The sequence below is a fragment of the Caulobacter sp. SRI_008 genome, from assembly GCF_057586355.1.
This window is the reverse complement of sequence record NZ_JBYCZS010000006.1, coordinates 112,481-169,908: the sequence shown is the minus strand read 5'-3', so window position 1 is coordinate 169,908 and position 57,428 is coordinate 112,481. Positions and strand designations below refer to the sequence as shown.

46 protein-coding genes and 1 tRNA gene are annotated in these 57,428 nt (G+C 69.5%); 21 read left to right on the top strand and 26 right to left on the bottom strand.

Annotated elements, in window-relative coordinates; translation table 11 throughout:
- Positions 1-31: 31 nt before the first annotated feature.
- From AC2YHT_RS07700 to phnC, 4 genes are read right to left on the bottom strand one after another with little or no spacing between them, the layout of a single operon-like run.
- Positions 32-1,024, bottom strand: coding sequence for a polysaccharide deacetylase family protein (locus AC2YHT_RS07700; protein WP_487288989.1), 993 nt, complete (start codon positions 1,022-1,024; stop codon positions 32-34).
- A gap of 43 nt (positions 1,025-1,067) precedes the next feature.
- On the bottom strand, positions 1,068-1,886 hold the full coding sequence (phnE, locus tag AC2YHT_RS07695; RefSeq protein ID WP_487288987.1) for a phosphonate ABC transporter, permease protein PhnE: 819 nt from the start codon (positions 1,884-1,886) through the stop codon (positions 1,068-1,070).
- Between the two features lie 16 nt (positions 1,887-1,902).
- Positions 1,903-2,913 carry a phosphate/phosphite/phosphonate ABC transporter substrate-binding protein gene (gene phnD / locus AC2YHT_RS07690; protein WP_487288986.1) on the bottom strand — a complete coding sequence of 337 codons (1,011 nt, stop codon included), beginning with the start codon at positions 2,911-2,913 and terminating at the stop codon, positions 1,903-1,905.
- Positions 2,910-3,704: a phosphonate ABC transporter ATP-binding protein gene (gene phnC / locus AC2YHT_RS07685; RefSeq protein WP_487288985.1), complete on the bottom strand. Its 795-nt coding sequence runs from the start codon at positions 3,702-3,704 to the stop codon at positions 2,910-2,912. Before phnC ends, phnD begins: the two co-directional genes overlap by 4 nt.
- 263 nt (positions 3,705-3,967) lie before the next feature.
- On the opposite strand from phnC, the gene AC2YHT_RS07680 reads away from it, so the two are divergent.
- The 6 genes from AC2YHT_RS07680 to AC2YHT_RS07655 all read left to right on the top strand — a co-directional run bounded on the left by AC2YHT_RS07680 (position 3,968) and on the right by AC2YHT_RS07655 (position 11,465).
- Positions 3,968-5,227 carry a type III PLP-dependent enzyme gene (locus AC2YHT_RS07680; protein WP_487288984.1) on the top strand — a complete coding sequence of 420 codons (1,260 nt, stop codon included), beginning with the start codon at positions 3,968-3,970 and terminating at the stop codon, positions 5,225-5,227.
- 162 nt (positions 5,228-5,389) lie between these two features.
- Entirely contained in the window at positions 5,390-6,442 is a 1,053-nt protein-coding gene (locus AC2YHT_RS07675; RefSeq protein ID WP_110118635.1) for a 1,9-bis(guanidino)-5-aza-nonane synthase, read from the top strand.
- Positions 6,443-6,752: 310 nt separating this feature from the next.
- Positions 6,753-7,235 (top strand): Fur family transcriptional regulator, encoded by a 483-nt coding sequence (locus AC2YHT_RS07670; protein WP_110118636.1) that lies wholly within the window; start codon positions 6,753-6,755, stop codon positions 7,233-7,235.
- A gap of 191 nt (positions 7,236-7,426) precedes the next feature.
- On the top strand, positions 7,427-8,374 hold the full coding sequence (locus AC2YHT_RS07665; RefSeq protein ID WP_487288982.1) for a thioesterase family protein: 948 nt from the start codon (positions 7,427-7,429) through the stop codon (positions 8,372-8,374).
- Positions 8,375-8,389: 15 nt separating this feature from the next.
- Positions 8,390-9,001 (top strand): GyrI-like domain-containing protein, encoded by a 612-nt coding sequence (locus tag AC2YHT_RS07660; RefSeq protein ID WP_487288980.1) that lies wholly within the window; start codon positions 8,390-8,392, stop codon positions 8,999-9,001.
- A 115-nt stretch (positions 9,002-9,116) separates the two neighbouring features.
- On the top strand, positions 9,117-11,465 hold the full coding sequence (locus tag AC2YHT_RS07655; RefSeq protein WP_487288979.1) for a glycoside hydrolase family 95 protein: 2,349 nt from the start codon (positions 9,117-9,119) through the stop codon (positions 11,463-11,465).
- A 551-nt stretch (positions 11,466-12,016) separates the two neighbouring features.
- Here AC2YHT_RS07655 and hisG read toward each other — a convergent pair.
- From hisG to hisS, 3 genes are read right to left on the bottom strand one after another with little or no spacing between them, the layout of a single operon-like run.
- Complete coding sequence (gene hisG, locus AC2YHT_RS07650) at positions 12,017-12,982, bottom strand: ATP phosphoribosyltransferase (protein ID WP_487288978.1); 966 nt, start codon at positions 12,980-12,982, stop codon at positions 12,017-12,019.
- Positions 12,979-14,124 carry an ATP phosphoribosyltransferase regulatory subunit gene (locus tag AC2YHT_RS07645; RefSeq protein WP_487288976.1) on the bottom strand — a complete coding sequence of 382 codons (1,146 nt, stop codon included), beginning with the start codon at positions 14,122-14,124 and terminating at the stop codon, positions 12,979-12,981. Before AC2YHT_RS07645 ends, hisG begins: the two co-directional genes overlap by 4 nt.
- Positions 14,125-14,128: 4 nt before the next feature.
- The gene (gene hisS, locus AC2YHT_RS07640; RefSeq protein WP_487288975.1) at positions 14,129-15,616 is read right to left on the bottom strand and encodes a histidine--tRNA ligase; all 1,488 of its coding nucleotides are present in this window, start codon (positions 15,614-15,616) and stop codon (positions 14,129-14,131) included.
- Between the two features lie 353 nt (positions 15,617-15,969).
- Between hisS and AC2YHT_RS07635 the strand changes: the two genes are divergently transcribed.
- Positions 15,970-19,029: a DUF4982 domain-containing protein gene (locus AC2YHT_RS07635; RefSeq protein ID WP_487288974.1), complete on the top strand. Its 3,060-nt coding sequence runs from the start codon at positions 15,970-15,972 to the stop codon at positions 19,027-19,029.
- Between the two features lie 18 nt (positions 19,030-19,047).
- Here the strand turns inward: AC2YHT_RS07635 and AC2YHT_RS07630 are convergent, their stop codons facing one another.
- Both AC2YHT_RS07630 and AC2YHT_RS07625 read right to left on the bottom strand, forming a co-directional pair.
- Positions 19,048-19,560 carry a hypothetical protein gene (locus tag AC2YHT_RS07630; protein WP_487288973.1) on the bottom strand — a complete coding sequence of 171 codons (513 nt, stop codon included), beginning with the start codon at positions 19,558-19,560 and terminating at the stop codon, positions 19,048-19,050.
- A gap of 7 nt (positions 19,561-19,567) precedes the next feature.
- Positions 19,568-19,915: a hypothetical protein gene (locus AC2YHT_RS07625; RefSeq protein ID WP_487288972.1), complete on the bottom strand. Its 348-nt coding sequence runs from the start codon at positions 19,913-19,915 to the stop codon at positions 19,568-19,570.
- Positions 19,916-20,068: 153 nt separating this feature from the next.
- Between AC2YHT_RS07625 and AC2YHT_RS07620 the strand changes: the two genes are divergently transcribed.
- Positions 20,069-22,153: a TonB-dependent receptor plug domain-containing protein gene (locus AC2YHT_RS07620; protein ID WP_487288971.1), complete on the top strand. Its 2,085-nt coding sequence runs from the start codon at positions 20,069-20,071 to the stop codon at positions 22,151-22,153.
- 59 nt (positions 22,154-22,212) lie between these two features.
- Positions 22,213-24,327, top strand: a complete 2,115-nt coding sequence (locus tag AC2YHT_RS07615; RefSeq protein WP_487288970.1) for a discoidin domain-containing protein — start codon at positions 22,213-22,215, stop codon at positions 24,325-24,327.
- A gap of 182 nt (positions 24,328-24,509) precedes the next feature.
- Here the strand turns inward: AC2YHT_RS07615 and pgi are convergent, their stop codons facing one another.
- Positions 24,510-26,129, bottom strand: a complete 1,620-nt coding sequence (pgi, locus tag AC2YHT_RS07610; protein WP_487288969.1) for a glucose-6-phosphate isomerase — start codon at positions 26,127-26,129, stop codon at positions 24,510-24,512.
- A 103-nt stretch (positions 26,130-26,232) separates the two neighbouring features.
- Here pgi and AC2YHT_RS07605 point away from each other — a divergent pair, with 103 nt between their 5' ends.
- Positions 26,233-26,724, top strand: a complete 492-nt coding sequence (locus tag AC2YHT_RS07605) for a hypothetical protein (RefSeq protein ID WP_487289021.1) — start codon at positions 26,233-26,235, stop codon at positions 26,722-26,724.
- A gap of 133 nt (positions 26,725-26,857) precedes the next feature.
- Here the strand turns inward: AC2YHT_RS07605 and AC2YHT_RS07600 are convergent, their stop codons facing one another.
- Positions 26,858-27,460 (bottom strand): thioredoxin family protein, encoded by a 603-nt coding sequence (locus tag AC2YHT_RS07600; protein WP_487288968.1) that lies wholly within the window; start codon positions 27,458-27,460, stop codon positions 26,858-26,860.
- 190 nt (positions 27,461-27,650) lie between these two features.
- Here AC2YHT_RS07600 and AC2YHT_RS07595 point away from each other — a divergent pair, with 190 nt between their 5' ends.
- On the top strand, positions 27,651-28,388 hold the full coding sequence (locus tag AC2YHT_RS07595; RefSeq protein ID WP_487288967.1) for a DUF1353 domain-containing protein: 738 nt from the start codon (positions 27,651-27,653) through the stop codon (positions 28,386-28,388).
- Positions 28,389-28,394: 6 nt separating this feature from the next.
- Here AC2YHT_RS07595 and AC2YHT_RS07590 read toward each other — a convergent pair whose 3' ends face one another.
- Positions 28,395-28,577, bottom strand: coding sequence for an LPXTG cell wall anchor domain-containing protein (locus tag AC2YHT_RS07590; protein ID WP_487288966.1), 183 nt, complete (start codon positions 28,575-28,577; stop codon positions 28,395-28,397).
- Between the two features lie 89 nt (positions 28,578-28,666).
- Here AC2YHT_RS07590 and AC2YHT_RS07585 point away from each other — a divergent pair, with 89 nt between their 5' ends.
- On the top strand, positions 28,667-29,116 hold the full coding sequence (locus tag AC2YHT_RS07585) for a hypothetical protein (RefSeq protein ID WP_487288965.1): 450 nt from the start codon (positions 28,667-28,669) through the stop codon (positions 29,114-29,116).
- Here AC2YHT_RS07585 and AC2YHT_RS07580 read toward each other — a convergent pair.
- The 3 genes from AC2YHT_RS07580 to AC2YHT_RS07570 all read right to left on the bottom strand — a co-directional run bounded on the left by AC2YHT_RS07580 (position 29,113) and on the right by AC2YHT_RS07570 (position 33,394).
- The gene (locus tag AC2YHT_RS07580) at positions 29,113-30,402 is read right to left on the bottom strand and encodes an acetamidase/formamidase family protein (RefSeq protein ID WP_487288964.1); all 1,290 of its coding nucleotides are present in this window, start codon (positions 30,400-30,402) and stop codon (positions 29,113-29,115) included. The two genes, AC2YHT_RS07585 and AC2YHT_RS07580, sit on opposite strands and share 4 nt — an antisense overlap.
- Before the next feature lie 83 nt (positions 30,403-30,485).
- Positions 30,486-31,121, bottom strand: a complete 636-nt coding sequence (locus AC2YHT_RS07575; RefSeq protein WP_487288963.1) for a LysE family translocator — start codon at positions 31,119-31,121, stop codon at positions 30,486-30,488.
- Between the two features lie 74 nt (positions 31,122-31,195).
- Positions 31,196-33,394, bottom strand: a complete 2,199-nt coding sequence (locus AC2YHT_RS07570; RefSeq protein WP_487288962.1) for a protein-disulfide reductase DsbD family protein — start codon at positions 33,392-33,394, stop codon at positions 31,196-31,198.
- A gap of 110 nt (positions 33,395-33,504) precedes the next feature.
- On the opposite strand from AC2YHT_RS07570, the gene AC2YHT_RS07565 reads away from it, so the two are divergent.
- The gene (locus AC2YHT_RS07565; protein ID WP_110120470.1) at positions 33,505-33,897 is read left to right on the top strand and encodes a hotdog family protein; all 393 of its coding nucleotides are present in this window, start codon (positions 33,505-33,507) and stop codon (positions 33,895-33,897) included.
- 120 nt (positions 33,898-34,017) lie between these two features.
- Here the strand turns inward: AC2YHT_RS07565 and ptsN are convergent, their stop codons facing one another.
- From ptsN to AC2YHT_RS07520, 9 genes are all read right to left on the bottom strand, one after another.
- Complete coding sequence (ptsN, locus tag AC2YHT_RS07560; protein ID WP_487289020.1) at positions 34,018-34,485, bottom strand: PTS IIA-like nitrogen regulatory protein PtsN; 468 nt, start codon at positions 34,483-34,485, stop codon at positions 34,018-34,020.
- A gap of 85 nt (positions 34,486-34,570) precedes the next feature.
- A complete protein-coding gene (hpf, locus tag AC2YHT_RS07555) occupies positions 34,571-35,206 on the bottom strand; it encodes a ribosome hibernation-promoting factor, HPF/YfiA family (RefSeq protein ID WP_110120468.1) in 636 nt (211 codons plus the stop codon).
- A 52-nt stretch (positions 35,207-35,258) separates the two neighbouring features.
- Positions 35,259-35,870: an exopolysaccharide biosynthesis protein gene (locus tag AC2YHT_RS07550; protein ID WP_487288959.1), complete on the bottom strand. Its 612-nt coding sequence runs from the start codon at positions 35,868-35,870 to the stop codon at positions 35,259-35,261.
- A 119-nt stretch (positions 35,871-35,989) separates the two neighbouring features.
- On the bottom strand, positions 35,990-37,489 hold the full coding sequence (rpoN, locus tag AC2YHT_RS07545; RefSeq protein ID WP_487288958.1) for an RNA polymerase factor sigma-54: 1,500 nt from the start codon (positions 37,487-37,489) through the stop codon (positions 35,990-35,992).
- Positions 37,490-37,683: 194 nt separating this feature from the next.
- Positions 37,684-38,445, bottom strand: a complete 762-nt coding sequence (gene lptB, locus AC2YHT_RS07540; protein WP_487288957.1) for an LPS export ABC transporter ATP-binding protein — start codon at positions 38,443-38,445, stop codon at positions 37,684-37,686.
- A 10-nt stretch (positions 38,446-38,455) separates the two neighbouring features.
- Entirely contained in the window at positions 38,456-39,010 is a 555-nt protein-coding gene (locus tag AC2YHT_RS07535) for an LptA/OstA family protein (protein WP_487288956.1), read from the bottom strand.
- A gap of 39 nt (positions 39,011-39,049) precedes the next feature.
- Positions 39,050-39,679 carry an LPS export ABC transporter periplasmic protein LptC gene (gene lptC / locus AC2YHT_RS07530; protein ID WP_487288955.1) on the bottom strand — a complete coding sequence of 210 codons (630 nt, stop codon included), beginning with the start codon at positions 39,677-39,679 and terminating at the stop codon, positions 39,050-39,052.
- A 14-nt stretch (positions 39,680-39,693) separates the two neighbouring features.
- Positions 39,694-40,311 carry a ribonuclease D gene (locus tag AC2YHT_RS07525; protein ID WP_110120462.1) on the bottom strand — a complete coding sequence of 206 codons (618 nt, stop codon included), beginning with the start codon at positions 40,309-40,311 and terminating at the stop codon, positions 39,694-39,696.
- Between the two features lie 157 nt (positions 40,312-40,468).
- A tRNA-Leu gene (locus AC2YHT_RS07520) sits at positions 40,469-40,555 on the bottom strand.
- 142 nt (positions 40,556-40,697) lie between these two features.
- Between AC2YHT_RS07520 and AC2YHT_RS07515 the strand changes: the two genes are divergently transcribed.
- A complete protein-coding gene (locus tag AC2YHT_RS07515; RefSeq protein ID WP_487289019.1) occupies positions 40,698-41,669 on the top strand; it encodes a complex I NDUFA9 subunit family protein in 972 nt (323 codons plus the stop codon).
- Between the two features lie 4 nt (positions 41,670-41,673).
- A complete protein-coding gene (locus AC2YHT_RS07510; protein WP_487288954.1) occupies positions 41,674-41,976 on the top strand; it encodes a hypothetical protein in 303 nt (100 codons plus the stop codon).
- Positions 41,977-42,055: 79 nt separating this feature from the next.
- On the opposite strand, the gene AC2YHT_RS07505 is transcribed toward AC2YHT_RS07510, so the two are convergent.
- Positions 42,056-42,865: an undecaprenyl-diphosphate phosphatase gene (locus AC2YHT_RS07505; RefSeq protein ID WP_487288953.1), complete on the bottom strand. Its 810-nt coding sequence runs from the start codon at positions 42,863-42,865 to the stop codon at positions 42,056-42,058.
- A gap of 244 nt (positions 42,866-43,109) precedes the next feature.
- Between AC2YHT_RS07505 and AC2YHT_RS07500 the strand changes: the two genes are divergently transcribed.
- Positions 43,110-44,555, top strand: coding sequence for an NAD(P)-dependent oxidoreductase (locus tag AC2YHT_RS07500; RefSeq protein WP_487288952.1), 1,446 nt, complete (start codon positions 43,110-43,112; stop codon positions 44,553-44,555).
- A gap of 18 nt (positions 44,556-44,573) precedes the next feature.
- A complete protein-coding gene (gene gltB / locus AC2YHT_RS07495) occupies positions 44,574-49,097 on the top strand; it encodes a glutamate synthase large subunit (RefSeq protein WP_487288951.1) in 4,524 nt (1,507 codons plus the stop codon).
- Between the two features lie 195 nt (positions 49,098-49,292).
- Here the strand turns inward: gltB and AC2YHT_RS07490 are convergent, their stop codons facing one another.
- Positions 49,293-50,432 (bottom strand): citrate synthase family protein, encoded by a 1,140-nt coding sequence (locus AC2YHT_RS07490; protein WP_487288950.1) that lies wholly within the window; start codon positions 50,430-50,432, stop codon positions 49,293-49,295.
- Positions 50,433-50,507: 75 nt separating this feature from the next.
- Between AC2YHT_RS07490 and AC2YHT_RS07485 the strand changes: the two genes are divergently transcribed.
- From AC2YHT_RS07485 to rfaE1, 4 genes are all read left to right on the top strand, one after another.
- Positions 50,508-51,602, top strand: a complete 1,095-nt coding sequence (locus tag AC2YHT_RS07485; RefSeq protein WP_487288949.1) for a citrate synthase/methylcitrate synthase — start codon at positions 50,508-50,510, stop codon at positions 51,600-51,602.
- A gap of 169 nt (positions 51,603-51,771) precedes the next feature.
- Entirely contained in the window at positions 51,772-54,630 is a 2,859-nt protein-coding gene (locus tag AC2YHT_RS07480; protein ID WP_487288948.1) for a TonB-dependent receptor domain-containing protein, read from the top strand.
- A gap of 42 nt (positions 54,631-54,672) precedes the next feature.
- A complete protein-coding gene (locus AC2YHT_RS07475) occupies positions 54,673-55,596 on the top strand; it encodes a cation diffusion facilitator family transporter (protein WP_487288946.1) in 924 nt (307 codons plus the stop codon).
- Positions 55,597-55,648: 52 nt separating this feature from the next.
- Positions 55,649-57,100: a D-glycero-beta-D-manno-heptose-7-phosphate kinase gene (gene rfaE1 / locus AC2YHT_RS07470; RefSeq protein ID WP_487288945.1), complete on the top strand. Its 1,452-nt coding sequence runs from the start codon at positions 55,649-55,651 to the stop codon at positions 57,098-57,100.
- The last annotated feature ends 328 nt before the right edge of the window (positions 57,101-57,428 follow it).

Below are 57,428 nucleotides of genomic sequence, written 5' to 3'. Positions count from 1 at the left end.
GGCGGGGTGCGCGGAGCTCGGCAGCCGCCGCTCAGCCGGCTTCCGGCCCGCAGGGCGCGGCCGCGTCGGCGGCGTAGCGGGCCAGCCAGGGCGGCGGCTCGACTTCCTCCGCGCCGTTGACCTTCACGCCGCGCTCGCGCGCCCAGCGGTATCCCCACATCGGTCCGAAGCGCGACACGAAGGTCGACCTGGCCGTGTAGGCCGGGTCGCTCTGGGCCTCGTCGAGCGTCACGAACCGGTAGCCGCGCGCCGCGTAGAGATCCAGCAGCTCGTCCAGCGTGTCGGCGTTGATGCGGTTCAGGTGCAGCAGGGCGATCTCGGGCGGCGCGTAGCCCAGCACCTTGGCGTCCAGGCGGGCGTAGTAGTCGATCTGGATCGCCGAGCGCCGCAGATAGGCCTCGCGGATCCGGCCGGCGCAGACCCCGTCGCCGTGTCCCTGGCCGGCCCGGAGGAGAGCGGCGCGATAGGCGGCTTCGAAGACATAGTCGGAGGTGTCGATCGTCGAGGCCGCGGCCGTGTAGCCCAATCGGTCGAGCAGCGCGGCGATCCCGTCGCGCTTCTCCGCGGTCTCGCCCGTGTGGTTCATCGGAAAGCGCATGAACCGCAGCGGCCTGCCCGCCTTGTCCATGAGCGGACGGATGGAGGCCTCGCCCCGCGTGATCTCCTGCTCGATCCCCGCCAGGTCGAGCGTGTTGGCGTCGGCGTGGGCGTAGCCATGATTGCCGAGCGAGAGATCGCCCCTGGTCCAGGCCGCCAGCACGGGCGCGGCCTTGTCGCCCAGGGCCTGCGCCGTCTGCTCGACGACGAAACCCGTCGCCGGCGCCGAGTGGCGCTTCAGGACCGCGCGGATGCGGGCGTTGAGGCGCGCGACCTCGGCCGGCGACAGCGCCGCCTCGCCCGCGCCGATGGCGCCGGCATAGGGCAGATCGTCAAAGGTGATCGCCACGGCAAGACCGGGCGCGGCGGCCGCCGGACCGGCGAGCCAGGCGGCGACCAGCGCCAGCGCGAGCCGAATGCGGATCATGACGCTCCCCGGATCGATGCGCCGACGCCTCGCCCGCCTTCCGTCAGAGCAGCCGCGAGCGGATGGCCTGGGACAGCAGGTCGATCATCGACACCGCCACGACGATGACCAGCACGATGCAGCCGGTCTGGTCGAACTGGAAGGCGTTGATCGAGTCGATGAGGATGGCGCCGATGCCGCCGGCGCCGATCAGGCCCAGCACGGTGGCGGCGCGGGCGCTGCTTTCGAAGCGGTAGAGGGCGTAGCTGGTCCACAGCGGGGCGACCTGCGGGATCACCCCCCAGACGATCTCCTGCAGCTTCACCGCGCCGGTGGCGCGCACGCCCTCGACCGGACCCTTGTCGATCGACTCCACGGCCTCGGCGAACAGCTTGGCCAGCACGCCGCCGGTGTTGAACATGATCGCCATGACGCCGGCGAACGGGCCAAGGCCCACGGCGGTGATGAAGATCAGGGCCACGACCAGGTCGGGGATCGAGCGGATCAGGTCGAGCAGGCGGCGCACCGGCTGCTGGATCCACCACGGCGTGATGTTGCGCGCGCCGAGGATGCCCAGCGGGATGGCCACCAGCACCGCCAGGACCGTGCCCCACAGCGCCATCTGGATGGTTTCCCACATCTTGGCGATGAACAGGCCCCAGCTCATCGACATGAAAAGCTGGGGGTCCGTGAAGGCCGAGAAGAAGCCGCGGGCGAACTCGCTCATGCGGCTGGAGCCGCTGAACAGCTCGGGGAACTTGTCGATCTCGGCCGGCTTGAAGCTGATGATCAGCAGCAGCGCGACGCCGCCCCACAGCAGGGCGTCGAACGCCAGCGCCGTGGCGGAGCGCTTCGGCGGGGCCGGGATCGGGGCGTCGGTCATCGAGCGGGGCGCCGGATCAGTTCACGGCCGGGAGGCCGGCCTTGGCCTCGGCGGCCAGGCGCTGGGCACGGATATCAGCCAGGGCCTTCTCGGCGGCGGCCACCTTGGCCTTGTCGCCGCCTTCCTTGGCCAGGCCCAGGCCCTCCAGGGCCTCCATCTCGCGGACGGTCAGCAGGTGGGTGTCGTCGGCCGGCTTGAAGCCGCCGATCGACAGGCGCTTGAGGTTGTCGCGCTGCTTCTGGGCCTCGGGCGTGTCGCCCTGCGCATAGGTCAGGAAGAACTGGCGCAGCTTTTCCTTCACGACCGGGTCGAGGTCCTTGCGCCAGATGATCGGATCCTCGGGGAGGGTCGGCGACTCCCAGATCACCTTGACCCGGTCGGCCTGGCCGTCCTTGCGGTCGGCGTTGAGGCGCAGGCTGGTGGTGTTGTTGGTGGCCGCGTCGAGCTTGCCGTTGGCCACCGCGAACAGGTTGGCCTGGTGGTTGCCGGTCAGCACGGTCTTGAAGCAGGTCTCGGGCTTCTTGCCGGCCGGTATGAACACGTAGGTCATCGGGGCCAGGGTGCCGGAGGTCGACTTCTTGTCGCCGATGCCGAAGTTCAGCGACTTGTCGCACTTCAGGAGCTGCTCGAGGGTCAGCTTGCTGTCCTTCGGCACGATGATCACCGACTTGTAGCCGTCGACGCCCGAGGGATCGAAGGTGCGGGCGAAGACCTCGCCGTTCGAGCGGCGCACGGCCTCCAGGCCCGACTGGTTGGAGAACCAGCCCAGGTCGGTCTGCTTGGCGCCCATGGCCACGATCAGCGACGAGTAGTTGGACGAGAAGAACGGCTTCACCTTGAGGCCGGTCTGCTTTTCCATGTCGGCCAGGATCGGACCCCAGTAGCTTTCCATGTTCTGGGCGGACTCGGTCGACAGGATCGAGAAGGTCACCGTGTCGGTCGCCTTGGGCGCCTCGGACGGGCCCGAGCAGGCGGCGAGCGCCAGCGCGGAGAGCGTGAGGCCGGCGATCAGGCTGCGGCGGATCATTGCGGGGCTCCTTCCCAGAACACGTCCTCGAATTCCGGGCCGTAGATGTCGATGAGCTTGTCACGGTCCAGCGCGTCGGCCGGACCGTCGTAGACCTTCTGCCCGGCCTTCAGGGCCACGACCCGGTCGCAGTAGCGCAGGGCGTAGTCCACCTGGTGCAGGGTGACGATGACGGTCAGGCCGTCGCTGGCGTTCAGGTCACGGAGGATCTCCATGACCTTGCGGGCCGAGACCGGATCGAGCGAGGCGACCGGTTCGTCGGCGAGGATGATCTTGGCCTTCTGGACCAGGGCCCGAGCGATGGCGCCGCGCTGCTGCTGGCCGCCCGAAAGCGTGTTGGCGCGCTGGCCGGCATAGTCGGAGATGCCGACGCGGTGCAGGGCGGCCATGGCCGCCTCGCGCGTCTCCTTCGGCCACCAGCCCAGCAGGCCGCGGACCAGCGGGATACGCCCCAGCGAGCCGAGCGCGACGTTGCTGAACAGCGACAGCCGGCCAACGAGGTTGAACTGCTGGGCGATGAAGCCGATGCGGATGCGCGCCTTGCGCACCTGGTCCTCGACGCGGCCCCTGGCCTGCACGGGACCACCGAAGGCCGTGATCGCCCCGTTCCCGTCATCGATGGTCTGCAGACCGTCGATCGAGCGTAGCAGGGTGGATTTTCCGGAGCCGGACGGACCGATGAGCGCGATCATCTCGCCCCGCGCGACGTCGAGCGAAACGGCGTTCAAGGCCTTCCGCGACCCGAAGGTCTTGGAGACGGAACGGATCGAGAGAACTGGGTCCGACGTCATGGTCGGGACGAATCCTTAACGTGGTTTCCGACGCGGGCAAATCCGTTCCCTGCTTTGCGTGCGCCGCGCAACGGATTTGTGACATGCGGTGGATCAATTCACCCCCCAAGGCGGCGGGGGGGCGGTCGGGGAACGGTCGGTTCAAAAGGGACTTTACATCCCTGTCCATTGCCCCTATCTCGCTCGGCTCCGGCGGACCCGAAGTCCTCTAAAGCGCTGCTAACGCCGGCCTGGGTTTAACTTCCAACAGGGGGTTACGTGCATTGTCCACGTACCACACGCCCCTGGACCTGGTCCGCGAGCGGTCACCGGAACGTCCTGTCGCACTCGTGCGACCGGACGCGGTGTCGGTAGCGGCGCGCTGGTTCCAGTCTGAATTCAAAGGCGATGTTTTCTACGCGGTGAAGGCGAACCCTTCCCCGTGGGTGATCCGCGAGCTGGTTACGGCCGGCGTGCGATCGTTCGACGTCGCTTCCGTGGCCGAGATCGAGCTGGTGGCCGAACACGCCCCCGGCTCGCGCATGGCCTTCATGCACCCGGTCAAGAGCCGGCGCGCCATCTCGGCCGCCTATTTCGACCACGGGGTGCGCACCTTCTCGTTCGATACGCACGAGGAGCTGGCCAAGATCATCGACTCGACCGGCCAGGCCAAGGACCTGAACCTGATCGTCCGCATGGGCGTGCAGGCCGAAGGCGCGGCCTATTCGCTGTCGGGCAAGTTCGGCGTCGACCTGCATACGGCCCCGCCCCTGCTGCTGGCCGCCCGCCGGTCCACCCAGGACCTGATGGGCGTCAGCTTCCACGTCGGCAGCCAGTGCATGCGGCCCACCGCCTACCAGGCGGCGATGGCCCAGGCCTCGCGGGCGCTGGTGCGCGCCGGCGTGCTGGCCGACGTCGTCGACGTGGGCGGCGGTTTCCCGTCGATCTATCCGGGCATGGTCCCGCCGGATCTGTCGGAATACCTGGCGGCCATCGACCGCGGCTTCGCCGAGATGATGGTCCACGAGACCACGCAGCTGTGGTGCGAGCCGGGCCGCGCCCTGTGCGCCGAGGCCTCGTCGCTGCTGGTCAAGGTCGAGCTGAAGAAGGGCGACGCGCTCTATCTGAACGACGGGTCGTACGGCTCGCTGTTCGACGCGGCGCACATGAAGTGGCCCTTCCCGGTGAAGCTGTACCGCAAGAACGGCGAAGTGGTGGAAGAGGGCCTCAAGCCCTTCCGCTTCTACGGCCCGACCTGCGACAGCGTCGACCACATGCCCGGCCCGTTCTGGCTGCCGGAAAGCGTGGACGAGGGCGACTACATCGAGATCGGCATGCTCGGCGCCTATGGCGTGGCGATGTCGACCCGCTTCAACGGTTTCGGCGAAACCGACACCGTGGAAGTGCAGGACGCCCCGATGGCTTCGATGTACGGCCTGGCCAAGCGCTCGATCCCGATGGTCCGCACCGAGACCGAGGAACGTAAGGTCGTTCGCTTCTCGCGTCCGAAGGGCGCGGCCGGCAAGCGCAAGCGCCGTCGCTAAACCGACGTGGTTCGCCACTAAGTCAGTTCTGAGTTAAACCGCGCGCCGCGCCCGACGTTACAGACGTCGGGCGTAGCCGCATTTTTCGCTCCCGCCGGTCGCTCCGTCCCGGCGAAGAGCTTGTTCCAACGACGGGCGTCCAAAGTCAGGGAAACCGAAGCGATGAACGCTCCCGTTCCGAACAACCAAAAGGCCGAGCTCCTCCAGAACGTGGTCGAGCACGTCGACATCACGTCGTACGACGCCCGCCCGATCATCGACGCCATGCGCAAGATGTCGTTCAGCTCGCGCGACACCGCCCGCGCGGCCGACATCTTCAACATGGCCCTGGCCGACAAGGGCTGCTCGACCTGGCTGATCCTGGCCGGTTCGACCTCGGCCGGCGGCTGCATGCACGTCTACCGCGACATGGTGAAGAACGGCATGATCGACGCCGTGGTCGCCACCGGCGCTTCGATCGTCGACATGGACTTCTTCGAAGCCCTCGGCTTCAAGCACTATCAGGCCGCCGGCCCGGTCGACGACAACGTGCTGCGCGACAACTACATCGACCGCATCTACGACACCTATATCGACGAAGAAGAACTGCAGGCTTGCGACCACACGATCCTCGAGATCTGCAATCGCCTGGAGCCGCGCGGCTATTCCTCGCGCGAGTTCATCTGGGAGATGGGCAAGTGGCTGTCGGAAGGCAACGCCAAGAAGGAAGGCAGCCTGATCCAGACCGCCTACGAAGAAGGCGTGCCGATCTTCTGCCCGGCCTTCGTCGACAGCTCGGCGGGCTTTGGCCTGGTCAAGCACCAGAAGGAAAAGATCGCCGAGAAGGCGCCCTACCTGATGATCGACGCCGTGGCCGACTTCCGTGAACTGACCGACGTCAAGATCGCGGCCGGCACCACGGGCCTGTTCATGGTCGGCGGCGGCGTGCCCAAGAACTTCGCCCAGGACACCGTCGTCTGCGCCGAGATCCTCGGCGTCGAGGCCGACATGCACAAGTACGCCATCCAGATCACGGTGGCCGACGTGCGCGACGGCGCCTGCTCGTCCTCGACCCTCAAGGAAGCCGCCTCGTGGGGCAAGGTCTCGACCACCTACGAACAGATGGTCTTCGCCGAAGCCACCACCGTGGTGCCGCTGATCGCCAGCGACGCCTACCACCGCGAAGCCTGGAAGGGCCGCGAGAAGCCGCGCTGGAACAAGCTGTTCGGCAAGTAAGCCGTTTGGTTTGACGTGATGAACGAGGCCCTCGGAGCGACCGCTCCGGGGGCCTTTTCTTACGGCGAGGGCGTGCGGGCAGCCTGCCGGCGCTCGCTCATATTTCTCCGCCTCCCTCGCCCTTGTGGCGAGGGCCCATGCCGGCGGCAGCTCAAACCTCTAGCGTCCGGCAAAGGTCTGAGCGGCTGAACGATGGATCCTGGGCACGAGGCCCAGGAAGGCGTTATGGGGTGTGTGACTGATGGGACTGCGAACACCCGACGCCGCACCCACCTTGCACGCGCCCCGTGCGGCCTTTACCTGATAGGGCATGGCCCATAACGCGTGCGACCACGACCATCACCACCACGGCGTCGCCGGGGACGCGCTCGCGTCCGAACTGGCCGCCGCCGAGGCGCGCTGCCAGGCGTCCGACCAGCGCCTGACCGCGCCGCGCCGCCGGGTGCTGGAGCTGCTGCTGGAAGCCGGCCAGCCGGTGAAGGCCTACGACCTGATCTCCAGCTTCGCCGTCGACGGACCGCCGGCCAAGCCGCCGACCGTCTATCGGGCGCTGGAGTTCTTGGAAAAGCAGGGCTTCGCCCACCGCATCGAGAGCCTCAACTCCTATGTCGCCTGCCGGCGCGAGGCCGACGGGCATGCGGCGGCCTTCCTGATCTGCGACTGCTGCGGCGCGACCCGCGAGTTCGAGCCGGCGGCCACGGCCGACATCATCGCGGCAGGCTCGGCGGCCGGCTACGCCCTGACCGGCGTGACGATCGAGGCGCACGGCAAGTGCGCGGACTGTAGGGAGTAATCCCCTCTCCGCTCCACCTTTCTCCGAGCATCCCCGCGAAGGCGGGGATCCAAGCCGCGCCTGACGGCTGGCGAGGCGCACGGCGCTGGACTCGGCTTGGGCCCCCGCCTTCGCGGGGGTGAGCGGTTGTGGGGTGGCGCACCTCCCGCGGATCAGGTTTGATCCCCCAAGCCCAAATCACGGACGCCCGCATGACCACCGCTGAGACCCTCCCCGGCGTCGAGATCTGGCGCGGCGGCGTCAACACCTGGGACTGCGACGAGATGGGGCACATGAACGTGCGCTTCTACGTCGTCCGGGCGATGGAGGGCCTCGTGGGACTGGCGGCCGAGATGGGCCTGCCGCACGCCTTCGCCCCGCACGCCAACGCCACCCTGGTGGTCCGCGAACACCACATCCGGTTCCTGAAGGAAGCCCACGCCGGCGCGCCGCTGCACATGCTGGGCGGGGTGATCGAGATCGGCGAGACCGAGGCCAAGCTGCTACAGTTGCTGGTCCATTCGGCCACCGGCGAGCTGGCGGCCACCTTCCAGACCACGGTGGCCCACGTCACCCCGCGCGAGGGAGAGGCCTTTCCCTGGCCGTCGATCGTCCGTGAACGGGCCAAGGCCCTGGCGGTCGAGGTTCCCGAGCGCGCCCAGGCCCGCAGCGTCGACCTGTCGCCGGCCGTTTCGCAGGCCAGTCTGGCCCGCGCCAACGACCTTGGCCTGACCCGCATCAGCCTCGGCGCCCTGACGACCGGCGAGGTCGACGCCTTCGGACGGATGCGGGCCGAACAGTTCATCGGCCGGGTCTCCGACGGCATCGGGGCCTTCATCGCTCCTCTGCGCGACATCGTCGCCGAGGCGGCCGAAGCCGCGCCCGGCCGGGTCGGCGGGGCGGTGCTGGAATACCGGATCGTCTATCGGGCCTGGCCGCGCCTGGGCGACCGGCTGGAGGTGCGCTCGGGCCTGATGGGCGCCGACGGCCGCGTCCTGCGCTGCGCCCACTGGCTGCTCGATCCCGCCACCGGCGCGGCCTGGGCCACCTCGACCGTCAGCGCCATCACCTTCGACCTCGACGCCCGCAAGGCCGTGGGGATCTCGGCGAAGGCGGCCGAGCGGCTGAAGCCGGAGACGGTGGAGGGGCTGGGGCTCTAGCGCCCTGATGGGCCCATGGAAAAGCTGGACCTGAAGAAGACGCGCAAGGCGCTGTTCACCGCGCCCCTCGGCCGCTTCGAGACGATCGAGGCGCCGCCGGTCTCCTACCTGATGGTCGATGGCCACGGCGATCCGAACACCGTCCCGGCCTACCGGCTCGCCGTCGAAAGCCTCTATGCGACCGCCTATACGATCAAGTTCGCCCGCAAGGCCGACGGCCTCGACTTCGTCGTCGCGCCGCTGGAGGGCCTGTGGTCGGCGCCCGATCCTGAAAGCTTCACCGCCCGGCGCAAGCACGAGTGGGACTGGACGATGATGATCATGGTCCCCGACCACGTGGACGAGGCGGCCTTCCAGTCGGCCCGCGCCAAGGCCGCCAGGAAGCTCGGCGCCGTCTCGGAAAGCCTGCGGCTCGAGCGCCTGGAGGAGGGCCTCTGCCTCCAGGCCCTGCACGTCGGATCCTATGACGACGAGGGTCCGCTGCTGGCCAGGCTGCACGACGAGATCATGCCCGCCGGCGGCTACGCCTTCGCGGGCCGGCACCACGAGGTCTATCTGGGCGACCCGCGCAAGGTCGCCCCCGAGAGGCTCCGCACCCTCCTGCGGCAACCCGTGAGGCGGATCTGACAGCGCGGTCAGCGAAAATGTCCCCCGGTGTCATCTTGTAATGTTAGCGCTCCCATGAGTTGATGCCCGCGAAGCGCCGGACACAGGCGCGCGCCTTGGGAAGGGACCACGCCAGATGCACCTCAACCGACGCCACGCCCTGCTGGGCGGCTCCGCGACCGCGATCCTGGCCGGCGAGGCCCTCGCGACGCCGCTGCCTCCAGCTCCCGCCGGCGACCTGAAACTGTGGTACCGCCAGCCGGCCAAGGAATGGGTCGAAGCCCTGCCGGTCGGCTCCGGACGCCTGGGGGGTATGGTGTTCGGCGGCGTAGCCAGGGAGCGCATCCAGCTCAACGAAAACACCCTGTGGGGCGGCGGGCCCTACGACCCGGTCAATCCCGAAGCCTCCGGCGCCCTGCCGCAGATCCGCCGCCTGATCGAGGCCGGCGACTACGCGGCGGCCACGGACCTGGCCAACGCCAAGTTCATGGCCACGCCCCTGCGGCAGCAGCCCTACAATACCCTGGGCGACCTGGTGCTGACCTTCCCCGGCCTGCCGGAGACCGCCGACGCCTATCTGCGCGACCTGGATCTCGACGCCGCCACCGCCCGCACCCGCTTCGCCCACGACGGCGTCGCCTATGGCCGCGAGGTGATCGCCAGCGCCCCCGACCGGGTGATCGCCATCCGCCTGACCGCCGACAGGCGCGGCGCGATCGCGCTGGACCTGGCCTTCGACAGCCCGCTGAAGCCCACCGTCACCGTCGAGGGCGGCGACACCCTCGTGCTGTCGGGCCGCAACGGCACGCACTTCGGCATCCAGGGGGCGCTGAAGGTCGATTGTCGCGTGAAGGTGATCGCGCGGGGCGGCAAGGTCTCGGCGGTCGACAGGGCCGTGTCGGTGCGCGGCGCCGACGAGGTGCTGCTGCTGGTCGCCGCGGCCACCAGCTATCGCCGCTTCGACGACGTCTCGGGCGATCCGGTCGCCGCGAACAAGGCGGTGCTGGCAAAGGCGGCCCGCAGGCCGTGGGCCGCGCTGCTGGCCGACCACCGCGCCGACCACCGCCGGCTGTTCCGCGCCGTCTCTGTCGATTTCGGGACCACCGCGGCCGCCGCCCGCCCGACCGACGAGCGCATCCGCCTGTCGCCGACCACGGACGATCCGGCCCTGGCGGCGCTCTATTACCAGTACGGCCGCTATCTGCTGATCGCCTGCTCGCGCCCCGGCGGCCAGCCGGCCAACCTGCAGGGCATCTGGAACGACAAGATGAGCCCGCCCTGGGGCGGCAAATACACGATCAACATCAACACCGAGATGAACTACTGGCCGGCCGAGCCGACCGGCCTCTCGGAATGCGTCGCGCCCCTCGTGGCGATGGTGCGGGAGATGGCGATCACCGGCGCCCGCACGGCCAAGGGCATGTACGGCGCGCGCGGCTGGGTGGCCCACCACAACACCGATCTCTGGAGGGCAACCGCCCCGATCGACGGCGCCAAGTTCGGCGTCTGGCCCACCGGCGGCGCCTGGCTGTGCAAGCACCTGTGGGACCACTATGACTACGGCCGCGACCGCGCCTATCTGGCCACGGTCTATCCGACCATGAAGGGCGCGGCGTTGTTCTTCGTCGACGCCCTGGTGGTCGATCCCAAGAGCGGAAAACTGGTGACCAGTCCGTCGATCTCGCCGGAGAATGACCACGGCCACGGCTCGTCGATCGTCGCCGGGCCGACCATGGACCAGGCCATCGTCCGCGACCTGTTCAACGCCTGCATCGACGCGGCGAAGATCCTGGGCGTTGACGCGGCCCAAGCCGCCGAGTTCGCCGCCGCCCGCGACCGCCTGGCGCCCTACAAGATCGGCAAGGACGGCCAGCTGCAGGAGTGGCAGGAGGACTGGGACGCCGACGCCAAGGACATCCACCACCGCCACGTCTCGCACCTCTATGGCCTGTTCCCGTCCGACCAGATCAGCCTCGACACCACGCCCGACCTGGCGGCCGCCTGCCGCAAGACCCTGGAAACGCGCGGCGACCTTTCGACCGGCTGGGCCATCGCCTGGCGGCTGAACCTGTGGGCGCGGCTGGGCCAGGGCGACCACGCCCACGGGATCCTGAAGCTGCTGCTGGGGCCCGAGCGCACCTATCCCAACATGTTCGACGCCCACCCGCCGTTCCAGATCGACGGCAATTTCGGCGGGACCTCGGGCATGACCGAGATGGTCCTGCAAAGCCGCAACGGCGCGATCCACCTACTGCCCGCCCGGCCCTCGGCCTGGCCGACTGGGCACATGACCGGACTGAAGGCGCGGGGCGCGGTCGGCGTCGACGTGCGCTGGCGTGAGGGGCGGCTGGAGGGCGCCCGGCTGACGGCGGCCAAGGCCGGCAAGCACGTGGTGAAGCTGGGCGGAGAGAGCGTGACACTGGACCTGCGGACCGGCGAGGTGGCGACGCTGGGGCTGAAGGACGGGCGGTTGGCGCGGGTTTGATCCGCCGGCCGACCGCGATCCTCCTCACTCGTCATCCCGGCCGAAGCGCAGCGTAGAGCCGGGACCCAGGAGACTGGGCGCAGCGGCTGGATCGCCCTTCGCAGCGGCGCCGTCCTACGGCGGCCCCTGGGTCCCGGCTCTGCGGCGCTGCGCGCCTCCGGCCGGGATGACGATCGATGGGATTTCTGGGCGTAGGAATTGTTAACACTCAAGCTAAAACGCTTGTTCGCCGTTTTTGACTCTTTTGTCGAAAATGGCAACCGGGGCCCAGATACACCAAGGCCCGCCGCGGGGGATAATCGCGGCGGGCCTGGCTATTTCTCGATCATTCGATCTAGGCGGGCGTTTCCTCCCCGAAACGCCGAAGAGAGGGGGTTCTCTGTGGACCCGTTTCTCTCTTGCCCAGTCAGAAAACGGCAAAACCGAGATCGTGTCAACGGCAACGATCTAGATTCCACAAGGGTTTCGACGTTTTTTTGACATCAGACCCGTAGTTTGGACGCCGAAGTCAAACTAATCACCGTTTGGTTCGGTAATTTTTGACATACTAGTCAAATATCAACCGCCAGGCGACCCTTCAGCGTCTCCAGCACCGCCGAGCGGGATTCGAACACGTAGTCGGGACGCGACACGGTTACCGGCTCGACGCCCGCCTGAGCGAGGGCGGCGGCGGCGGCGAAGAGGTCGCCGGTCGCCAGCAGGGCGCCGTTGGCCCGGCGCGAACCGCCGGCCTCGACGAACGGGGCGACGGCCGCCTGTCCGGCGACGTCCTGCTCGGCCGGCCACACCAGGGTGGCGAGCGTGCGCGCCCGGCCCTTGGCCTCGACCACCGACAGCAGGCGGGCCAGACAGTCGAGCTGGCCTTCCGTCCACGGCGTGACCAGCGAGGCGGTCAGCTGGGCCTGGCTCTTGAGGATGACGCCGTCGGACAGCACCTTCAGGCCGTTGGCCGCCAGGGTGGCGCCGGTGGTGGTGATGTCGACCACCAGTTCCGCGGCGCCGGCCGCCGGCGCGCCTTCGGTCGCGCCGCTGCTCTCGACGATGCGGTAGTCGGCGACGCCGTGCTTGGCGAAGAAGGCCCGGGTCTGGGTGACGTACTTGGTGGCCACCCGCAGGCGACGGCCGGTCTTGGCCAGGTGCAGGTGCCCGACCTCGTCGATATCGGCCATGGTGTCGACGTCGAGCCAGCTCTTGGGCGCGGTCACCACCAGGTCGGCGCGACCGAAGCCCAGGGCGCGCAGCAGCATCACCCGGCTGTCCATGTCGTCGCCGCGCTCGCGCAGCAGGTCCTCGCCGGTGACGCCGAGATGCAGGTCGCCGCTGTCGAGGCCGGCGGCGATGTCGCCCGCGGACAGCAGGCGCACCGAGACGCCGGGCAGGCCCGACAGTTCGGCCGAATAGCCGCGGGCGCCGCCGGTCATCTCGACGCGGAAGCCGCACTCGGCCAGCCAGGCCTCGACCTGTTCCTTCAGGCGACCCTTGGAGGGGATGGCGAAGATCATCGGGGTGTCGGTCATTCGCCGCCTCCGGCATAGGCGCGGGCCGGGCGCACCATGCAGCCGACAGCCCCGGTTTTCGTCTCGGCGCCCAGGCGGGCCGGGAGACCGTCGTAACGGCCGCCGGCGGCGACCGGGCGTTCCTCGCCGAGGGCGGCGCTGCGCACCTCGAACAGGTAGCCGTCGTAATAGCCGAAGGCCCGCCCGAAGGCGGCGTTCAGCCGGATGCGCTCGATCGGAACACCGCCAGCGACCATGCCGGCCAGGCGCTTGCGCCAGCCCTCGATCGCGGTGTCGAGCGGCGCGCGGTTGGGACCGGCCAGGGCCTGGATGGCGTCCAGCGCGGCGTCCGGCGCAGCACCGACGGCCAGGAAGGCGCGCACCTTGTCGGCTTCCGCCGGCGACAGGCGACCGGCCTTCACCACCTCGGCCTTCTCGACCAGGCGATGGGCGATCTCGGCGGGGCGACGGCCGCCGACCGGCTCGATGCCGGCCAGGGACCACAGCTCCTGCAACACGGCGGCGGCCTCGGCTTCTGGCAGGCCGGCCAGCAGGGCGGCGATGCGGCTGCGCTCGCTGCTCCCCCCGAGGGCGGCGCCGGGAGCGGCCTCGCCCTCGAGCTCGGCCTTCAGCTGGCGCGGACGCGAGAAGGTGCGCTTCAGCCGCGCGCCCAGCGGCGGGGTCAAATCGAGGCTGTCGACGAAGGCGGCGAAGAGGCCCACGTCGCCCAGCAGCAGGGTCAGGTCGTCGCGACCGCCGGCCGCGGCGCCGGCCCAGGCCAGGGCGGCGATCTCGGCGTCGGCGGCCACGGGATCGGCGGCCTCGAAGGCCTCGACGCCGATCTGGAGGAATTCCTCGGCCCGGTCGCTGCCGCGCGGGGCGACGCGGAAGGCCTTGCCTTCATAGAGGTAGCGGCCCGAAGCCACGCCAGACGCCAGGTGCTGACGGGCCACGGCGACGGTGAAGTCCGGACGCAGGCAGGCCTCGTCGCCGCCGTCGCCGGAGACGACGAACAGCCGCGAGCGCATGGCCTCGCCGGCCAGGTCCAGCAGCAGGCCCAGGGGCTGCAACACCGGGGCGTCGGTCGGGACGGCCCCGGCCGACAGGAACGGAGCGCGGATGGCGTCGAGCGCCTCCGCCGGGATGGAACGCTCTAGCCTCAACGGATCAGCCCCCGATGATCTTACGGACGGCGGCGATCAGGTCGCCGCGCGGAATGGTCTGCTGGCCCGGCCGCTCGGCCTTCCAGGCGGCGTTGTCGGCGACGCCCGAGGCCAGCTCGCGGCCCAGGTCCAGGTCCTTGATCGTCACCGTGCCGGCGGCGATCTCGTCGCCGCCCAGCATGATGGCGGCCGGCGACAGGCGACGGTCGGCATATTTCATCTGCGGACGCATGCCCGAGGTCCCGAGATAGACCTCGGCCGGGATCCCCGCCGCGCGCAGCTGGCCGGCGACGGCGAAATACTCGCCCATGTGCGCCTGGTCGAAATTGATGATCACGACGGGACCGCGCGCCGCCGAAGCGGGCTCGCGACCGGCCGCCCGCAGGGCCGCCGCCAGGCGCGAGACGCCGAACGAGAAGCCCGTGGCCGGCACCGGCTGGCCGGTGAAGCGGGCCACCAGGTCGTCGTAACGGCCGCCGCCGCCGATCGAGCCGAACGAGATCTTGTTGCCCTTCTCGTCGGTGGTGCTGAGCAGCAGCTCGGCCTCGAACACCGCGCCGGTGTAGTATTCCAGACCGCGCACGATCGACGGGTCGATGATCGCCTGGTCGTCGGCGACGCCCAGGCTGGTCAGGGCCGCGTCGATCTTGGCCAGCTCTTCCAGGCCCTCGTCGCCCTCGGCCGAACCGGCGACGACCTTGGCGATGTTGTTCAGCGTGGCCGAACGGCCGCCCACACCGGCCTGGACGAAGTCCAGCACCGAGTCGATGGCCTTGCCGGCCAGGCCCGCGCCCTTGGTGAAGTCGCCGCTGTCGTCGAGGCGGCCCTCGCCCAGCAGCAGGCGCACGCCCTCGACGCCCAGGCGGTCCAGCTTGTCGACCGCGCGCAGCACGGCCAGCTTCTGGCCTTCGCTGGTCGCGCCGGCGCCGGTGAGCAGGCCGTTGAGGAGTTTGCGGTTGTTGATCTTCAGCACCGCCGCGCCGCGCGGCAGGCCGGCGGCCTCCAGACCCTCGACGGCCATGGCGATGATCTCGGCGTCGGCTTCCGGACGGGCCGAACCGACGGTGTCGGCGTCGCACTGGATGAACTGGCGGAAGCGGCCAGGACCCGGCTTCTCGTTGCGCCACACCGGACCGAAGGCGTAGCGGCGGAACGGCTTGGGCAGGGTTTCCCAGTTCTGGGCGGCGAACCGGGCCAGCGGCGCGGTCAGGTCGTAGCGCAGGGCCATCCACTGGTCGTCGTCGTCCTGCAGGGCGAAGACGCCTTCGTTCGGGCGGTCGCTGTCGGGCAGGAACTTGCCCAGGGCGTCGGCATATTCGAAGGCCCCGGTGTCGAGCGCCTCGAAGCCGTAGCGCTCATAGACGGCCGAGACGGCCTCGAGGATCGCCTTCTCGGCGCGCAGGTCGCGGGCGCGCTTGTCGGCGAAGCCGCGCGGGGCGCGAGCCTCGGGGCGGAAGTCTTGGGTCTTGGCGTCGTCGGCGGCGTCGGTCATCGTCGGTCCTTAGAAATCTCTAGGCTTCGACGGATGGCGCTTGCACTTAAGCCCCATCCGCTAGGCGGGGCTCTGGCAGGGCGTTCGCTTTAGAGCGAGCAGACCCGGCCGATCCCGCGAGGCGAGGTCGGATGGTGGTGGTGGCCGTGGTGGTGCGGCGTGCGGGTCATCGCGGCGGCGTATAGCGCAGGCTCGCGACGGTGACCAGCGCGCATCGACCTGGTCGACACTTCTCACAATACGGGACGCAGTCCGTAATTGTGAGATCGACTTGACACACGGATGGCGGTCAAGCCACATCTGCGCCCAACGATAAATTGGCCTGACCAATAAGTAGTGACTGGGAGAGGTTCATGCGGCGCCCCCAAACCCGTTCGATGCCCCGTTCGCTGGCCCAGCTGGGCCTTGCCGGCCTGCTGGGCCTGACGGCCACGCAAGCCCTCGCCCAGCGCCTGGACGCCCCGTTCAACGACGGCTGGCGGATGACGACCGGCGACGTCCAGGGCGCCGCAGCGGTCGAATTCGACGACGCCGCCTGGAAGCCGGTCACCCTGCCCCGCGCCTTCAACGAGGACGAGGCCTTCGCCCGCGACATCCACGACCACTCGACCGGGATCACCTGGTACCGCAAGCGCTTCGTGCTGCCGGCCGACAAGGGCCCGGCGGTGGGCGGCCGGGCGATCCTCGACTTCGAGGGCGTACGCCAGGCCGGCGACGTCTACATCAACGGCGTGCTGGCCGGCGGCCACGAGAACGGGGTCACCGCCTTCGGGGTCGACGCCACCAAGCTCCTGAAGCCCGCCCCGTTCGTGAACGTCATCGCCGTGCGGGTCGACAACGACTGGAAGTACAAGGAGCGCGCCACCGGCAGCGGCTTCCAGTGGAACAACAACAACTTCAATGTGAACTACGGCGGCATCCACCGCGCGGTGCGGCTGCACCTGACCGGCGACCTGCACCAGACCCTGCCGCTCTATTCCAGCCTGGGCACCACCGGCGTCTACGTCTGGGCCGACGGCTTCGACATCAAGGGCCGCGCCGCCACCGCCCACGCCGAGAGCCAGGTGCGCAACGACGGCGCCAAACCGCGCACGTTCAGCTATCGCGTCACCCTGAAGGACGTCGACGGCAGGCCGGCCGGACAGTTCACCGCCCCGGTCGTGACGATCGCGCCGGGCGAGACCAAGACCGTCTCGGCCAGCAAGCGGCTTTCCGACCTGCACTTCTGGAGCTGGGGCTACGGCTATCTCTACGCGGTGACCACCGAGCTGGTGGAGGACGGCAAGGTGGTGGACAGCGCCCTGACCCGCACCGGTTTCCGCAAGACGGCGTTCAGGAACGGAACCGTCTTCCTCAACGACCGCGCCATCCAGGTGCACGGCTACGCCCAGCGCACCAGCAACGAGTGGCCGGCGCTGGGGACCGACATCCCGCCGTGGATCAGCGACCTCTCCAACGGCCTGATGGTGGAGAGCGGCGGCAACCTGGTGCGCTGGATGCACATCGCCCCCGCCCGCCAGGACGTGGAGTCGTCCGACCGCGTCGGCCTGCTGCAGGCCATGCCGGCGGGGGACGCCGAGAGCGACGTCACCGGCCGTCGCTGGGACCAGCGGGTCGAGGCCATGCGCGACGCCATCATCGCCTTCCGCAACAACCCGTCGATCGTCTTCTATGAGGGCGGCAACGAGAACATCAGCGAAGACCACATGGCCCAGCTGAAGGCCGTGCGCGACCAGTTCGACCCGCACGGCGGCCGCGCCATCGGCTCGCGCGAGATGCTCGACAGCAAGGTCGCCGAATACGGCGGCGAGATGCTCTACATCAACAAGAGCGCCGGCAAGCCGATGTGGGCGATGGAGTATTCCCGCGACGAGTCGGCGCGGAAGTTCCAGGACGCCTTCACCGCGCCCTTCCACGCCGACAGCCCCGACTACAACCGCAACCAGGACAGCATGGTCGCCGAGACCGTGCGCCGCTGGTTCGACTACTGGCGCGAACGGCCCGGCGGCGGCGATCGGGTCAGTTCGGGCGGGGTCAACATCATCTTCTCCGACAGCAACACCCACTTCCGCGGCGACAACAACTACCGCCGCAGCGGCGAGGTGGACGCCATGCGCCTCCCCAAGGAGGGCTTCTACGCTCACCAGGTGATGTGGGACGGCTGGGTCGACGTGGAAAAGCCGCGCGCCCACATCGTCGGCCACTGGAACTATGCGGCCGGCGTCGTGAAGGACGTCACCGTGGTGTCCAGCGCCGACAGCGTCGAGCTCGTGCTGAACGGCAAGTCGCTGGGCCAGGGCGCGAAGTCGGACGGCTTCCTCTTCACCTTCAAGGGCGTTCCTTACGCGCCCGGAACGCTGGTCGCCATCGCCCACGACGCCAAGGGCAAGGAGACGGCGCGCGACGAGCGGGTCACGACCGGTCCGGCCGTCGCCCTGCGCCTGACGCCGCGCACCGGCCCCGGCGGCTGGAAGGCCGACGCCGCCGACGTGGCGCTGGTCGATGTCGAGGCGGTGGACAGCGAGGGCCGCCGCGTGCCGACGGCGCTCGACACCGTCAGCTTCGACGTAGCCGGTCCGGCCGAATGGCGCGGCGGCATCGCCCAGGGCGACTCCAGGAGCGCGGCCAAGCCGACCGACGTCCCGGTCTCGGCCTCGGGCGAGCCGGTGACCAAGGGTCCAGCGGGCGTGGACGCCGTCACCCAGTACGCCGGCGCCAGCCGCAAGGACGACAACTACATCCTGGCCAAGACCCTGCCGGTCGAGGGCGGCGTCAACCGCGTGGCCCTGCGCTCGACCCTGGCGGCCGGCAAGGTGACGGTGACCGCCACGGCCAAAGGGCTGAAGCCGGCGACCATCACGCTGGACGCCGTCGCCGCGTCGAACGAGGCGCCGCTCCTTCCCGTCAGCCTTGCGCGCGGCCCGACGCCGGCGACGCCGGCGTTCAAGGTCCGCCGCGACACGCTGGGGCCGGCCAAGATCCTGGCCGGTTCGAACGCCGACACGGCCGGCGCGACCACCGACGACGACGAGACCACCCACTGGGCCAGCGACGGCAAGCTGGAGAACGCCTGGATCGAGTACGACCTCGGCAAGCCCCAGGTCGCCGACGAGGTGGTGCTGAAGCTGATCGGCTGGCGCCTGCGCTCCTATCCATTGCGCATCACCATGGACGGCCAGGTGGTCTATGAGGGCGAGGCGCCCAAGAGCCTGGGCTACGTCACCTTGCCCCTGAAGCCGGTGAAGGGTTCGCGCCTGCGCATCGCCCTGACCGGCGCCACGGCCGACCGTGACGGCTTCGGCAAGATCGTCGAGATCACCGGCGCCAAGGCCGGCTTCGACACCGGCGCCGAGAAGGTCAAGGCCGGCGGCGCGCTGGGGATCATCGAGGCGGAGATTTACCGGAAGCGGTAGGGCCCGCCCCTTCGGCGTCTAGGGCAGGACGTGAAGGCCATGGCGCATCGCCGCTGCGGCCACCTCGTTCCGGATGGCGGCCGTTTCGGACAGCAGCAGGTCGGTGCGGTTCCAGCCGCCGATCACCCGCACGGGCGCGGCCACGAAGACAAGGTCCATGCCACGTCCTTCACGCAGGCTGTGGCGTACAATGCGCTTCAGCAGGCCGCTCGACGCCGGCACGAAGCGGCGTCCGCCCTGGCGCCAGCGCGCCTCCAGATAGGCGCCTTCACGGCCGAGTTCGGCATAAAACGCCTCGAACCGCCGCTCGCCCTCCAGATAGCCCGCCATCAGGCCCTTCTTCACCGCGTCGTGGTGGCGGACGACGGGTTCGGCGATGTACTCCTCCTCCGACAGCCAGTGGTCGAAAACCGAGACGGAGACCGGCAGGTCGCCCCATTCGCGATAGGGGTCATCCTTCGCCGGTTCGCCCGGCAGGGAGTCGTCCGGGTGGATACGCCGGGACAGCAGCGATTTCAGATCGGGGGTCATAAATGGATCAATCGAAATAGTCTTCGAACCGCTCGATGCCGATGACGTGGATCTCGCGGCCGTCCGCGCCCAGGGTTTCGGAGAAGTCCATCAGATCGACGCCTGCGCAGACGAGGACAGCGCCTTTGGCGGTGTGGACCTTCAGCGCAGCCGGGTCGTTCATGAGCTCTCGCCGTTCGGTCGCGCGGGCATGTCGGTCGGCGACATAGTCGGGACCAGGCTCGAACACCGCGAACGCCACCCCCATGGATGGATCCGACGGGATCAGGACGGCGTCGCCGATCCATGTGTCTCCCGCCAATATCTGCACCCGAAGACTGTTCATGGACCTCTCAAAGCGCATGAACACCAGCAAGACAAGGCAGCTCGGGGTTTGAGAGCAAGACGGGAGATCCCGATCCTGAACTTCCCGTAATGATTTCCTATATTTAATCCACATTTCAGCCGTTTAATTTGAGATCGGAGCCTCCACGCGGCAAGACCTTCCCCGGGATTGAGGGGAAGTGAGATGTCCAAGTCCGTGTTGTTCGCCGGGGCCGCCCTGGCGCTGTGCATTGCCGCTGGGGCCGCTGGCGCCGCCCAGGCCGCAGATAGCGCGCAGGCCGCCCAGGCTCCGGTTCCGACCGGCCCGACCAGCCAGGCGCCGATGGACGACGCCGCCCAGAAGGGCGTGCTGGTGTTCACGCCGGACTTCTTCGCCACCCTGCGCCCCAACACCGCGCTCGACATGGTCGACCGCCTGCCCGGCTTCGTGGTCAACGACGGAGCCGGCACCCGCGGCTTCGAGGGCTCGGTCGGCAACATCCTGATCAACAACAACCGCCCGGCCTCGAAGAACGACACCGGCTCGAACGTGCTGTCGCGCACGCCGGCCAACCAGGTCGAGCGCATCGAGCTGATCCGCGGCGGCGCGCCCGGCATCGACATGCAGGGCTACGGCGTCGTCGCCAACGTGATCCTGAAGAAGGGCGTCAGCCGCCAGTCGGTGCTGACCTACAACGCCGCCATCTTCGACGGCGGCAAGGACCTCTACGGCGGCTCCTACCAGTTCACCGCCCGCAACGGCGAGAAGAGCTGGGGCGTGACCCTGTCGAACGGCATCAGCTCCAGCGACTCCAACGGCGCCGGCCGCCTGACCCGCAAGAGCGCCTCGGGCGCCCTGCTGCGCGACGAGAGCTATCTCAACGACGGCTACGGCGGCAGCACCGGGATCCGTGGCAACTTCTCGGGCCCGGTCGCCGGCGGCAAGCTGGAGGCCACGGCCAAGTACGGCATCAGCAACTGGGACGAATGGCAGGAGACCGCCTCGGCCACCGCCTTCCGCCGCAGCGCCTACGAGGAAGACAACAAGTCGGGCGAACTGGGCCTGACCTACACCCGCCCCCTGGCCCCGCGCTGGGCGCTGGAGACCCGGGCGATCCACGAATTCAGCAGCTATGACGAGGTGGCGACTTACGGCCAGACCGTCGGCGGCGTCGCCGGCGACCCGGAGCGCTTCACGGCCGAGGGCAAGACCCAGGAATCGATCCTGCGCGCCCTGGTTCGCCACGAGCGCTCGGCCGGCCTGACGATCGAGGCCGGCGGCGAAGTCGCCTACAACATGCTCGACGTCGATCAGGCCTATTCGGTGGGCGGAACGCCGATCGTCCTGCCCTCGGCTTCGGTCAAGGTCGAGGAACTGCGCGGCGAGCTCTTCACCAAGGGCACCTGGCGGGTCAGCCCCAAGCTGACCCTGGAGGGCGGCCTGCGGCTGGAGACCTCGACCATCAGCCAGTCGGGCGACGCCGACCAGGAAGAAAGCTTCTTCTACGCCAAGCCCCGCTTCCAGGCGACCTGGACGCCCAAGGCCGGCCACCAGGTGCGCTTCCGCTTCGAGCGCGAGCTGGGTCAGCTGGATTTCGGCGACTTCGCCGCCTCGGCCGAGTTCGGCGACGGCAACGTCTATGCCGGCAACGTCAACCTGGTGCCCGAGCAGCGCTGGATCTCGGAACTGACCTATGAGCGCCGGTTCTGGGGCCAGGGCGTGGTCGCCCTGACCCTGCGCCACGACGAGATCGTCGGCGTCATCGACCGCCTGCCCCTGCCCGGCGGCCTGTCGGCGACCGGCAACATCGGCGACGGCACGCTGGACAAGCTGGCGCTCAACATCGTGGTCCCGACCGACAAGCTGGGGATCAAGGGCGGCCGCTTCACCTTCAAGAACGACTGGAACCAGACCAAGGTCACCGACCCGACCACCGCCAAGGAACGGCCGATCTCGCAGGTGCGCCCGACCCAGGCCAATATCGGCTTCGAGCAGGACATCGTCGCCTGGAAGACCCAGTGGGGGATCAACTGGCTGCCGCTGCTGGGCCAGGGCACCTATGGCCCCGACCAGACCAGCAAGTGGCGCGGCACGAACTATTACGAGGCCTTCGCCGAGTACAAGCCGACCCCGACCCTGGCCATCCGCGCCCAGCTGAACATCTGGGACGACTTCGTCGTCACCCGCACGGTCTACGCCAGCCGCAGCCCGCGCACGGTGGACTATGTCGAGGTGCGCGACATCGATCCGCGGACCTTCGTGCAGCTGCGGGTGCGCAAGACCTTCTAGGAGCGTTGACGGCGGCGCGGGGCCGGGCCAAAGGCCGATCCTCCCGACGGAGGTCGTCCATGCGTCGCCCGGTTCTCGCCCTGCTGATCGCCTGCACGGGCCTCGCCGTCTCGCAAGGCTATGCAGCGACCCCGGCGGCCGACACGGTGACCATCGACCTGACGGCCGGGCGGCCGGCCAACCGCATCGATCCGGCCGCCGCCCTCGGGGCGGGACTGGACGGCATGGGCCGAGGCGAGGTCGCCCCGCTCTACACCGCCCACAATGTCGCGCGCATGCGCCAGGGCGGCCTCAAGCCGATCACCTATCGCCTGCGCACCGAACTGGGCATCGAGGCCTGGCACTGGAACCCGCGCGGAAGCTGGAGCGATCCGGCCCGCCGCCAGGGCTACTGGACCTCCAGCGACCAGCCCGGTCCGCCGATCCGCCTGAGCCACGGCTACGCCCTGCCCCGGCGCGGCGACAGCGTGGACAACGCCAACAACAGCGGCTTCTCGCGGCTGGACGACGGTGATCCGGAAAGCTTCTGGAAGTCGAACCCCTATCTGGACCCACGCTACACCGGCGCGCCGGCCTTGCCCGAATGGGCCAAGTTCGACCTCGGCGCCAACGGACCGGTCTCAGCCGCGCGCATCCGCTGGGGAACACCCTACGCCGTCGCCTATCGGGTGCAGCACTGGGTGGGGGTCGACGAATACGACCCCGCCGGGCGCTGGGTCGACTTTCCGGGCGGCGCGGTGACCGACGGCCATGGCGGCGAGGCCTTGTTGCGGTTCGAGAAGCCAGTCGAGGCCCGATTCGTCCGTATACTGATGACTAAGTCGTCGGGGACCGCGCCGGTCGGCTCGACCGACGTCCGCGACGGTCTGGGCTACGCCATCCGCGAGGCCGGGTTCGGGACGGTCGACACGGACGGCCGCTTCATCGACCGCGTCCGCCACGCCCGCTCCGGACGTGGACAGACCTACGCCCAGGTGTCGTCGACCGATCCATGGCACCGGGCCATCGACCAGGATCGCGACCTGGAGCAGCCGGGGATCGACCTCGTCTACGCCAGCGGCCTGACGAACGGCCGGCCGATGATGGTTCCGGTGGGGGTGCTGTACGACACGCCCGAGAACGGCGCAGCGCTGATCCGCTACCTGCGCAGCAAAGGTCACCCTGTGACCCAGGTCGAACTCGGCGAGGAACCCGACGGCCAGTATGTCGACGCCGAGAGCTATGGGGCGCTGTACCTAGCCTTCGCCAAGGCCCTGGGCGCGATCGATCCGGCCCTGGTCTTCGGCGGTCCCAGCCTGCAGAGCGGGATCGCCGACACCTGGCTGGACGAGGACCCCGACCATTCCTGGACCCGGCGGTTGATGCGCTACCTGCGCCAGCGCGGTGAGATCGGGCGCCTCGGCTTCTTCTCCTACGAACGCTATCCGTTCGACGATCTATGCGGCGACATCGAGGACAAGCTGCGCGAGCAGACCACGCTGAACGCGGCCCTGTTCCAGCGCTTCGCCGACGACGAGATCCCGGCCGACATCCCCTGGGTGATCAGCGAGTACGGCTTCTCGGCCTATTCGGGGCGGGCGATGGCGCAGATGCCCAGCGCCCTGCTGAACGCCGACATCGTCGGCCAATTCCTGACCCTGGGCGGGGATGCGGCCTACCTGTTCGGCTACGGCCCCAATGTGCCGATCAACCAGCACCTGGCCTGCGCCGGTTACGGCAACATGATGCTGTGGCAGGCCGACGCGAAGGGTCAGGCGCGCTGGCCGATGCCGGCCTATTGGGCCGCGCGGATGATGACCCGCGACTGGGCCGCGCCCGGCGGCGGGGTCCACGAGGTGTGGCCGGCGACCGGAGCGGCGCTCGACGCCAAGGGCCGGCCGCTGGTCACCGCCTACGCCCTGCGCCGGCCGGACGGCCGCTGGGCGGTGATGCTGGTCAATCGCGACAAGACCCATGCCCGGCGCATCGCGCTGGACCTGCTGACCAACCAGGGCCGGCGGCCGGTCGCGGGACCGCTGGACGTCGTCCAGTTCGGCCCCGCGCAATACGCCTGGCGCGACGCGGGGCCGAAAAGCCGGCCCGCGCGCTCGCTACCGCCCCGGCGGTTCACGGCGGCGGCCGGCGCGCTGACGCTGCCGGCCTATTCGCTGACCGTGGTGGGTTGGAAGGGCTGAGGGCGGATCGGCACTCGGCCACCCCAAATCCGCTATTCCCGGCGAAGGCGGGGATCCACGCGGACGTTCAGGAAGAGGCGAGGCTGCGGATCACCTGTGGGCTCGGCTTGGATCCCCGCCTTCGCGGGGATGCTCGATGAAAAATCGGCTCAAGCGCCTGAATGCCTACCCGCCCCAGGCTTCTACTTCTTCAGCCGGTCGATCAGGGCGCTGGTCGAGGCGTCGTGGCTGCCCACAGCGCCGGCTTCCAGTTCCGGCAGGATGCGGCCGGCCATCACCTTGCCCAGCTCCACGCCCCACTGGTCGAAGCTGTTGATCCCCCAGATCACGCCCTCGACGAAGGTCTTGTGCTCATAGAGGGCGATCAGGGCGCCGAAGGTCCGGGGCGTCAGGCGGTCGAGCAGCACCAGGGTCGACGGGCGGTTGCCGGCGAAGGTGCGCTGGGGGGCCAGGGTCGCGATCTCGGCTTCCGAGACGCCCTTGGCCTGCAGCTCGGCGACCACGTCTTGCGTCGTACGGCCGACCATGAAGGCTTCGGCCTGGGCCAGCAGGTTGGACAGCAGCTTCTCGTGCATGCCGGCCGGACCTTCATCCGACTTGGCCAGGCCGATCAGCTCCATCGGGGTGATGTCGGTCCCCTGGTGCATGCACTGGAAATACGCGTGCTGGACGTTGGTGCCCTCGTCGCCGAACACCACGGTGGCCGTGCCGCGCACGGCCGGCTGGCCGTTCGGGCCGACCGACTTGCCGTTGCTCTCCATCTCCAGCTGCTGGAGGAAGGAGGCGAGACGCCGCAGGCGGTGCGAGTACGGAACGACCGAGCGGGCGCGGCGGTCCAGGCCGTTGCGGTTGAAGATCTGGGCCAGCGCCACCAGCACCGGGGCGTTCTTTTCCAGCGGGGCCGAAGCGAAGTGGGCGTCCATCTCGGCCGCCCCGTCGAGAAAGCCCTGGAACACGTCCCAGCCGGCGGCGACGGCCACCGACAGGCTGACCGCCGACCACAGCGAATAGCGGCCGCCGACCCAGTCCCAGAAGCCGAACACCCGCTCGTCCGAAACCCCGAAAGCCGAGGTCTTGTCCAGCGCGGTGGAGACGGCGGCCAGGTGGGCGTTGGCGCCCTGCTCGCCCACGGCCTCGACCAGCCAGGCGCGGGCCGCGGCGGCGTTGGACATGGTTTCCTGGGTGGTGAAGGTCTTGGAGACCACCACGACCAGGGTCTCTTCCGGATCAAGGTCGGCCGTGGTCAGCAGGAACTCGGCGCCGTCGACATTGGCCACGAAGCGCAGGTCGATCTCCGGCTTCACCGGGCGCAGGGCGTCCCACAGCAGGCGGGGACCAAGGTCGCTGCCGCCGATGCCGATGTGCAGGATGGCCTTGAACGGCTTGCCGGTGGCGCCCTTGATCGCGCCCGAGCGGACGGCGTCGGCGAAGGCCTTCATCCGGGTCCGGACGGCCTCGACATCGGCCATCACCGGCAGCCCTTGCGCCTTTATGTCGGCGTCGGCCTTGGCGCGCAGGGCCACGTGCAGCACGGCGCGGCCTTCGGAGCTGTTGATCGCCTCGCCGCCCAGCATGCGGGCGCGGGCGCCTTCGACGTCGGCGGCGTAGGCCAGGTCGAGCGCGGCTTCCAGTCCGGCTTCGTCCCAGGCCTGCTTGGAGAGGTCGAGATGCAGGCCGGCGACGTCGAGGGTCAGGGTCTCGAGGCGCTGGGGCTCGGCGTCGAAGAACTCGACGATGCGCTTCTCCCCGGCGGCCTTGGCGGCGGTTTCCAGGCGGGTCCAGGCAGCGTCGAGGTCGGCCACGGGCAACTCCATATGTGGTAAAACGGTGTTTACGGGAGCGGGCTTACCAAAGGTCAGTCTCGGCGTCATGAAGACCAATGACGTTTTTCGCCTGGAGCGCATGATGTCCTGCGACGCGATCGCCTTTTCCGCCATGTTGTGGCTGGCTTCGACCGGTTCGGCGGCGCCCGTCGACCAGGCTCCGGCCGTGGTGCAACCGGGCCAGGCCCCGGCGTCGGTGGCGGGCGAGCCGCTGTTCGCCGACATCGTCAAAAGGGCCGGCGCGCTGAAGGGCCAGACCGAGGCTTATCGCCAGGCCTTGCCGAAGGACGCCGCCGCCGCGGCCGTCCCGCTCTCTGGCTTCACCGCCTTCAAGGCCGAGATCGAGGCCCTGTCGGCGCTGGACATGAAGGGCCACGTCACCCTGAAGGAACGCGGCGCGGTCGACGACCTCAAATGCATCCTGCGCGGCATCAGCCAGGACCTGCCCGAAAAGCTCTCGGCCATGTCGGCGGCCAAGACCGTCAAGGAGCAGGACCTCGCCCTGCGCGACATGGTCTATCTGCTGAACGACAACGTCGAGGTCATCACGGCGCCGCCGCAGCCGGCGGCTTGAGGCGGGCGCCACCTTCTCTTCCGTAAAACCCCCGCGAAAGCGGGGGCCCAGGCTTTTTCTGAAACGTGGGGCGCTCGACGATAAAACACCTGGGTCCCCGCTTTCGCGGGGATTTTACGGGTGGTGAAGCGCTCTACGCGTCCTTGTACTTCACCGCGCAGCCATAGGGCTGGCTGGACGGCACGGCGACCTTGCGGCCGGCCTTGAGGTCGGCGAGCGCGGCGGCGACGTAGTTCTTGGCGCCGGCGATGTCCTCGACCTTGTTGCTGGGCTTGTCGTCGATGGCGCCCTGGTAGACGACCTGTCCGGCCGGATCGATGACGAACATGTGCGGGGTGGTCTTGGCCTTGTAGGCGGTGGCGATCACGCCGTCGGAGTCGAGCAGCAGGGTGGTCGGCTTGGCGCCCTTGGCGCTCATCCAGGTCCTGGCCTGGGCGCCGTCGGCGAAATAGCCCTGCTTGCCGGGGGCCGAGGAGGCGACGCTGAGCCAGACCACGCCGTCGGCCGTGGCGGCCTGCTGCAGGCCCTGCATGTTCCCGGAATAGTGCTTCTTCACATAGGGACAGCCCTCGTTGACCCATTCGAGCACGACGGTCTTGCCCTTGAACTCGGCCAGCGAGCGGGTCTTGCCGTCGATGTCCCTGGCGGTGAAGCCCGGGGCTGGCGCGGCGAGCGCGAAACTGGGGGCGAGCACGACCAGCGGGGCGCTGGCGACGATCAGGCGACGGGTGATCATGGGGAACCTCCGAGGGGCGACAGTCGGCGTTGCGAGACATTCTCACGGATCGTCCTGCGGTGGAACAGCGCACCGGGCGCGCAATCTTTTGTCGCGAACGGCCAAGCTTGCCCATGAGCGCTTGATCCGCCGCATTTCGGCCGCCAGAAGACGGCATCGCTCGCCCCGTTTCTCCCCGAACGCCACGATCATGACGCTCCGCTCCAAGCTTTCCCTCGTCGCCGCTCTGACCGCCGGCCTCGCCGTAGCCGCCTGCACGACGACCAAGGAGACGACCGTCTTCGTACCGGTGGTGGCGCCGACGCCGCCCAGCTCGCTGACGCCGCAGCCGATCATGCTGTTCAACCAGGCCAAGGAGGGGCGCAAGCTCTTCACCCTGGAGGCCGAGTTCCCCTATTGCGACGTCGAGACCGGCAAGGTGATCGTCGTGCCGCGCTGGTACGTCACCGACTTCGCCAGCGTGCCCTGGTACGGCCAGGGCTTCATCGACCCGCAAGGGCCGACGGCGCGCGCCGCCATCGTCCACGACTGGCTCTATGCGGTGGGCGAGCCGGGCAAGCGGGCCGAGGCCGACGCCATCTTCCTGCGCGCCATGCTGAAGTACGGGGTCAAGCCGTTCCAGGCCAACCTCGCCTACCAGGCCGTCAAGACCGGCGGCGAGCGGGGCTACGCCCTGCCCGGCGACTGGATGTTCATCGACCCGCGCCGCCAGGACGTGCGCCAGCCGCCGCCTTTCGCCCGGCCGAAGACCGGCGCGGTGCGGATCATGCCGCGCTGCCAGGGCTTCGAGGCGCTGATCCAGACCGGCTGGCGGGCCTATCCCCTGCCCCGGCCGGTGATCGCCGCCCCGCCGCCGGTGACGACCACGCGCACGCCGATCGACGACGTGAGGGCGCGCCTGCCCTGGGGCGGCGACAAGAAGAAGTAGAGGCCGCTAGCGGCGACGCCGGAGCCAGACCACCGCGGCGAGGCCCAGCAGCAGCACGGCCATGATCAGCAACGCCGGGTTCGGCGCCCGCCCGGTCGTCAGCGGCCAGGCCGAAGCCAGGGCGAAGGCGACGCCGATCGCCACGAGCGCCGCGACGCTTCCCCGAAGGTTGCGGATGAGATCGTCCATGGGTTGAAGCTCCCACAGGACGCGCGAGCGGACAAGGCCGCGCTCTTTCCACCATTGCCCAGCTTGATCGTGGGTCGTACGGCTAGGCCATGCTCGACTTCCTGTGGACCCTGAAGGGTTCGATCCCGCTGGACCCGACGACCGCCTACGGGGGCGTTCTCGACCGCGTGGCGACCCTGCTCGAGCAGCAGAACAAGCCGCCCCGGCGCGTCGAGGCCAATGTCGTGACGTTCAAGACGCCGTTCTCGTCGTTTCGGCGCAGTTGGAAGGCCCTGCAGATCTACAACGAAGGCCGGTTCTGGACCGAGCACGGCCTGGACGGGCGGGTGCTGCGCTATCAGCTGAACTGCCTGCATCTGCTGCTGGTCTGCGTGCTATTCGCCGTCTTCTTCGCCTTCATTTCCTTCAAGGCTGGGCCGGGCGAGAAAGACGTCACCCTGCACGGCGCCTACTTGCTCGCCGCTGTCTACGCCGTGAATATGCTGGTGGGCTGGTTCCGCGCCACGCGGGTGATCCGAGAGGCCGTGCGCGGCCGCTAGGGCTTCCTGGCCAGTCCGCGCAGGCGGACCTTGTCGAGGCTCAGCGCCAGGCCGGCGTTGCGGCCGGCCAGGGTCGCCACCCGGTACTCGGCCGCGCCGCCGAGGATCAGCGAGGCCTCGGAGGGGTTGAGGCCATAGTCCTGCTCCAGCCACTGGATCATCGCCCCGGTCGCCGCCCGGGCCGCCTCGTCCAGCGACGCAGCCTGGCCCAGCACGGTGATGCGGTCGGCGGTCTCGATGCGCGGCGCGGCCAGCGGTCGCGAGGGCAGCAGCTCGACGCTGAACTCGACGTCCAGCGAGGTCTCCAGCGCCCACTGGGTGGTCTCGCCGTCGCCCTGCAGGGCGTGGCCGTCGCCGAGGAACAGCATGGCGCCGGGCTGGAACACCGGCAGGTAGACCGTGGCCCCCTCGCCGATCTCGTTGAAGTCCATGTTGCCGCCCCAGCGGCCGCTGTCGCCCGCCGACTGCGGCGGAAAGCCGAAATCCGGCGCCACGCCCAGCCCGCCCAGCATCGGCCGGACGGGGACGGCGTAGTCCTTCAGCCGCTCGGGCGGATCCTCCAGGCGCGCCAGCCCGGCCGCGCGGTCCAGCCGCCAGCGGACCGGCTTGCCCAGCCCCGCCGATCGCGCGGCCAGGCCCAGCGACATGGCCCGGCCGGCCACCCCGTCCAGGCTGTCGGCATAGTCGCGATTGAGCGTCAGCTTGCGGATGTGGATCGCCAGCACGTCGCCGGCCTTGGCCCCGGCGACGAGGAACGGCCCGGTCTGGGGATTGCCGTAGAGCGCCGCTACCTTGCCCTGCTCGTCGACGCCGCCGGAATCGATCGTGCGGGTCGCCACGACGTCGCCGGGCCGGATGACTAGGGCCGGCGGCAGGTCGGCGGTGAAGGTGTTGGAGAAGCTGGCGGGCGAATAGGTCACCCGCCCCGGCGGTCCCGTCGGGATCTCCAGCCGCAGGGCGGTGAAGGCGTGGCGGGCGCGGGCCTTGTTGCTGGTGTCGGGATAGTCGGCCCAGCCGGTCAGGACGCCGTCCCGCTGCGTCGCCTCATAGCGGTGCGGAACGCCGTGGCTGTCGACGGCGACGAAGCTGAGCTTGTCGCCGCGCCGGCTGCCGGTCAGGGTCCAGTCGTCGACCGCGCCCGACAGAGCCCCATCCTTGGCGTCCAGCGTCAGCACCGAATGCTCGGCGTTGCCCCACCGGTCGACCGACATCAGCCAGGTCTGAGGCGCGGCCGCCGCCGGTCCCGCCAACGCCAGGATCGCCCCGAAAACAACCCAAGCCCGCATCTCGCCCTCCGCCCCTGGGGTGCGAGCCGCACGGTAGCGACGCGGCGGGAGGTGACAAATGAAGCTTCTGACAGGTTCAGCGGTCAGCCCGCCGCCCTGGTCGCCGCCAGCCGCAGGCCCAGCCCGACGAACAGCGCGCCCATGGCCCGCTGAAGCCACAGCGCCACCCTGGCGTTGCGACGCAGGCTCGTCGTCAGGCGCGCGGCGGCGGCGATCAGCATCAGGTTGATGACGATGGCCGTCATGTTTGCCGTGACGCCCAGCAGGATCAGCTGCGCGGTCGCATGACCGGCGGAAGGCTCGACAAACTGCGGCAGCAGGGCGACGTAGAACACCGCCACCTTCGGATTGAGCACGTCGCTCCAGAAGCCCTGCCAGAAGATCGCGCCCAGGCCGGCCCCGCGCATCTCGCCGTCAGCCAGTTCGCTGGCCGCCGTCCGGCTGAGCAGGGCGCGGACGCCCAGATAGACGAGATAGGCCGCGCCCGCCCATTTGACGATCTCGAAGGCCGTCGCCGAAGCCAGCAGCAGCGCCGAAAGGCCCGCCACGGCCGCCGCCAGATGCACGTAGGCGCCGGCGTTGATCCCCAGCGCGGCCATGGCGCCGGCCCGTCGCCCCTGGGCCAGGGTGCGGGTCAGCATGTAGGCCATGTCCGGTCCCGGCACGAGCACCAGGACGACGCTGGCCGTCACGAACAGCAGGTAGGCGTGCAGGCTCATGCGGCGATGATTGCGCGCGCTCCCGACAACGCAACCTCAAATCGCAACACCCGCCCGAAGGCGAGCCGGCCTGCTCAGCCCTTGGCCGCCTTCTCCACCGCCTCGATGACCAGGCCCTCGGTCAGCAGCTGGGGCAGGATGACGGGGGCGCCGCCGCCCTTGGGATAGACGAGATAGAGCGGCACGCCGGCGCGGCCCTGCTCGGCCAGGGCCTTGGCGATCGTGGCGTCGCGCTTGGTCCAGTCGGCCTTCAGCAGGACGGCGTTCTGGGCCTTGAAGGCGTCGGCAAGGCGCGCGCCCGACAGGGCGGTCCGCTCGTTGACCTTGCAGGTCACGCACCAGTCGGCGGTGAAGTCGACCATCACCACCTTGCCCTCGGCTTGCAGGGCGGCGACGCGCTCGGGGCTCCAGGGCTCGGACGTGAGGCCCGGGCCGGCGACCTGCGCCGCCTGCGAGCCCGCCGCGGCGGCCGGGGCCGGGACCTGCAGCGCGCCGACGGTCAGGGCGACGCCGCCGGCCAGGCCCGCCAGGGCGAAGCCGAAGGCCACCAGCGGGGTCTTGCCGGCGAAGCGGCGGGTCTCGCCCAGGCCGTAGGCCCAGGCGGCGAAGGCGACCAGCACGGCGGCGGCCAGCAGCAGGGCCAGGGCGATCCCGCCGGCCTGCTGGCTGAACACCCAGACCAGCCAGGCGGCCGCGCCGTACATCGGGAAGGCCAGGGCGTGCTTGAGCACGTCCATCCACGGACCGGGCCGGGGCAGCTTGCGCAGCAGGCCCGGAACGAAGGCCAGGATGACGAAGGGCGCGGCGAAACCGAGCGCCAGGGCCAGGAACACCAGCAGGGCGAAGGCCGGCGGCTGGGTCAAGGCGAAGCCCAGCGCCCCGGCCATGAACGGCGCGGTGCAGGGGGCGGCGACGATCACCGCCAGGGCGCCGGTCAGGAAGGCTCCGGCCAGGCCCGAACCGCCCGAGACGCGGCCGGCCGCCCCTTGCGCCGCGGCGCCGACTTCAAAGACGCCCGACAGGTTCAGGGCCACCAGCAGCATCAAGAGCGACAGCACCGCCACAACGGCCGGCGATTGCAGCTGGAAGCCCCAGCCCACCGCCTCGCCGCCGGCCCGGACGGCGATCAGCAGTCCGGCCAGCGCCAGGAAGGTCGCCACCACGCCGCCCAGGAAGGCCAGGCCCTGCACGCGGGTCTTGCCGGCGTCGTGGGCATGGGCGGCCAGGCTGGCGGCCTTCATCGACAGCACCGGGAAGACGCAAGGCATCAGGTTGAGGATCAGGCCGCCGAGAAAGGCGAACAGCAGGGCGACCGGCAGGCCGCCCGCGAGGCTGGAAGCGACCGTGTCGCCGCCGGCCTGCGAAGAACCACCGGTCGAACCGGCGCCGGCCGCGGGCAGAGAGCCTAGCCCTACGGAGCCCGGAAGGGGCGCTCCTTCGACAGCGGTGATCTCGTATGAGCCGCCCTTGGTGGCCACGACGCCGACCAGTTCCTTCACCGGCTCGGTGGCCTCGGGACCGAAGGCGAAGCCGGGAGCCAGGGTCAGGGTCAGGCCGTCGGGCCCGCGCTCGATGGCCTGGGGCGCGGCGTGGTCGATGACCTGGCCGGAATAGGGGAAGAAATAGGCGTCGGCGAAGTCGCCGCCCTTCAGCGCCGCGCCGGTGACCGACAGCTTCACGGCCTGGCCGTCGCGGGTCCACACCGCCTTGAGGCCGGCCGGCTTGGGGGCCTTGGCCAGCACGGTCGCGACCACCTCGCCCCACTTGGGATCCGGCTTGGCCGGGCCGGCGACGACCGGCAGCGTCAGGGTCACCACTGCGTCCTCGGGAACGCAGATCTCCTCGCAGACCAGGAAGGCGGCGGCGGCCCTGAGGGTCACGGTCTGCCCCGGCTTGGCCGAGGCCGGCACGGTGATCGGCACGGGCAGCAGCACCTCGCCGTTGTAGGCGTAGTCCTGCAGGGGCCCGACGCGCACCCGTTCGGGGGTCGGCCAGACGATGTCGCCGGCGGTCCAGCCGGCCGGCAGGGTCCAGACGATCTTGGTCGCGTCGCCGGCGTCGCCCGGGTTGCGCCAGTAGGTGTGCCAGTGGGTCTGGATCTTCTGGCGCAGGGCCACGAACACCGTCGAGCCGGGCACGGCCGCGGCCTCCTGGGAAACCAGTTCGACCTCCAGGTGACCGGTCTTGACCACCTCGGCGCGGACAGGCCCCGCGACGGCGGCGAAGAGGGCCAGGGGGGCCAGGACGGCGGCGAACAGACGGCGCGACAGCATCGGCGACCTTGCAAAGAAAACTCGCGAAGACACATGGCCCGTGCGCGCGCTCTCGACAACCGTCAAGCCGTCGTGGTCAGGTCGGGGAACGCTTCGAACCAGGGGAATTCATGCCCGCTTCCTTCGACGACATCGAGATCGGCCAGGTCGTGACCCTGGGAACCACGGTGGTGGACGAGCGGGCCCTGGCGACCTTCATCGCCGCCTTCCAGCCGGGCTGGGACCTGTCGCTGGGCGCGCCCGACGCCATGGTCTTCGCCATCTGGAGCCGCCTCGACAGCGAGGCCACCGCAGACTGGCCGCAGACCAAGCGGGTGGGCGTCGACGCCCTGCGCTGGCTGCGCAATCCGCCGGCTGGCGAACTCCTGCGCGGCCGTATGACGGTGATGGGCAAGGACCCGGTCGGCGAGGGCAAGGGCATCGTCATCGCCCAGCAGGACCTGCTCGACGAGGCCGGCCGGCTGGTGTTCTCGTGCCTGACGCGGAGCATTTTCGCGCGCTGAGAGGAAAACCCCCTCAGTCGCTTCGCGACAGCTCCCCCAGAGGGGGAGCATCTTGATGGCGCGACGTCGGTCGCGATCCTCCCCCTCTGGGGGAGGTGGCCCGGAGGGCCGGAGGGGGTCTTAAGCCGCCGTCGGGGTCGCGATCTCGCGGGCCAGCAGCACGTGCACGGCGTCGGCCGAGCGGGCCTGGCGCAGCTGTTCACGCAGGTCGGGCTGGCGCAGCATGCGCGAGACGCGGGCCAGGGCGCGCAAATGCTGGGTGTTGGCCTCGGGCGGGGCGAACAGGGCCAGGAACAGGTCGACCGGCTTGTCGTCCAGCGCGTCGAAGGCGACGGGGGTTTCCAGGCGGACGAACACGGCGCGGACGCGGTCCAGGCCCGGCACGCGGGCATGCGGCAGGGCCACGCCCTGGCCGACGCCGGTGGAGCCGGCGGCCTCGCGCTCGACCAGACCGTCCAGCGCAAGGTCGGAATCGACGCCCAGCACGCGCCCGGCGACGTCGGCGATGACGCCGAGCACCTGGCGCTTGTCCTTGGCGCTGACGCGCAGGGTCACAGCCCCCTGGTCAAGAAGATCGCCGATCATCATGGACTTCAACTAGCTCGCTCTATGCCGGCCGCCGAAACACGGCCGCCGCGGTCCCGGAAACGCGCCGGGACCGCTTAGGCTCCAGCTAGCTCAGGGTCGAGCCGTTTCCGTTCAGCGGCTTGGTGCGCTCGGGGTCGATCCAGCCGATATTTCCGTCCGGCCGGCGGTAGACCACCGACAATCCGCCATGGGCGGCGTTCCTAAACACGATTGCCTGGGACTCGGTCAAGTCCAGTTCCATGACAGCCATCGAAACGGTCATCGTCTTGAGGGCGGCCTGGGTTTCGGCGATGACCATGGCCGACGGGGCGCCGGCGGGGTGGGCTTCCTCAGTGGCCCAATCTTCCTGGTCGCCGCCCTCCTCGCCGTCGGGCGCGCGCAGCACGTAGAAGGCCGCGTTCTCGGCCTGCTTGGCGGTGGCGGCGATCGAGTGGCTCTTGAGCCGCTGCTTGTACCGCCTTATCCGCGTCTCGATCTTGGCCAGGGCCTGGTCGAACGCCATGTGGGCGTCGCCGCCGGAGCCGTGGCTCAGAAGCTGCTGGCCCGAAGCCAGCTTGACCGAGCAATCGACGCGGAAGGCGTAACCCTCCTTACTGATCACGACGTCGGCGTCACCGCCGCGGTCGAAATACTTACCGATGCTCAGGGTGATTTCGTCGGCGACTCGCGCTCGCAGAGCCTCACCAACGTCGACATGCTTGCCGGAGATTTGGACTTGCATGCCCTATCAACGCGCCCGTCCGGGGGCGGTGTCAAGCGGGAGGAAAAGGGCCTCAGAAGAGTCCCGAAATGACCCCGATCAGGCTCTTGACGGCGGCCGTCACGACACTAGCGCTGACGAAAAGCAGGGCCGTGCTGCCGGCCGCCATCAGGTAACCGAGCAGCGCGAGCAGGCCGTCGCGCTGCAGCAGCGCCAGGGCCAGGACGGCCACGGTCGCGCCAGGCGCCAGATTTCCCAAGGGAATCGGCAGCACCAGCACCAGGGCCAGCAGGGTGCAGACCACGCCGATGAAGCGCTCGCCGCCGGTCGAGAACAAAAAGCCCAGACGCGGCCTGGTCACCACCTCCAGGCGGCGCAGAACGGGGGTGATCTTGCGGAAAAGCCCCCTTAGGTCGTCGCGCTTAAGGGGTTTTTCCACGAGCCGCTCGGGCAGCCACGGCGCGTTGGCGCCCAGGGCGATCTGCGGCGCCAGCAGCAGGATCGGCAGCGACAGCAGGGTTGACGAGCCCGGCGGCAGGGGCAGGCAGTTGAGCAGGCCGAACACCAGCAGCGTCGCCCCGAAGGCCCGGCTGTCGAAGGCCTCCAGCATCTGACCGACGGTCAATACGGGCCGGGGGTCGTCGCCGAACCCCTCGATCACGTCGGACAGTTTCTCCTGGCTCATGCGCGGTCCTGTTTCACCCTTCCCTATAACGCGGGAAACGGCCGGACCGCTTGCTCGAAAGCGTCACAGGCGGGGAGAAACAGGGTGCGGCGTCGCGTCGCAGGGGCCGGAGAACCTGCTCAGCAGGCTTCCTTGATCAGCCGGCGGCGCTCGACCGACGAGGGGATGCGCATGGCCTCGCGGTACTTGGCCACGGTGCGGCGGGCGATGTCGACGCCGGCGGCCTTCAGGATCTCGACGATGCGATCGTCGGAATGGACGTCGGCCTCGCGCCGCTCGGCCTCGACCAGACCCTTGATCTTGTGGCGGACGCTGGCGGCCGAGTGGGCCTCGCCGCCTTCCGACGACTGGATGGCCGAGGTGAAGAAGAACTTCAGCTCGAACACCCCGCGCGGGGTGGCGACGTACTTGTTGGAGGTGACGCGGCTGACCGTGCTCTCGTGCATGCCGATGGCGTCGGCGACGGTCTTCAGGTTCAGCGGACGCAGGTGCTCGACGCCATAGGCCAAAAAGCCGTCCTGCTGGCGCACGATCTCGCTGGCCACCTTGAGGATGGTCTTGGCCCGCTGGTCGAGGCTTTTGACCAGCCAGTTGGCGCTGGCGAAGCTGTCGGAGACGAAGGTCTTTTCCTGGTCGCTGCGCGCGCCCTTGGAGACGCGGGCGTGGTAGCGCTGGTCGACCAGCACGCGCGGCAGGGTGTCGGTGTTCAGCTCGACGTGCCACATGCCGCCCAGGCCTTCGCGGACGTGGACGTCGGGCACCAGGGTCTGGGGCGGATCGCTGTGGAAGGCCGCGCCCGGGCGAGGCGTCAGGCCCCGGACCTCGGCGATCATCTCGCGCAGGTCCTCGTCGTCGACGCCGCAGATCTTGCGCAGCGCGACGAGGTCGCGGCGGGCCAGCAGGTCGAGATTGTCGAGCAGGGCGGCGATGGCCGGGTCGTAGCGGTTGGCGTCGCGCAGCTGCAGTTCCAGGCACTCGCGCACGTCGCGGGCGGCCACGCCGCAGGGCTCGAAGCCCTGGACGACCTTCAGCACGCGCTCGATGCGCTCCAGCTCGCAGCCCAGGCGCTCGGCGATCTCCCAGAGATCGGCGCGCAGGTAGCCGCCAGCGTCCACGGCGTCGATCAGGATGGCGGCGATGGCCTCGTCGGCGGGCGACAGGCCGGCCAGGACCAGCTGGCCGTTGAGATGCTCGGAAAGGGTCTCGGGACGGTTCAGGGCGCCTTCGAAATTGTCGTCGCCCTCGAAGCTGCCGCCGCCGCCGGCGCGCGACCAGTCGATCTGGCCGCCGGCGTGCTCGGCGTCGGCGCTCTCGCCGTCGCCCGTGGCGCGCTCGCCGGGGGAGACGTCGTCGCCGGGCGTGTCCATCTCGCGGTTGGCCGCGGAGTCCGACACGTTTTCCATGCCCAGGTTCTCGACGGCCCGCTCGGGCTCGCCGTCGCGCTCGACCTCGCGCTCGCTGTCGTCGCGTTGCAGCAGCGGATTACGCTCGAGTTCGGCCTCGACGAAGGCGTCGAGCTCGATGTTCGACAGTTGCAGAAGCTTGATGGCCTGCTGCAGCTGCGGCGTGATGACAAGGCCCTGGCCCTGCCGGATGTCGAGTCTTGGGCTGAGCGCCAACGCGCCCTCCTGGCAAATCGAACGAAACTTACGATCGCCATTGAAAGGGCAGTCTGGTTAACGGGGCGCGAACGCCAGCAAATATCGGGCCAGTGCGACCATCCGTCCTCGGAAAAAGAAAAAGGCCTTGCAGAACAAGGCCTTTCTCGAGGTCGATGCGGCGAGACGACGCCGCCTCAATCGTGTCCGAGGCCTTAAGCCCGGTCGGCGAAGCTGTCGCCCAGGTAAACCCGGCGCACTTCCGGATTGTCGACGATCTCCTTCGGCGAGCCCTCGAAGAGCACCTCGCCGGCGGCGATGATCGAGGCCCGATCCACCATGTCCAGCGTCTCGCGGACGTTGTGGTCGGTGATCAGGATGCCGATGCCGCGGTTCTTGAGGTAGTTCACGACCTCGCGGATGTCGGAGATGGCCAAGGGGTCGATGCCGGCGAAGGGTTCGTCGAGCAGCATGAACGACGGCTCGCTGGCCAGGGCCCGGGCGATTTCCACGCGGCGGCGCTCACCGCCCGACAGGGCGACGGCCGGCGACTTGCGGATATGGGTGATCCGCAGCTCTTCCAGGATGCTGGTCACCGTCTCGCGGGCCTTGCGCGCGTTCTTCTCGCGCATCTCGACCACGGCCATGACGTTCTGCTCGACCGTCATGCCGCGGAAGATCGAGGCTTCCTGCGGCAGGTAGCCGACGCCGAGGCGCGCGCGCTGGAACATCGGCTGGGCCGTGATGTCCTCGCCGTCGAGATAGATCGAGCCGTAGTCGGCGGCGATCAGGCCGGTGACCATGTAGAAGGTGGTGGTCTTGCCGGCGCCGTTGGGGCCCAGCAGGCCGACGACCTCGCCGCGCTTGAGGCGCAGAGAGACGTTCTTGACCACGGCCCGGTCGCCGAAGGTCTTGCCGACGCCGTCGACATAGAGACCGTCCTCGGTCGGGCCGCCCCCAAGGGTTTGAAACTGCATTTATACGGCCTCAGGGCTTGGCGGCGGGCTTCTTGGAATCGTCGGACGTGCTGGGATAGACCACCGCGCGCACGCGGTTCTTCTTGCCGGCGCCCTTGGCGCTGGACTCCATGCGCACGTCGTTGGTCTTGGTGTTGACCACCATGCGGTCGCCGCGCGCCACGTCCTGGCCCTGCACGGCCACCACGTTGCCGGTCACCACGATGGTGTCGGACGAATAGTCGTAGGTCGCCCGGTCGCCGCGCACCACCTGCTTGGGGGTGACGTAGAAGACCTCGCCCTCGGCCTCGACGCGGTCGACGTTGCCGCAACCGTTGCCGCCACCGCCGCCGCCGGCCTTCTTCTGATTGTAGAGGGTCATCTTGGCGGCGCGCAGGCGCGAGGTCTCCTGCAGCACCTCGACGGCGCCGCGGAAGATGGTCTTGCACTGGCTGGAGATGGTCTCCTGCTCGTCGGCCGAGATGTCGACCGGCGCGCTGGAATTGTTCTGCGCCATGGCCGGGCCAGCCATCAGGCCGCCCAGGAGGCTCGCGGCGACGCCAGCGACCGCCATTGCTCGTTTCATCGACCTCGCCCTCATCTGTCGCATCGTCCTTTGGTCCCGTCAGTTGCCGTCGCCGTCGACGCGATCGAGGCGCGTACGGACTCCACCGCGGAAAACGATGCGGTCGCCCTTGTCATATACGGAATAAGCGTTGGATTTCACCTGTCCTGTAGGACCTTCGCCCTGCAGCACGGATTCACCAGTGATCACGCCGGTCTTGGTGTCGACGAAAGCCTCGTCCGACGCGAAGCGATAGCCGCCCCCGTCGTCCATGCGCACGTCGCCGCGCAGCACGAGCTTGAGGTTGTCCTCGCGATAGACGCCGCTCTTGGACGTCACCCGGCTGGGCTTGGGCTCGTCAATGCCCAGGGTCAGGGTCGGATCGTCCAGCAGCACGCGCTTGAGGTCGGCGTCGTCGCGGACCGCCGAGCGGGCCGTGATCAGGAAGGCGCGCCCGTCGCTCGACTGACCGTAGAAGCGCGGGTTGAGCATGCGGATCTGGGCCTGCGGCCTTTCCGGCGCGCGTTCGGCCGCCGTCACCGTCAGCCAGACCACCTGGCCCACGGCCGAGCCGATCAGGGCCAGGATGGCGACGGGCAGGGCCGCGCGCGCGGCCCGGACCAGGCGCGAGCGCCGGCGCCAGCGCCGCAGATCGCGCTTGAAGCCGCTCCTCATCGCCACGTCCGACACCGTCCGGGTCTCCCTTAAGCGTGCGCGAAGATGTCGACGTCTTCCCAACCGGCCAGGTCGAGCGCGGCGCGGTGGGGCAGATAGTCGAAGGCGGCCTGGGCCAGGGCCATGCGGCCCTCGCGCACCAGCATGGTGTTCAAACGCTCGCGCAGGCCATGCAGGTGCAGGACGTCCGAAGCGGCGTAGGCCACCTGCTCGGGGCTCAGCGAGGCCGCGCCCCAGTCCGAGCTCTGCTGGGCCTTGGACAGCTCCACGCCCATCAGTTCGCGCGTCACGTCCTTGAGGCCGTGGCGGTCGGTATAGGTGCGGGCGAGCTTGGAAGCGATCTTGGTGCAGTACACAGGCGCCGTCATGACGCCCAGATGCAGCAGGAACATGGCGATGTCGAAGCGGCCGAAGTGGAAGAGCTTCAGCACGGCCGGGTCGGTCAGCAGCTTCTTCAGGTTCGGCGCGTGATAGGTCGAGCGGTCCAGGCGCACCACGTGGGCGTCGCCGTCGCCGGACGACAGCTGCACCACGCACAGCGGATCGCGCCCGAGGCGCAGGCCCATGGTTTCCGAATCGATGGCGATCGCGGTCGCCCCGGCGAACACGCCGTCGGGCAGGTCGCCTTCATGAACAAAGCTGGCCAAGTGTCTTTCGTCTCCACGCGTCGGCGTCGTCGCGAACGGCGCCGCTCCGACGCCTTATAGTGGGACGTCGGCGATGCACGCCAGATGAACCGAATATCTATTGCATGGAAAGCTTGGAACCACCCCGCTCCTCGCATCTGCGAGGGTTGGTAAGGGGTGGTGCCCAGGAGAGGACTCGAACCTCCACGACCTTTCGGTCACTGGCACCTGAAGCCAGCGCGTCTACCAATTCCGCCACCTGGGCCCGCGGCGCAACCCGTTGGGCCGCTGCGAGGGCCGGACGTTTATGCAAAGGTTCTGGCGGCGTCAATCGCATTTCTCACTTTTCTTGCGAACATCCCCAGGCTCGTCTAATCCCCCCTTCATCGCAGCGACGAGGAATGAAGATGCAGGGTCTGGTCACGGTGTTCGGCGGCTCGGGCTTCGTAGGAAGCCAGGTGGTGCGCGCCCTCGCCAAGGCGGGCTATCGCGTACGCGTAGCCGTGCGTCAGCCCAATCTGGCCTATCGCATGCGCATGCTGGGCGATGTCGGTCAGATCGAGGTCTTCCAGGCCAATGTGCGCAACGAGGCCTCGGTGGCCCGCGCGCTCGACGGCGCCGAGGCGGCCGTGAACCTGGTGGGCGTGCTTTGGGAAAGCGGCCGCCAGCAGTTCCAGTCGCTGCACGCCATGGGCGCCAAGATCGTGGCCGAGCAGGCCGCCGCCGCCGGCGTCAAGCGCCTGGTGCAGGTCTCGGCCATCGGCGCCAACGCCGAGTCGGGCAGCAAGTACGCCCGCACCAAGGCCGAGGGCGAAGCCGCCGTCCGCGCCGCCTTCCCGGCCGCCACGATCGTGCGCCCGTCGGTGGTGTTCGGCCCCGAGGACAAGTTCTTCAACAAGTTCGGCCAGCTGGCCGCCCTGGCGCCCGCCCTGCCGCTGGTCGGCGGCGGCCAGACCAAGTTCCAGCCGGTGTTCGTCGGCGACGTCGCCGCGGCGATCGCCAAGATCATCGCCACGCCGGGCGCCGCGGGCCAGACCTTCGAGCTGGGCGGCCCGACCGTCTACAGCTTCAAGGAACTGCTGGAGTTCGTGCTGACCGAAACCGGCCGCGCCCGCGTGCTGGCGCCCCTGCCCTGGCCGCTGGCCGGCGTGGTGGGCAAGCTGGGCGACATCCAGGCCTCGCTGCTGCCGCTGGCCCCGCCGCTGACCACCGATCAGGTGGCGCTGCTGAAGGCCGGCGACAATGTCGTGACGCCGGGCGCCAAGGGCCTGGCCGACCTGGGCGTGGTTCCCACCGCCGTCGAGGCCGTGGTTCCGTCCTACCTCTACCGCTACCGCAAGGGCGGCCAGTACGCTCCGACCCCGGCCGGCGCGTTCTGATCTGATGGCGACGCGGCGGACATGGATCATCCTGTCCGTCGCGGCCGCCGTTGTGGCGCTGCCTGCTCTCTGGGTCGCCCGCTATAGCTGGGCGAGCCAAGTCGAGGTCGAAACGCTGCGAGCCTCCGGCTATGGCGAGTTCACGACGCGGGGCGTCTTCACGTCACCTTGCCGCGCCAGCGAAGCCGCCAGCGCCTTCCTGGCCCAAGGCCCCGGCCACCCCGAGACCAAGGGCTATCTCTGCACCCCGTTGATCGGCCCCACGCGGATTCTCCCCGCACCATCGGCCCCGATCGAGTGGGACTGACCGCCGGGTCGGATGCCGAAACAGAAAACCCCGCGCCGGTCGCCCGACGCGGGGTTTTCTCTGACCCAAGCCCTTCGGGTCAGCGCGGGAAGTAGATGAACGCCAGGCCGGCGATGCCGGCGGCGATGCGCCACCAGGCGAAGGGCGCGAAGCCGCGCTTGCCGATGAAGTCGATCATGTACTTCACCACCACCAGGCCCGACAGGAACGAGACCACGAAGCCGATGGCGATGATCCCCGCCTGGCTGGCGTCGATGTCCTTGTAGCTCTTGATCAGGTCCAGGCCGAAGGCGCCGACCATGATCGGAATGGCCATGAAGAACGAGAACTCGGCGGCCGCCTTGCGCTCGACCCCCAGCAGCATCGAGCCGACGATGGTCGAGCCCGAGCGCGACACGCCCGGCAGCAGCGACAGGCACTGGAAGAGGCCGATGAAGAAGGCCGTCTTCAGCGACAGCTTCATGCCGTCGTGCTCGCGGGCCGGCGGCGCCTTCTTGTCGACGATCAGCAGCAGGATCCCGCCGATGATCAGCGAGACGCAGATCACCTGCGGCAGGAACGGGTTCTCGAAGAAGTGCTTGATGACGCCGTGCAGGGCCAGGCCCGCGGCGAAGGCCGGGATGCAGCCGATGATGACGCTGAGCGCGAACCGCCGCGCCTCCGGCTTGGTCGGCAGGCCGACGACCACGCCCCAAAGGCGCTGGAAGTAGAGCGCCACCACCGCCAGCACGGCGCCCAGCTGGATCAGCACGACGAAGGTGTCCCAAGGCGTGGCGGGCAGCATCATCGCCTTGGCCGCCAGCAGCAGGTGTCCGGTCGATGAGACGGGAATGAACTCCGTCAGGCCCTCGATCAGGCCCAGCACGATCGCGATCAGCCAATCCGGCATGTCATTCCCTTGTGAAACAGGCTCTTGCGAGCGGAAACGGGCGTGCGCCCGACACGGTAAAAAAAGGGTTTATCCATAAAGTGGACTATTTGAGGGCATAGATGCGAGTCGATCGCAATGCCCATGGCGGCATCACGGATATATTTGTCCCAAGATTTGACCACCGCATTCTTATTGCCCGGGAGAGTCCGTATGAGGCCCTCGCAAGCAAATTTTTCCCCGGCATCGGGGGCGAGGGAAGCGCATGGCCGAGCGCATGTTGAAATTCACGACCGTCTCGCGTCGCACGCCTGAAAAGCGGGCGGCCGAAGAGCGTAATGGCGACTTTCACGAGATCTACGCCGACTTCATCGACGCCAAAGCGACCGAGCAGGCCTCGCGTTGCTCGCAATGCGGCGTGCCCTACTGCCAAACCCACTGCCCGCTGCACAACAACATCCCCGACTGGTTGCGGATGACCGCCGAGGGCCGGCTGGAGGAAGCCTACGCCCTGTCGCAGGCCACCAATTCCATGCCCGAGGTCTGCGGTCGGATCTGCCCGCAGGACCGCCTCTGCGAAGGCAACTGCGTCATAGAGCAGTCGGGTCACGGCACCGTGACGATCGGCTCGGTCGAACGCTACCTGACCGACAAGGCCTGGGAAAACGGTTGGGTGAAGCCGCTGACCGCCAAGGCCGACCGCGGCCAGTCGGTCGGCATCGTCGGCGCCGGCCCCGCGGGCCTGGCCGCCGCCGAGAAGCTGCGCGAGGATGGCTACGCCGTCACCGTCTACGACCGTCACGACCGCGCCGGCGGCCTGCTGATCTACGGCATCCCCGGTTTCAAGCTGGAGAAGGACGTCGTCGAGCGCCGCACCCAGCGCCTGGCCGACGGCGGCGTGGTGTTCAAGCTCGGCTTCGAAGTCGGCAAGGACGCCAGCCTGGAAGACCTGCGCGCCGAGCATGACGCGGTGCTGATCGCCGTCGGCGTCTACGCCGCGCGCGACCTGACCGTGCCCGGCGGCGGCGACAAGGGCGTGGTGCCCGCGCTCGACTACCTGATCGCCTCCAACAAGAAGACCCTGGGCGACGAGGTTCCGGCCTATGACAGCGGCGAGCTGAACGCCGAAGGCAAGGACGTGGTCGTGGTCGGCGGCGGCGACACCGCCATGGACTGCGTGCGCACGGCCATCCGCCAGGGCGCGACCTCGGTCACCTGCCTCTATCGCCGCGACAAGGCCAACATGCCCGGCTCCCTCCGGGAAGTGTCGAACGCGGAAGAAGAAGGCGTCACCTTCGAGTGGCTGGCCGCCCCGCGCGCCCTGTCGGGCGACGCACAAGCGGTGACCGGCGTGCGCGCCATCCGCATGCGCCTGGGCGCCCCGGACGCCTCGGGCCGTCGCAGCCCCGAAGAGATCCCCGGCGGCGACTTCGACCGTCCGGCCCAGCTGGTGGTCAAGGCCCTCGGCTTCGAGCCCGAAAACCTGCCGGAACTGTGGGGCGCGCCCGACCTGAAGACCACCCGCTGGGGCACGGTCAAGGCGGACGTGCGCCACCAGATGACCAATCTCGACGGCGTGTTCGCCGCCGGCGACATCGTCCGCGGCGCCTCGCTGGTGGTGTGGGCGATCAAGGACGGCCGCGACGCCGCCGCCGCCATGCACCGCTACCTGAAGGCCAAGGCGGCCGCGACCCTGATCGCGGCTGAGTAAGAGGAAAGAGATCAGACCATGAGCCAGATCGACCTCTATCTGAAGAACCGCCAGGCCCTCATCGACGGCCACGCCTACGACCCGACCACCGAGCGCGACGCCTGCGGCGTCGGCCTGGTCTGCGCCATCGACGGCAAGCCGCGCCGCGAGGTCGTCGAACTGGCGATCAAGGCCCTGAAGGCCCTGTGGCACCGCGGGGCGGTGGACGCCGACGGCAAGACCGGCGACGGCGCCGGCGTGCTGGTCAGCGTTCCGCAGGACTTCTTCATCGACCAGGTGCGCCGCACCGGCCACGCCCTGCGTCCAGGCCCGATCGGCGTGGGCCAGGTGTTCCTGCCGCGCACCGATCTGGGCGCCCAGGAAGCCTGCCGCACGATCGTCGAGGCCGAAGCCCTGCGCTTTGGCTTCTACATCTATGGCTGGCGCCAGGTGCCGGTCGACACCTCGGTGATCGGCGAGAAGGCCAACGCCACCCGTCCGGAAATCGAGCAGATCATGCTGGCCCCGCCGGCCGGCCTCGAGGGCGAAGCCCTGGAGCGCGCCCTGTTCCTGTGCCGCAAGCGCATCGAAAAGCGCGTGCACGCCCAGAACATCACCGACTTCTACATCTGCTCGTTCTCGGCCCGCTCGCTGATCTACAAGGGCATGTTCCTGGCCGAGTCGATCGACGAGTTCTATCCGGACCTGAAGGACGAGCGCTTCGCCGCCGCCGTGGCGATCTTCCACCAGCGCTACTCGACCAACACCTTCCCGCAGTGGCGCCTGGCCCAGCCCTTCCGGATGCTCGCCCACAACGGCGAGATCAACACGATCAAGGGCAACATCAACTGGATGAAGTCCCACGAGATCAAGATGGCGGCCGACGCCTTCGGTGAGTTCGGGGACGACGTGAAGCCGGTGATCCAGCCGGGCGGTTCGGACTCGGCCAGCCTGGACAACACCTTCGAGGTGCTGGTCCGCGCCGGCCGCGACGCGCCGATGGCCAAGGCCCTGCTGGTGCCGGAAGCCAGCAACCCGAACCAGAGCGAAGAGCACAAGGCGCTCTATTCCTACTGCAACGCCGTGATGGAGCCGTGGGACGGTCCGGCCGCCCTGTGCGCCACCGACGGCCGCTGGGTCGTGGCCGGCAAGGACCGCTCGGGCCTGCGCCCGCTGCGCGTGGCCTACACCGACGATGGTTTGGTGATCATGGGCTCGGAAGCCGGCATGTGCGGCGTCGAGGAAAGCCGCATCACCCGCAAGCTGGCCATCGCGCCGGGCCGGATGATCGCCATCGACCTGGCCGAGGGCAAGCTCTACGGCGAGGACGAGATCGTCGACGAACTGGCCGGCCGCCACCCCTACACCGAGTGGCTGGGCAACATGGTCGATCTCGAAAAGGAGATCGCGCCCGGTCCCGAGCCGCGCAAGTTCGGCCGCGAGGAGCTGACCCGTCGCCAGGCCGCCGCCGGCTTCAGCCTGGAAGACCTGGAGATGATCCTGGCTCCCATGGTCGAGGACGGCAAGGAAGCCGTCGGCTCGATGGGCGACGACACCCCGCTGGCCGTGCTGTCGGAAAAGTACCGTCCGCTGTCGCACTACTTCCGCCAGAACTTCAGCCAGGTGACCAACCCGCCGATCGACCCCCTGCGGGAGACCGGCGTCATGAGCCTGAAGACCCGCTTCAAGAACCTCGGCAACATCCTGGCCCAGGACGCGGCGCAGGCGGACGTCTACGTGCTGGAAAGCCCCGTGCTGACCACCGGCATGTACATCCGCATCCACGAACTGCTGGGTGAGAAGAACGTCGCGGTCATCGACTGCACCATGCCGCTGCCGGCCGAGGAGGCCCGCGCGGGCGACGCCCTGCGCGCCAACCTCGACCGCATCCGCGCCGAGGCCGAGGACGCCGTCCTGCGCGGCTGCGGCGCCATCGTCCTGACCGACGAGGCCAGCGACGCCACCCGCGTCGGCCTGCCGATGATCCTGGCCACCGGCGGCGTTCACGCGCACCTGGTCGGCAAGGGCCTGCGGTCGTACGTCTCGCTGGTCGTCCGCTCGGCCGAGTGCCTGGACACGCACTATTTCGCGGTGCTGGTCGGCGTCGGCGCCACGGCGGTCAACGCCTATCTGGCGCAGGAAAGCTTCCAGGACCGCCTGGAGCGCGGCCTGATCGGCGACAAGTCGCTGCGCGACGTCTGCATCAACTTCAAGACGTCCATCGAGGGCGGCCTGCTGAAGATCATCTCCAAGATGGGCATCAGCGTCATCTCCTCGTACCGCGGCGGCTACAACTTCGAAGCCGTCGGCCTGTCGCGCGCCCTGGCCGCCGAGTTCTTCCCCGGCATGCCCTCGCGCATCTCGGGCATCGGCCTGGCCGGTATCGAGACCAAGACCGTCGAACTGCACCGGAAGGCCTGGGAGAGCGCGGCCGTCACCCTGCCGGTCGGCGGCCTCTACAAGTCGCGCCGCTCGGGCGAGGCCCACGCCTTCGAAGCCCGCCTGATGCACACCCTGCAGACGGCGTGCGACACCGGCGACTATGAGCTCTATCGCCGCTGGTCCTCGGGCCTGCGCACCCAGAAGCCGATCCAGCTGCGCGACCTCTTGGACTGGCGCTCGGACCGCAACCCGATCTCGACCGACGACGTCGAAAGCGTCAACGAGATCCGCAAGCGCTTCGTCACCCCGGGCATGAGCCTGGGCGCCCTGAGCCCCGAGGCCCACGGCGCGCTGAACATCGCCATGAACCGCATCGGGGCCAAGTCGGTCTCGGGCGAGGGCGGCGAAGACTCGGCCCGCTACAAGCCCCTGCCCAACGGCGACAACCCCAACAGCGCCATCAAGCAGGTCGCCTCGGGCCGCTTCGGCGTCACCGCCGAATATCTGAACCAGTGCGTCGAGCTGGAGATCAAGGTCGCCCAAGGCGCCAAGCCGGGTGAAGGCGGGCAGCTGCCCGGCTTCAAGGTCACCGAGATGATCGCCCGTCTGCGTCACTCGACGCCGGGCGTGATGCTGATCAGCCCGCCGCCGCACCACGACATCTATTCGATCGAGGACCTGGCTCAGCTCATCTACGACCTGAAGCAGATCAACCCGATCGCCCGGGTCACGGTGAAGCTGGTCGCGGCCACCGGCATCGGCGCCATCGCCGCCGGTGTCGCCAAGGCCAAGGCCGACGTCATTCTGGTCGCCGGCGGCGTCGGCGGCACGGGCGCCTCGCCCCAGACCTCGGTGAAGTACGCCGGCGGTCCGTGGGAGATGGGCCTGTCGGAAGCCAACCAGGTGCTGACGCTGAACAACCTGCGCCACTCCGTCGTCCTGCGGGCCGACGGCGGCATGCGCACGGGCCGCGACATCGTCATCGCCGCCATGATGGGCGCCGAAGAGTTCGGCATCGGCACCGCTTCGCTGGTGGCGATGGGCTGCATCATGGTGCGCCAGTGCCACTCCAACACCTGCCCCGTCGGCGTGTGCACCCAGGACGAAAAGCTGCGCGCCAAGTTCACCGGCACGCCGGACAAGGTCGTCAACCTCTTCACGTTCGTGGCCGAGGAAGTGCGCGAGATCCTGGCCGGCCTGGGCTTCAAGAGCCTTCAGGAAATCGTCGGCCGAACCGACCTGCTGGCGCAGGTTTCGCGCGGCGGCGAACACCTCGACGACCTTGATTTGAACCCGCTGCTGGTTCGCGCCGACCCGGGCGCCAACAAGCCGTACAACACGGTCGTCGGCCGCAACGTGGTGCCGGACACGCTGGACGCCCAGATCGTCCGCGACGCCGCTCCCCTGCTGGAGCGCGGCGAGAAGATGCAGCTGACCTACACGGTCCGCAGCACGGCGCGCACCATCGGCACCCGCACCTCGAGCCACATCGTCCGCAAGTTCGGCATGAAGGGGCTGCCCGCCGGCCACCTGACCGTCCAGCTCAAGGGCTCGGCCGGCCAGAGCCTGGGCGCCTTCGCGGTGCAGGGCCTGCGCATCGAGCTGACCGGCGAGGCCAACGACTATGTCGGCAAGGGCCTGTCGGGCGCCACGATCGTCATCAAGCCGCCGCGCGGCCTGGCGGCGCCGGAGACCAACACCCTGCTGGGCAACACCGTGCTGTTCGGCGCCACCGCGGGTCGGCTGTTCGCGGCGGGCCAGGCCGGCGAGCGCTTCGCCGTCCGCAACTCGGGCGCCACCACGGTGGTCGAGGGCTGCGGGACCAACGGCTGCGAGTACATGACCGGCGGCCAGGTGGTGATCCTGGGCCCGACGGGCGGCAACTTCGGGGCCGGCATGACCGGCGGCATGGCCTTCGTGTTCGACCAGCACGACCGCTTCCAGGCCAACATCAACCCCGAAAGCATCATCGTCCAGCGCCTGGCCTCGCCCTATTGGGAAGGCGTGCTGCGCTCGCTGATCGCCGAGCACGCCCGCGAGACGGACTCGGCCTTCGCCGAGAGCCTGCTGCGCGACTGGGACCGCGTCCGCGACCTCTTCTGGCAGGTCTGCCCGAAGGAAATGATCAACCGCCTGCCGCAACCGCTGGCGGCCGAGGAAGCGGCGCCCGTGCGGGCCTAAAGCCCGCTCGCCCAAGAGATCCGTCGCCTTCTTCCGGGGCGACGGCGGGCGGCGCGCCTCCCAGCCCGCCGCACGACGAGGGGAACGCTCCGGCCCGAGCGTTCCCCTTTGTCGTTTGTGGGTGTGCTGGAAGAGGCGCGGGCTTCGCCCTTTCCGTAAAACCCCCGCTTTCGCAGGGATTTTACGGGGAGAGGATCACCCCTCTACGCCCACATACCGCGCCCGAGGCCGGATCAGCCGCCCCGTCTTCGACTGCTCCAGCGCATGGGCCAGCCAGCCCGCCGTGCGGCCGACGGCGAACAGGGCGAAGGGCGCGTCTTCGGGCAGCTTCAGGGTCCGGGCCAGGGCGACCAAAGCAAAGTCGATATTGGCCGCCTGGCCGGTCGCCCCGACCACCGCCGCATGCAGGGCGGCCATGTCGGGCGCAGGATCGAAGGCCGCCAGCAGCGCCGCCGCGCGCGGATCGCCGTCGGGATAGAGCGGATGGCCAAAACCCGGCAGCGGCGCGCCCTGGTCGAGACGGACGGCGACAGCGGCCTCGGCGCCTTCGCGCTTGGCCTCGCGGGCCAGGGCCTCGACCCGGGCGGCCATGCCGCCGTGCAGCGGTCCCGACAGGGCCGACAGTCCGGCCAAGGCCGAGGCGGCCAGCGACGCGCCGGTCGAGGCCGCCACCCGGGCCGCGAAGGTCGAGGCGTTCAGTTCATGGTCGGCCAGCAGCACCAGCGCCCGACGCACGAGATCGCCGCCGGCCGCGTCGAGGCCCCAGGCGGCGGCCAGCCGCTGGTGGATCAAACCATCGCCCGCGCCGCCCGCCACGGCGTCGGCGACGAGGTCGAGCAGGCCCGCCGCCTCCTGGGCCAGCATCAGCGGTGCGCGGCCCCGGGCCGGACGATCCTCGCCGGCCCGCGCGGCCAGGTCGGCGAACAGCCGGGCGCGGATGGTCGGGGCCTGGCTGGGCGCATGGGCGGAGACGGCCGCCTCGGCCGCGTCGTCGCGCAGCAGCCGGCCGACGGCCTCGAAGCTTTCGGTGCGGGCCAGCTCGGCGGCGTCACGGCCGCGGTACCACAGCCGACCCGCCCGCACGGTGGTGATGGCAGAGGCCAGCACAGGCTCGCCCCAGGCGATGGCCTCGGCGGCGACGTCGGCGGCCTTGCGGCCCCGGGCCTTGCGCTTGGCCAGGCTCGCCACGTCGGAGGCGCGATAGAGGCTGCGGCGCGGATCCTCAGGATGGGCGTGGGCCTCGATCCGGCCTCGGCTGACATAGGCGTAGAGCGTCTGGGCCCGCACCCCGAGCCGCGCCATCGCCTGGTCCGCATCGAGCCAATCGTCCGCCATGGATATTGATTATATTGATCAAGATTGACGATCAAGCAGACCGGGAGACTATCGGCGACGAAAGGAGACCTTCCCATGGTCCAAGTTTCCGCCGGCCTCGAAGGCGTGATCGCCGCCGCAACCGTGCTTTCCGACGTCGACGGTCAGGCCGGCCGCCTGACCATCCGCGGCTGGGCGGTGGAAGACCTGGCCGGCCGCGCCCGCTTCGAGGACGCCGCCCACCTGCTGTTCGACGGCTTCTTCGACGACCTGCCGACCGATCTCGCCCCCGCCCTGGGCGCGGCGCGCGTGCGGGCCTTCGCCGAGGTCGCCGCGCTGGACGAGGCCCTGGCCGCCCGCGATCCCTACGACGCCATGCGCGCCCTGCTGGCCCGCCTGCCCGACGGCGAGACCCTGCACGACGCCCTGGCCCTGGCCGCCGCCCCCGCCGTGTTCACCGCCGCCGTCCTGCGTCGCCAGGGCGGCGAGGCGCCCGTCGCGCCCGATCCGTCCCTGCCCCACGCGGCGGACTTCCTGCGGATGATCCGGGGCGCGCCCGCCACCGAGGGTGAAGCCCGGGCGCTGGACGCCTATCTGGTCACGGTCTGCGACCACGGCCTCAACGCCTCGACCTTCGCCGCCCGGGTGGCGGCCTCGACGCGGGCGGGCCTGGGCTCGGCGGTGCTGGCCGGGCTCTCGACCCTGAAAGGCCCTCTGCACGGCGGCGCGCCGGGGCCGGTGATCGATATGCTCGACGCCATTGGAACCGCAGACAACGCCATCCCCTGGCTGGAGACCGCGCTCGACGCCGGCGAGCGGCTGATGGGGTTCGGCCATCGCATCTATCGCGTCCGCGACCCGCGCGCCGACGCCCTGAAGGCGGCGCTGGCCCGGCTGTCGCGCACCGCCGGCGCCCTGCCCGGCCGCCTCGCCCTGGCCGAGGCGGTGGAACGGGCGGCGCTCGACATCCTGCGCCGGCGCAAGCCCGACCGGCCGCTGGAGACCAATGTCGAGTTCTACACCGCCCTGCTGCTCGAAGCGCTGGGCTTCCTGCCCCAGGCCTTCACCTGCGTGTTCGCCGCCGGGCGCACCGTGGGCTGGCTGGCCCACGCCCGCGAGCAGCAGGCCGGCGGCAAACTGATCCGTCCCCAGTCGATCTATGTCGGCCCTCGGCCCAAGGCGGCGGCATGAGGGCGCGGCCAAACCGCGCACGATTGTTGCGAAAGACACACAAAGCCGCGAAACGACGTATCGCCGTTCGACGAACTTGACACATTTTTGACCGCCGATTCACCTTCTGCGCGAGCGAATCCACGACTCAACCTTGACCGTGGGGATATCGCTGCTGGAAGGGCACGGCATGAACCGCATCGGCCAAGGACTTCTTTCGCTATTCCTGACTTCCGTCGCCGCCGCGCCCGTCGCGGCGGCCGCCCAGACCCCGGACGACAACAGCGTCGAGGCGGTGGTCGTCACCGGCTCGCGCATCCGGGTCAGCCCGCTCGACAAGAGCCAGGCCGTCTTCCAGATCGGCCAGGACGACATCGCCAAGACCGGCCTGACCTCGATCGTCGACGTGCTGCAGCGCGTGCCGGCCGCCGGCGGCGGCCTCAATTCCAAGTTCAACAACTCCGGCAACTTCGGCAATCCGCCCGACGGCGGCGGGGTGGGCGCGGGTTCGGCCGAACTGGACCTGCGCTATCTCGGCTCGCGCCGGGTGCTGGTGCTGGTCGACGGCCAGCGCTGGGTCGGCGGGGCCGCGGCCTCGGGCGTGCCCGGCGTGGTGGACCTCAACACCATCCCCAACGCCATGATCCGCAACGTCGAGATCCTGCAGGAAGGCGCCTCGCCGATCTATGGCTCGGACGCCATCGCCGGGGTGGTCAACATCCTGACCCGCGAGCGCCAGCAGGGCCTGGAACTGTCGGCCCAGGTGGGCGGCTACGGCGAGGGCGACGGCTTCGCCCAGGACTACAACATCTCGTGGGGGGCCTCGGAGAACAAGACCAGCATCGTCGTCGGCGGGGGCTACTTCAAGCAGAAGAGCGTCATGTCGGCCGACCGCGACATCTCGCTGTTCCCCAGCCCCTTCTCGACCTCGTGCCTGGACGGCGGCTGCTCGTCGGGCACGCCGCTGGGCCGGTTCATCGTCAGCGACCCCAATACCGGGCAGGACCTGGACATGACGCTGAAGGCCGCCCTCGGCGTCGGCGTGCGGCCCACCTACAACCCGCTGGATCCCACCGGCGCGTCGAGCAGCTTCAAGAACTTCACCACCGCCGACCGCTTCAACTTCCAGCCCTACAACTACATCGTCACGCCGTCGGAACGGGTCAGCCTGTTCGGGACCGTGACCCACGACTTCACCGACAGCGTCAAGCTGAAGGTCCGCGCCAGCTACGTGCAGCGCAAGTCGGCCAACCAGGCCGCCCCCCTGCCGCTGTTCGTCGGCCCCGACGCCGGCAACGGCAACCTGCTCGACACGGTCTCGGTCGACGCCACCAACCCCTACAATCCGTTCGGCTTCACCCTGACCAGCGGCACCTACGCCTTCGTCGGCCGCCGCCTGATCGAAGCCGGGCCGCGCCACTACGCCCAGACGGTCGACACCTGGAACGTCAACGCCAGCCTGTCGGGCGACCTGAAGCTGGGCGAGAAGACCTGGTACTGGGACGTCAACGCCACCGCCTCGCGCAACCACGCCGAACAGAGCTTCACCGGCAACGTCAACGCCGCCCGCGTGCAGCAGGCGCTGGGCCCGTTGTCGGGCTGCACCGGCTCGTGCGTGCCGCTGAACATCTTCGGCGGGGTCGGCTCGATCACCTCGGAGATGCTGGGCTTCATCGGCTTCACCCAGCAGGACGTCTCGCAGCAGGAACTGCACGACTTCACCGCCAACCTGACCGGCGACCTCTTCGCCCTGCCGGCCGGGCCGCTGGCCTTCGCGGCCGGCTACGAGCATCGGCAGACCAAGGGCTACTTCCAGCCCGACGCCGTGGTCGCCGCCGGCCTGTCGGCCGACATCCCGGCCCAGCCCGCCAAGGGCGAGATCAAGGTCGACGAGGCCTATCTGGAACTGCGCGCGCCGCTGCTGGCCGACCTGCCGCTGGTGCACCGCCTGGAGGTCTCGGCCGCCGGGCGCTGGTTCGACTATTCCACCTCGGGCCGGGACTCGATCTACAAGGCCGGCGTCAACTGGCGGCCGGCCGAGGACCTGCTGGTCCGGGCCTCCTGGGGCCAGGGCTTCCGGGCCCCGTCGATCGGCGAGCTGTTCGGCGCGGCCTCGCGCTTCGACCAGGAGATCACCGATCCCTGCTCGGACATGCTGGGCCTGTCGGGCGGAACCCCGGCCAGCGCCACCGTCCGCGCCAACTGCATCGCCGCCGGCGTGCCGGCCAGCGGCAGCTACGTGCAGCTCAATCCGCAGCTGTCGGTGATCACCAGCGGCAACAACGCCCTCAAGCCCGAGACCAGCGAGAGCAAGAACGTCAGCATCGTCTGGGAGCCCAAGGCGCTGAAGGACGCCAGCTGGGCCAGCAACGGCTCGATCGAACTGGCCTATTCCGACATCGAGCTCGACTCGGCGATCCAGGCGCTCTCGGGCGAAAGCCTGCTGGCCCGCTGCGCCGAGCTGGCCGACAGCCTGGCCTGCTCGACCATCACCCGCACCGCGTCCGGCCAGGTGGCGGCGATCACCAATCCGCTGATCAACATCGGCGGCATCCAGACCCGGGCCATCGACCTGAACCTGCTGTGGTCCTCGCCGACCTACGACTTCGGGCGCCTGTCGCTGCGCTCCTATTCGACCTTCCTGCTCGAATATACCGAGATCGTGCCCACCGCGACGGGCTTCACCGAGATCCCGCGCGAAGGCACCGAGCGCGGCAGCCCCGACCAGGCCTTCCCCAAGACCAAATCGACCCTGACCGTCGACTGGGACCACAAGGCCTGGGGCGCCAGCGCCTCGGCCCGCTACCTGTCGTCGGTCAAGGAGACGGCGGCGGCCGACAACAAGCTGGCCTCGCGCACCTATATCGACGCCCAGCTGCGCTGGAAGCCCGCCTTCCTGGGCGAGACCACCGCGGTCGCCTTCGGCGTCAACAACCTGTTCGACAAGGACCCGCCGGGCTGCATCAGCTGCGGCCTCAACAACTACGACCCCAACGCCTATGACGCGCCGGGGCGCTACTTCTACTTCCGCCTGACTTACCGGCAGTAGGCGGGGACTGACCTTGGGCGCGGTCGTGTTACAGCTTGGGCCATGACCGCGCCCGCCTCTCCCGCCGAGCTCGCCGCCCTTACTCGAAGAGTGACCGCCCTGTCGGTGGGGACGGCCGCCATACTGATCGTCATCAAGGGCGGCGCCTGGCTGGCCAGCGGCTCGCTGGCCATGCTGGCCTCGCTGGCCGACTCCGGCCTCGACCTGGTGGCCTCGCTGATCACCTTCTACGCCGTGCGCTACGCCGCCGTCCCGCCGGACGCCGAGCACCGCTTCGGCCACGGCAAGGCCGAGGCCTTCTCCAGCCTGATCCAGGGGGGCCTGGTCTTCGCCTCGGCGGCGCTGATCGGACGCGAGGCGATCGGCGGCCTGCTGCATCCCAGGCCCGTCGAGCACAGCGTCTGGGGCGTCGGGGTGATGATCGTCTCGATCGGCCTGACCCTGGCCCTGATCCGCGCCCAGGCCGCGGTGATGGCCAAGACCCGCTCGGTGGCCGTGGCCGGCGACCACGCGCACTATGCCGCCGACCTGGCCTCCAACGCCGTGACCCTGGCGGGCCTGGCCGCCGTCGCCCTGCTGGGCTGGACCTGGGTGGACGCCGCCGCCGGCCTGGCGGTCGCCGCCTGGCTGCTGTGGGGCGCGGTCGGGGTGTTCCGCCAGGCCGCCGACCAGCTGATGGACCACGAACTGCCGGTCGAGGAGCGCGAGGCGATCCTGGCCCTGCTGGTCGACGACCCCCGCGTCGGCGGCGTCCACCAGCTGCGCACCCGCGCCGCCGGCCCGAACATCCACGTCCAGGGCCATATGGACCTCGCCGCCGGCCAGACCCTGGCGCAGGCGCATGCAGTGATGAGCGCCGCCGAAGACCGGGTGAGGGCCGCCTTCCCCAGCGCCGACGTGCTGCTGCATCCGGATCCGCGAGGTTTCGCCGAAAAGCACGCGCCGGACGGCCAGGACTTGCCCTGACCGTCTGATGCGCCCAATTAGCGGCCTTCTCCCTACCGACGAGCCCGCTTCCATGGACGACACCCTGGCCCGCCTGCCCGACGCCTTCGCCGGCAAGACCGTGCTGGTGCTGGGCGACGTCATGCTCGACCGGTTCGTCTATGGGTCGGTCGACCGCATCTCGCCCGAGGCGCCGGTGGCGGTGATCGCCATCGAGCGCGAGACGACCATGCTGGGCGGGGCCGGCAACGTGGCGCGCAACGTCGCCGCGCTGGGCGGCAAGGCCGTGCTGGCCGGCCTGGTCGGCGACGACGACGCCGGCAAGGCCGTCGCGGCGCTGGTCGAGCGCGAGCCGGGCCTGGAAAGCGCCCTGGCCGTCGATCCCGGCCGCCGCACCACCGAAAAGACCCGCTACGTCGCCGCCTCGCACCAGATGCTGCGCGCCGACCGCGAGGACCGCCATCCGGCCGATCAGGCCCTGGTCCTGGCGGCCTTCGAAGCGGCCCTGGCGGGCGCCGACGTCGTGGTGCTGTCGGACTACGCCAAGGGCGTGCTGACCCCCGAAGTCCTGCAGGCCGCCATCGCCGCCGCCCGCGCGGCCGGCAAGCCGGTGATCGTCGACCCCAAGAGCCGCGACCTGTCCCGCTACGACGGCGCGACGGTGATCAAGCCCAACCGCCGCGAGGCCGCCGAGGCCACGGGCGTGACCGGCGCCGACGACGAGGCCGCCGAGGCCGCCGGCGAGGCGATCCTGTCCGCCGCTCCGAACCTCACCGCCGCCCTGGTCACCCGCGGCGCGGCCGGCATGACCCTGTCGGCGCGCGGCGCCGCGCCCGTGCATCTGCCGGCCAGCGCGCTGGAGGTATTCGACGTCTCGGGCGCCGGCGACACCGTGGCCGCGACCCTGGCCCTGTCGCTGGCCGCCGGGGCCGACCTGACCGCCGCCGCCCATCTGGCCAACGCCGCCGCCGGCCTGGTCGTGGCCAAGCTGGGCACCGACGTGGTCACCGCCGCCGAGCTGAAGGCTGTGCTGTCCGGCGCCCACGGCGATCCCGGTCAGGAAAAGATCGCCGCCCGCGCCCGGATGATGGAGATCGTCGCCGGCTGGCGCGCGCGCGGCCTGAAGGTCGGCTTCACCAACGGCTGCTTTGATCTGCTGCACCCCGGCCACATCTCGCTGCTGGCCCAGGCGAAGGCCGCCTGCGACCGCTTGGTGCTGGGCCTCAACACCGACGCCTCGGTCCAGCGCCTGAAGGGCCCGACCCGGCCGGTGCAGAAGGAAGACGCCCGCGCCGCCGTCCTGGCCTCGCTGTCGGCCGTCGACCTGGTCACCCTGTTCGACGAGGACACTCCGCTGGAGCTGATCAAGGCCATCAAGCCCGACGTGCTGGTCAAGGGCGCCGACTACACGGTCGAGACCGTCGTGGGCTCGGACGTGGTGCTGGCCAATGGCGGCCGGGTGGTGCTGGCGGATCTGAAGGCGGGACAGAGCACCACGGCCCTGATCGCGCGGGCCAACAGCTGATTTCCTTTTCCCCTTGCGGGAGAAGGTGTCGGCGATAGCCGACGGATGAGGAAATCGGGACGATCCTCCAATCCATAAAATCCCCGCGGAAGCGGGGACCCAGGTGTTTTATCGTCGAGCGCGGCGGGTTGCAGAAAAAGCCTGGGTCCCCGCTTTCGCGGGGATTTTGCGGGGGTGGAGAAGTCTGAGAGACCCCTCACCCGACCTGCTTCGCAGGCCACCCTCTCCCGCAGGGGGAGAGGGACGGGGGTTTCGCCCCAAAAACGCTCATTCCTCCGAATAGTCCTGCTCCGGCAATATCTTGTTAAGCAAAGCGGCGCATCGATCA

Coding starts and splice junctions, on each gene's coding strand:
- AC2YHT_RS07700 (WP_487288989.1), bottom strand. CDS start 1,024: ATGATCCGCATTCGGCTCGCGCTGGCGCTGGTCGCCGCCTGGCTCGCC.
- phnE (WP_487288987.1), bottom strand. CDS start 1,886: ATGACCGACGCCCCGATCCCGGCCCCGCCGAAGCGCTCCGCCACGGCG.
- phnD (WP_487288986.1), bottom strand. CDS start 2,913: ATGATCCGCCGCAGCCTGATCGCCGGCCTCACGCTCTCCGCGCTGGCG.
- phnC (WP_487288985.1), bottom strand. CDS start 3,704: ATGACGTCGGACCCAGTTCTCTCGATCCGTTCCGTCTCCAAGACCTTC.
- AC2YHT_RS07675 (WP_110118635.1), top strand. CDS start 5,390: ATGAACGCTCCCGTTCCGAACAACCAAAAGGCCGAGCTCCTCCAGAAC.
- AC2YHT_RS07670 (WP_110118636.1), top strand. CDS start 6,753: ATGGCCCATAACGCGTGCGACCACGACCATCACCACCACGGCGTCGCC.
- AC2YHT_RS07665 (WP_487288982.1), top strand. CDS start 7,427: ATGACCACCGCTGAGACCCTCCCCGGCGTCGAGATCTGGCGCGGCGGC.
- AC2YHT_RS07660 (WP_487288980.1), top strand. CDS start 8,390: ATGGAAAAGCTGGACCTGAAGAAGACGCGCAAGGCGCTGTTCACCGCG.
- AC2YHT_RS07655 (WP_487288979.1), top strand. CDS start 9,117: ATGCACCTCAACCGACGCCACGCCCTGCTGGGCGGCTCCGCGACCGCG.
- hisG (WP_487288978.1), bottom strand. CDS start 12,982: ATGACCGACACCCCGATGATCTTCGCCATCCCCTCCAAGGGTCGCCTG.
- hisS (WP_487288975.1), bottom strand. CDS start 15,616: ATGACCGACGCCGCCGACGACGCCAAGACCCAAGACTTCCGCCCCGAG.
- AC2YHT_RS07635 (WP_487288974.1), top strand. CDS start 15,970: ATGCGGCGCCCCCAAACCCGTTCGATGCCCCGTTCGCTGGCCCAGCTG.
- AC2YHT_RS07630 (WP_487288973.1), bottom strand. CDS start 19,560: ATGACCCCCGATCTGAAATCGCTGCTGTCCCGGCGTATCCACCCGGAC.
- AC2YHT_RS07620 (WP_487288971.1), top strand. CDS start 20,069: ATGTCCAAGTCCGTGTTGTTCGCCGGGGCCGCCCTGGCGCTGTGCATT.
- AC2YHT_RS07615 (WP_487288970.1), top strand. CDS start 22,213: ATGCGTCGCCCGGTTCTCGCCCTGCTGATCGCCTGCACGGGCCTCGCC.
- AC2YHT_RS07605 (WP_487289021.1), top strand. CDS start 26,233: ATGTCCTGCGACGCGATCGCCTTTTCCGCCATGTTGTGGCTGGCTTCG.
- AC2YHT_RS07600 (WP_487288968.1), bottom strand. CDS start 27,460: ATGATCACCCGTCGCCTGATCGTCGCCAGCGCCCCGCTGGTCGTGCTC.
- AC2YHT_RS07595 (WP_487288967.1), top strand. CDS start 27,651: ATGACGCTCCGCTCCAAGCTTTCCCTCGTCGCCGCTCTGACCGCCGGC.
- AC2YHT_RS07590 (WP_487288966.1), bottom strand. CDS start 28,577: ATGGACGATCTCATCCGCAACCTTCGGGGAAGCGTCGCGGCGCTCGTG.
- AC2YHT_RS07585 (WP_487288965.1), top strand. CDS start 28,667: ATGCTCGACTTCCTGTGGACCCTGAAGGGTTCGATCCCGCTGGACCCG.
- AC2YHT_RS07580 (WP_487288964.1), bottom strand. CDS start 30,402: ATGCGGGCTTGGGTTGTTTTCGGGGCGATCCTGGCGTTGGCGGGACCG.
- AC2YHT_RS07575 (WP_487288963.1), bottom strand. CDS start 31,121: ATGAGCCTGCACGCCTACCTGCTGTTCGTGACGGCCAGCGTCGTCCTG.
- AC2YHT_RS07570 (WP_487288962.1), bottom strand. CDS start 33,394: ATGCTGTCGCGCCGTCTGTTCGCCGCCGTCCTGGCCCCCCTGGCCCTC.
- AC2YHT_RS07565 (WP_110120470.1), top strand. CDS start 33,505: ATGCCCGCTTCCTTCGACGACATCGAGATCGGCCAGGTCGTGACCCTG.
- ptsN (WP_487289020.1), bottom strand. CDS start 34,485: ATGATGATCGGCGATCTTCTTGACCAGGGGGCTGTGACCCTGCGCGTC.
- hpf (WP_110120468.1), bottom strand. CDS start 35,206: ATGCAAGTCCAAATCTCCGGCAAGCATGTCGACGTTGGTGAGGCTCTG.
- AC2YHT_RS07550 (WP_487288959.1), bottom strand. CDS start 35,870: ATGAGCCAGGAGAAACTGTCCGACGTGATCGAGGGGTTCGGCGACGAC.
- lptB (WP_487288957.1), bottom strand. CDS start 38,445: ATGCAGTTTCAAACCCTTGGGGGCGGCCCGACCGAGGACGGTCTCTAT.
- AC2YHT_RS07535 (WP_487288956.1), bottom strand. CDS start 39,010: ATGAAACGAGCAATGGCGGTCGCTGGCGTCGCCGCGAGCCTCCTGGGC.
- AC2YHT_RS07515 (WP_487289019.1), top strand. CDS start 40,698: ATGCAGGGTCTGGTCACGGTGTTCGGCGGCTCGGGCTTCGTAGGAAGC.
- AC2YHT_RS07510 (WP_487288954.1), top strand. CDS start 41,674: ATGGCGACGCGGCGGACATGGATCATCCTGTCCGTCGCGGCCGCCGTT.
- AC2YHT_RS07505 (WP_487288953.1), bottom strand. CDS start 42,865: ATGCCGGATTGGCTGATCGCGATCGTGCTGGGCCTGATCGAGGGCCTG.
- AC2YHT_RS07500 (WP_487288952.1), top strand. CDS start 43,110: ATGGCCGAGCGCATGTTGAAATTCACGACCGTCTCGCGTCGCACGCCT.
- gltB (WP_487288951.1), top strand. CDS start 44,574: ATGAGCCAGATCGACCTCTATCTGAAGAACCGCCAGGCCCTCATCGAC.
- AC2YHT_RS07490 (WP_487288950.1), bottom strand. CDS start 50,432: ATGGCGGACGATTGGCTCGATGCGGACCAGGCGATGGCGCGGCTCGGG.
- AC2YHT_RS07485 (WP_487288949.1), top strand. CDS start 50,508: ATGGTCCAAGTTTCCGCCGGCCTCGAAGGCGTGATCGCCGCCGCAACC.
- AC2YHT_RS07480 (WP_487288948.1), top strand. CDS start 51,772: ATGAACCGCATCGGCCAAGGACTTCTTTCGCTATTCCTGACTTCCGTC.
- AC2YHT_RS07475 (WP_487288946.1), top strand. CDS start 54,673: ATGACCGCGCCCGCCTCTCCCGCCGAGCTCGCCGCCCTTACTCGAAGA.
- rfaE1 (WP_487288945.1), top strand. CDS start 55,649: ATGGACGACACCCTGGCCCGCCTGCCCGACGCCTTCGCCGGCAAGACC.